This is a genomic window from Paraburkholderia bengalensis, from assembly GCF_037126505.1.
In the GTDB taxonomy this organism is placed as follows: Bacteria; Pseudomonadota; Gammaproteobacteria; order Burkholderiales; family Burkholderiaceae; genus Paraburkholderia; species Paraburkholderia bengalensis.
This window is the reverse complement of the sequence record NZ_JACFYJ010000056.1, coordinates 1-54289: the sequence shown is the minus strand read 5'-3', so window position 1 is coordinate 54289 and position 54289 is coordinate 1. Positions and strand designations below refer to the sequence as shown.

Below are 54289 nucleotides of genomic sequence, written 5' to 3'. Positions count from 1 at the left end.
GCGGCACGGCCCGTCGCGGCCGACGCAGCCGTGGCGCCCGTATTCGCGCCGCGCGACGCTTCGCCGGGCGGCGGCGCGACACGCAGCACCTGGCCGACATTCACCGGGTAATCGTCGGGGAGGCGATTCCAGCGTGCCACCTGCGACGGCTCGCGCCCGAATGCGACCGCGATGCTACCCATCGTGTCGCCGGGATTCGCGCGATAGTAGCCCGCCGCCACGGGCGTGGGACCTTCGAGCACGGGCGCAGGCGCGGCGGGCGAATCGCCGAACAGCGCATCCCACGGCGACATGGCGCAGCCGGCGACGGTCGAAAGCGAGACGACGGCAGCGGCACTCGCCGACCATTGCGCCAATGCGCGGCAGGACTTCAAAAGATTCATCGGAACTCGAGCGGGAAGGATTGCGTCGGATGCGCCCGACAGCCTGAGGCAAAACGGACGCGTCCATGTTGGACTCCTTAACGACCCTCGCCGCGATGCGTTGACGGCGCGCGCCGTCACGCGGCCATCCTTGACGATTATTGACCCGCGCGCTCGCGACGGCGGCAAAGATGTCGAATTGCGTATTGAGGAAAACGGAAAGCATCAAACGAAAAACGGCGTCGCCGGACATGCCCGGCGACGCCGCTTCTCAACACAAAGCGCCGCGCGTTATTTCAGGTTGAAATCGACACGCGTCGTGGCGCCCTTGTCATCGATGCCCGACGCGTCCAGCTTCGGCGCGACGATGAACACGCGGCTGCTGTCGATCTTGCCGTCGAAATACTGCTGCACTGCCTGGGCGCGCCGCTGCGCCAGCTCGCGCAGGCTAGCGTCGGTGATGGGCGCGTGTTCGGCGAGCGCGTTCTTCATGTCGTCGTCGGGCAGGGTCTTGGTCAGGCCCACGATATTGCGCGGCTTCTTGAAGTCGGAATCCTTGTAGGCCCTGGTCAGATACTTGTCGTATTCCTTGTCGTCGACCTTCACCGACATCGGATCGACGCTCTCGCCGTTGCCCACCACGTCCTTGACCTTCTGCTGGCGCACGAGCCGGTCGACATAGGCCGTGCGCAGCGCGGGCTGGTCGACGGCAGGATCGACGCGGCCGATGATGTCGAGGCGGATCGACGGCTTGTCGGACAGCGCCTTCACGATGGTGTCGAGCTTCTGCTTTGCAGCGTCCGTCAGCACGGCCGAGCCCGCATCGAACTCGACATAACCGAGTTCCTCGCCATTGCCGCCGAACGCGTGCGCGAGCAGCGAGAACGGCGCCGTCACGGCCTTTTGCAGCAGGTTCAGCACCGCGTGCCAGATCAGCCCGCCGATGCTGAACTCCGGATTGTTCAGCGAGCCCGACACGGGAATGTTCACGTCGATTTCACCGCGCGAATTTTTCAGCAGCGAGATCGCAAGCTTGACGGGCAGTTTGGTCGCCGTGTCGTTGTCGACGTGATCGCCGAACGTGAGCTGGTCGATGAAGATGTGGTTGTTCGCCGTCAGCTGATCGTTCGCGAGCTGATAGTGCAGATCGACGTTCAGCTTGCCCTTCGTGATCGGATAGCCCGCGTATTTCGCCGAGTACGGCGTCAGATTGGTCAGCTCGATGCCGTGCGCCGTCGCCGTCAGGTCGAGCGCGGGCTTCGCGATCAGCGGATTGACCGAGCCGCGGATCGTGATCGGCCCGTTGGCCGCGAGTTTCGCCGACACGTCGACGGGCGCCGACTGCTTCGAGTCCGTGCCGAATGCGCCCACCGTTCCCTGGATCGCGATCAGGTTCGCCGTGTAGTTCGGCTTGATGAAGTTGTCGGTGTAGGTGACGCGGCCGTTTTGCAGCACGAACTGACCGAAGTGCAGCCGCACCGGGCTTTGCGGCGGCGTGGCCCCGGTGACGGCAGTAGCGGCCGTAGCGGCCACGCTCGCGCCGGAAGCGGCCGACGCAGGCGCGGCCGCTTGCGCTTCCGATTCGGCGGGCGTGCCGAGCGGGATGGGTTCCCTGCCCTTGCCGCTCTTGCCGCTCTTGCCGCTCTTGCCGCTCTTGTCGCGCGTCAGCGACTGCGGCGCGCCCGACTCGTGCGCGACCACGTCCTTCAGATTCAGCTTGCCCTGCGCGTCGAGCAGCACGCGGCCATAGAAGTTCGAGAATGTCACCTTCGATGCATCGACGTCGGTGCCGCGCTCGTCGTAGTTCGCCTTGATGCCCGTCAGCGACAGCGAGCGCCAGCCCGCAAACGGATCGGAGGTCGCCTTGTCGATCATCCGCACGTCGACGAGCGCGGCGTCGCCGCGATAGGTCGCGCTCACGCCTTTCGACTTATCGCCCTGCGCCATCGACACATCGCCGTTCGCGTTCAGCAGCGCGCTCGCGATGGTCGCGTTCAGCTTGCTGCCGAAGTACGGCTCGAACGCGGCGGCATCGAGCCGGTTGGCGTCGATTTTCACCGCGAGCTTGAGCGGCGCCGCCGTCACGTCGCCCTTCACGCCGAGCGTGCCCTTGCCGTTGACGGTCGCCTGCAACTCGACGGGCAGCGCGCGGCTGAGGTCGTCGCTGATCTTCTGCACTTTCAGCTGCAGCGGCGTCACGACGAGCTTGACGGGCCGCGCCGTGGTGTTGTCCGTGAAGCTCGCCGACGCGTTCTTCAGGTTCAGCTCGCCGATGCTGTAATGCCACGCCGGGCCTTCGCGCGTCGCCTTCTTCGCCGCGTGAATCGCCGTGCGCTCGCGCGTTTCTTCGTGCGGGCCGGCCAGCGCCGCGAGATCGATCGTGCCGTCCTTCAGGCGCTGCGCATCGACGGACAAGCCCGTCAGATCCACGCCGTCGATTTCCGCATTGCGCGCACCCAGATCCACGCGCTTGATACTGGCCTTGCCGTCGGCGATGGCGATGGCCGGCTCTTTCGCGCCCGCCGCCGCCACTTTCAGCGACTGCAGATCGAGCTGACTTGCGCCGATTTGCAGATCGATGGGCTCTTTCGCCCAGTTCGCCGCGATGCCCGTCTGCATGCTGAGCGTGCCGTCGATCACCTTGGCCGCCGTCAGCGTGTCGAGATACGGCTGCAAGACGGGCAGTTGCGCCGATTTCAGATCGATCTTCGCGTCGGCCGTCTTCGCGGCGAGCGACACGTTGCCCGTCACGCCGAGCGCCGCCTTCGGCTGGTTCGTGACGTTGGTGTTGAGCGTGAAGCGAGCGGGCGTGTTGCCGAGCGTCGAAAAATCCGCGAGCGCCACGGAGAGATTGTTCAAGCCCGCCGTCACGGGCCGCGACGCCGCTTCGTCCTGAACTTCGACGGTGCCCCCGGACAGCTCGAATTGCTTGATCTGCAGGTCCAGCGGCGGCGCGGCGGCCGCCGGCTTCGCTTCCGCTTTCGTATCACCGCTCGCGCCCGAAGCGGCGGGCGCGCTCGCGGCCTTCGGCTCGCCGCCCGCAGGCGCAGGCGCGGACGCGAACGTATGCTGCACGCTCAGCACGCCGTTCCTGTCGCGCGCGAGATGGACGTTCGGCGCTTCGAGGCGGATGTCGTCGAAACGATAGATGCTCTTGAGCGGCTCGAGCGTTGCTGCCGCCACGTGCAGCGAGCGCGCGGCGAAGAACGGCGACTTGTGCTCGTCGAGCACGTCGATGTCGGCGAGATCCGTCGTGCCCGTGATGCGCAACTCGGGCGCGTTCTCGGTCATCGCGAAGCTCACCTTCAGGTCGCTCGACAGCTTGCCCGCCTGCACCGTGACGGGCAGTTTCGTGGGCGAGTACGACAGCAGCTTCGGCACGTCGAGGCCGTCGAAGCGCAGCGACACTTCCGATTCGCGCGACACGGCAAACGGCTTCGTGCGTCCGTCGATGGCGAGCGGGCTGCCGTCGATGCGCGCGCGCAGCAGCGGCTCGACGAAGATGTCCGTCTTCGACGGCAGCGTGGCGATGAACGGAATGCCGAGGCTCCATTCGTCGATCACATGTTTGACGTTCAGCAGCCGGTCGTCGAACGTGATCTTGCCGTTCTCCAGCCGGATGTTCGAGATCGCGAATTGCGCGGGCTTGCTGTCGGGCTTGGACGGCTGCTTCGAAAACTTCTCGATCAGATCGCTGAAATTGAAATGCTGCGCGTCATAGCGAACGATTGTGAAACGCGGCGAGTCCACCTTCACTTCGTCGACGACGGGCGCGAGGCGGAAAATCGAGCTCCATGACGGGCGCACGATCAGCCGTTCGATATCGACGAAGTCGCCCTTGCCGTCGCGCTCGCCGATATGCACGCGGTCTGCTTCGAAGTTGAGCGTGTACGGATTGAGCGCAATGCGGCCGATGCTGGCGGGCCGGTCGAGCTGCTGGCTCAGCTGCTGCTCGGCGATGTGCCGGATCAGCGGCGGCGCGGCGAAAAAGCCGAGCAGGCCGAACACGGCCAGCACGACGAACACGATGAGAACGATGCGTTTTGCACGCCGTCCTTGCGCAACTTCGCGGACGGTCTGAATGGAGGATACGAGTGATGCTTTGGTCGGGCTTGCCATGCTCGGTTGCAAATAGTGCGGCGCAAAGCTCGCCGCGATGACGAAGATCCAGCTTGCCCGGAGTATACGTCTGGATGTCCGGGCAAACCATCAATTGTCATCGGATGCCGGCTGTTGCGCGCAGATAAACGTGAGAAAGTGTAAGTGCGCCGATGGCAGTTCGGGACTGCGCTGGCCTGGCTGCGCCAGCGCCTTTACCCGCTTCGCGAATGCGCGGCACGACGCCGCTCTCGGCGCAGCGAAGGCATGCTGCAAATGCGAAAAACAATCCTTGCCGACACGACGCGGATAAGATACAACGCGTTGTCAGAAACGACTGTCAGGACTAGTCGGCATATCCGATGCGGGCGGGGGCTCGGCGGACTGCGCCCGTCCTGGCCCAGAGTGACAATCCAGGACCGCGGTTCATCGAATGATAAAAAATCGCCGAGAACAGTTTCCGCTTCAACTCGCCTGCGCGGCGCTTGCAGGCATCGCATTTCTCACAGGCTGCTCGTCGACGCCCATCGTGGCGCCCAAGCCGACTGGCTGGATCAAGGACGAAGTTGCCGATTCCTATGTGTTCGCCTATCCCCTCGTGCTGATGGGCGCGGCGCGCGACGCGGCCGTCGGCGCGGGCCCCGGCCAGGCGCCCGTCAACACGTTGCGTCACGCGTCGGCGCTGCCGCCTGTCGGCGCGCACAATCCGCCGACGCCCGGCATCGATACGCTCGACTCGACGGCATGGCTCGACGTCGGCGACGAACCGGTGATCGTCTCGCTGCCGGCATCGGCGGGCCGCTATATGGATGCGCGCGCGCTCGACATGTGGACCAACGTCGTGTGGTCGACGGGCACGCAGACGACAGCCCGCGCGCCGGGCATCAAGGCGCAGACCGTCGCATTCGCTAAACCGGAATGGAAGGGCGAGCTGCCCAAGGGCGTGAAGCGGATCGACGCGCCCACGCGCAACCTGTGGCTCGACGTGCGCATCCAGTCGAACGGCGGACGCGATCTCACGGCCGTGCGCAAGCTACAGCGCGGCGTCCGCGTGATGCCGCTGTCCGTCTACACGGGCGATGCGTCGGCTGCATCGGTCGCGCCGCGCAGCATGCCCGGCGACAGCGCGCCCGGCACGCCCGCCGAGCAGGTCGCCGCGCTGGACGCGAAGGCCTTCTTCGAGCGCGTCGCGCAGTTGCTGCCCGACAACCCGCCGTCGCCCGCCGATCCGCACGCGCTCAAGTTTCTCGCCGATCTCGGCGTGAAGCCCGACGAACCCGTCGAGCTGCCGAAATCGGCGGGCGACGCGGTCGCAGGCGGCATCGCCGACGGCCGCGCGCGCATCGCGACGCCGCCGACCAACATGTTGTCGGCGAACGGCTGGAACTGGTTCGGCGACGGCGTCGGCAACTATGGCCCCGACTACGCGCTGCGCGCGTACGCGGCGTACGCGCAGCCGGGCATCGGCACGAAGGACGACGAAGTGCGCGCCAGCGTCGCGCTCGACAGCGACGGTCACGCGTTGAACGGCGCGAACCGCTACGTGATGCATTTCGAATCCAACCAGGTGCCGCCCGTGCGCGGCTTCTGGTCGGTCACGGCCTACACGAAGGATGGCGCGCTCGGCGACAGCACGCCGTCGCGCGCGGCTGTCGGGGACAAGTCGGGCGCGCGGCGCAATCGCGACGGCTCGATCGACGTGACGGTGTCGGCGGCCAAACCGCGCAAGGCGGCGAACTGGCTGCCCGCGCCGCGCGGCGATTTCCAGCTCGTGCTGCGCCTCTACGCGCCCAAACCCGACGCCACCGACGGCACTTGGCAACCGCCCGCCGTCGTCCGTCAATAACGACGACGCGCGTGCAGGCCCACGATATGTCCGCCGCATGACAGCGGCGAGCGGGCCTCGCGCGGTGACCAGGCGTGCGGGGCCGCCGCGCCGGACGCCCGCCGAAAAACCGCGAACGCCGCGCCGGCGCAAGCCCGATGCCCGCGTTACCACCGACGCGAACGGGCAAATACAGGAAAGTCGCTTGACCTTCCCATCATGGGAAGGTCAATACTGGTTCCATCAAGCGCTGTTTGCGCCCGCATTGGAGCCTCGCTGCCATGACCGAATTCGCCACCTCTCGCGCCGCCGATCCGTCCCGCCCGGCGGCATCGTCGGAACTCGATATCCAGGGCATGACGTGCGCGTCGTGCGCGCTGCGTGTCGAGAAAGCGCTCGCCAAAGTGCCGGGCGTCGCGCGCGCGTCGGTGAATCTGGCGACGGAGAAAGCGACCGTCGACACCGACGCGTCCGTCGCCGTCGACACGCTGCTGAACGCCGTCCGCAAGGCGGGCTACGAGGCGCAGCCGGTGCATGAAGCGCCGCCGCCCGCCGCCGACGCCCTGTCGACGGCAGAACTGGCGATCGGCGGCATGACCTGCGCGGCGTGCTCGATGCGCGTCGAAAAGGCGCTCGCGCGCATTCCCGGCGTCACGTCCGCGTCCGTCAACCTCGCGACCGAAAAGGCGACCGTCACGAGCAACGGCGCGGTTGGCGTCGACCAGTTGATCGCGGCCGTGACGAAGGCCGGCTACCAGGCGACGCCGCTTTCCGCCGACCCTGCGACGCCCGCCGCCAGCGAAGACAAGGACGCCGCCGCACGCCGCGCCGTGCGCCGCGAACTCGTCGAAGTGGTGATCTGCGCGTTGCTGACGCTGCCGCTGATCGCGCCGATGCTCGCCGAACCGCTCGGCGTTCACGCGATGCTGCCCGCCACGCTGCAACTGGCACTCGCCACCGTCGTCCAGTTCGTGTTCGGCGCGCGCTTCTACCGCGCCGCCTGGAAGGCCGTGCGCGCGGGCTCGGGGAATATGGATCTGCTCGTCGCGCTGGGCACGTCGGCGGCGTATGGCGTAAGCGTCTATCAGATGGCGCTGCATCCGGGCGACCTGATGCATCTGTACTTCGAGGCGTCGGCCGTGGTGATTACGCTCGTGCGCTTCGGCAAATGGCTCGAAGCGCGCGCGAAGCGCCAGACCACCGACGCGATCCGCGCCCTCAACGCGCTGCGGCCGGACCGCGCGCGCATCGTCGTCGGCACGGAAGAGCATGAGGTGCCGCTCGCGCAGGTGCGCGTCGGCATGACGGTCGCGGTGCGGCCGGGCGAGCGCGTGCCCGTCGACGGCGCGGTGCTGCAGGGGCGCACGCATATCGACGAATCGCTGATCACGGGCGAAAGCCTGCCCGTGCCGAAGCAGCCCGACGACCGCGTGACGGCCGGCTCGATCAACGGCGAAGGCGCGATCACGGTGACGACGACGGCCATCGGCGCGGAAACGACGCTCGCGCGCATCATCCGGCTGGTCGAAACGGCGCAGGCGGAAAAGGCGCCGATCCAGCGGCTGGTGGATCGCGTGAGCGAAATCTTCGTCCCGGCGATTCTCGCGATTGCGCTCGTCACGCTGCTCGGCTGGCTTGTCAGCGGACACGGCGCGGAAACGGCGATTCTCAATGCCGTCGCGGTGCTGGTGATCGCGTGCCCGTGCGCGCTCGGCCTCGCCACGCCGACGGCCATCATGGCGGGCACGGGCGTCGCCGCGCGCCACGGCGTGCTGATCAAAGATGCGCAAGCGCTCGAAATCGCGCATCAGGTGCGCGTCGTCGCGTTCGACAAGACGGGCACGCTGACGGTCGGCCAGCCGTCGCTGACGGCGTTCGAAACCGCGCAAGGCATCAGCCGCGAGCACGCGCTCGCGTTGGCGGCAGCCGTGCAGCGGCGCAGCGACCATCCGCTGGCAAAGGCCGTTGTGAAGGCGTTCGACGCCGACGGCGGCGGCGCGCCGCTTCTTCATCAGGCGGGCGATGCGCGCGCCGTGGTGGGGCGCGGCGTCGAAGCCGATATCGACGGGGAAACGTTCGCGATCGGCAGCAGCCGCTGGCTCGGCGAACTGAACGTCCCGCCGCCGCCGGCGCTTGCCGCGCGCGCCCGCGAACTCGAAGCGCAAGGCAACACCGTGTCGTGGCTGCTCAGGCGCGGCAGGACCGGGGCCCGTGTGGCGGCGCTGGCGGATGTCCAGATGAGCCCTCGATCCGACGCGCAAAGCGACCTGCAAACGGCTTCAAAAGCAGATTCACAAGCGGATTCAAAAGCGGATTCAAAAGCGGACTTTGAAGCGGATTCTCAGGTGCTCGCGCTGATCGCCTTCGGCGACACGCTGAAGCCCAACGCGCGCGCCGCGGTCGAACGCCTGTCGCGCATGGGCGTGAAAAGCGCGCTCGTCACGGGCGACAACGAAGGCAGCGCGAAGAGCGTCGCGGCCGCGCTCGGCATCGACGACGTGTACGCGCAGGTGCTGCCGTCCGACAAGGCGCGCGTCGTCCACGAGCTGAAAATCCGCACGTCGAGCGTCGTGGCGATGGCGGGCGACGGTATCAACGACGCCCCCGCGCTCGCCGCCGCCGACATCGGCATCGCGATGGCGACGGGCACCGACGTCGCGATGCATGCGGCCGGCATCACGCTGATGCGCGGCGACCCGGCCCTCGTCGCCGACGCGATCGACATTTCGCGCCGCACGTGGCGCAAGATCCAGCAGAACCTGTTCTGGGCGTTCGTGTACAACCTGATCGGCATTCCGCTCGCGGCGTTCGGCCTGCTCAATCCGATGATCGCGGGCGCGGCGATGGCGTTCTCCAGTGTCAGCGTGGTGACGAACGCGTTGCTACTACGGACCTGGCGCTCTTCGCAATGATCTGGATCAACGTTCTACCTTTCAAAACTAAAGGAAAACGTTTGGTGTGCCGTTAACGGGTTTCAGGCTGCCTTTTCGCGTCGCGCGCCGCAGCGCGCGAGACGCATCGGCGCTGTTCCCATCCCGTTACCTGGCAAACATTCATGGACATCCTCTCACTGCGCCGCGCAAGCGTCGGCGCCAGGCTCGCCATGCTTTCGTGCGCACTGGTGGCTGCCATCTTCGCGGCGTTCACGTTCGCGGTGACCCGTACAGCCGGCACGCAGATCAGCGAACAGGTGCTGTCGCGCATCACCGAGAAAGACCGGTCGATCGCCGCGATGATCGCGCTGTTCGACAAGGCGCTGACGGCCGAAGTCGGCCGCTCGATGACGCTCTTCGCGAGCTTCCTGCCGCCGAACTACGCGCTCGACGAAACGCAGAAAGTCGATATCAACGGCACGCCGACGCCCGTCTTCAAGGCCGGCGACAAGGTGCTGAACAACGACTTCTCGATTCCCGACCAGTTTCTCGCGCAAAGCGGCGCGATCGCGACGGTCTTCGCGCGCACGGGCGACGACTTCGTGCGCGTGACGACGTCGCTGAAGAAGCAGGACGGCACGCGCGCGATCGGCACGCTGCTCGACCGCAAGGGGCCCGCCTACGGCCCCGTCGCGGCGAACCGCACCTTCACGGGCCTCGCGACGCTGTTTGGCAAACGTTACATCACGCAGTACAAGCCGATTACGGATGCGAGCGGCAAGGTGATCGGCGCGCTGTTCGTCGGCGTGGACGTGGATGCGCAGATCAAGTCGGTCGAAGACGGCATTCGACAGCTGAAGATCGGCGACACGGGCTACTACTTCGTGCTGAATGCATCGGCGGGCGCGGAGCGCGGCAAGCTGCTCGTGCATCCCGCCGCCGCAGGCCAGCCCGGCGACGAAAACGCCGCGCCGTACAAGCGCATGCTCGACGAGAAGGACGGCCGGATAGAATACACGAGCGCCGATGCGTCGCTCGGCGAAACGCGCGCGCAGGACAAGTTCGTGTCGTTCGTCACGGTGCCGGAATGGAACTGGCTCGTCGGCGGCGTCGCGCGCCGCGACGAAGTGATGGCCGACGTGATCGCCACGCGCAACCGCTTCATGCTGATCGGCTTCGTGCTGGTCGCGCTGTTCGCCGTCGTGTTCCTCGTCGCGGTGCGGCGGCTCGTGTCGCGTCCGCTCGACGAAGCGGCGATGGCGTCGGAGCGTTTTGCTTCGGGCGATCTGAGCGTGCGGGTGTCGGCGAGCCACGAGCGGCGCGCCGATGAGATCGGCCGTCTGATGCAGGCGATCGACGGCATCGGCGAAGGGCTTGCGCGCATCGTCACGCAGGTGCGCAGCGCGTCGGCCGACATGACGGAAGGCACCGCGAAGATCGCGGCCGGCAGCGGCGAGATCGCGTCGCGCATCGGCACGCAGGCCGCGAGCCTCGAAGAGACGGCGGCCAGCATGCAGCAGATCACGTCGACGGTGCAGCAAAACGCCGGGCACGCGGCGCAGGCGAACACGCTGGTGTCGAGCGCATCGGAAGCGGCGCTCGACGGCGGCCGTGCCGTCGAGCGCGTCGTGTCGACGATGGGCCAGATCAGCCAGTCGTCGAAGAAGATCGCGGACATCACGACCGTGATCGAAGGCATCGCATTCCAGACCAACATTCTCGCGCTCAACGCAGCCGTCGAAGCGGCGCGCGCGGGCGAGCATGGCAAGGGCTTCGCGGTGGTCGCATCGGAAGTGCGCGCGCTCGCGCAGCGCAGCGCGGCGGCCGCGAAGGAAATCGAAGCGGTGATCGCCGAATCGACGGCGACGGTGTCGAGCGGATTCCGCATCGCCGAGGAAGCGAGCACGACGATGCGCGCGATCGTCGAGCGCGTGGGCCAGGTGCAGACGATCATCGGTGAGATCAGTGTCGCGTCGAAAGAGCAGTCGGGCGGCATCGAGCAGGTGAACACGGCCGTCACGCAGATCGGCGAAGCGACACAGCAGAATGCGGCGCTCGTGAGCGATGCCGAGCAGGCCGCCGCCGATCTGCGCATGCAGGCCGATAAGCTCGCGGAAGTGGTCAGCGTGTTTAAGGTGGGTGGGGGGGGATTGAGGGGGTCGGCAGTACCGTGCCGTCACACGCGCTGGAGCCGTCGAGCCAATCCCCGTCTGCGCTCCAGCCGATTTACACGGGTGACAGGCAGGCGCTCCTATTCCCCATTCTTACTACTCTCTTCGAATTTCCCATGATTGATCCTGTAAATGTGAACACGCGCTTGCCCCGCCTCATCTCTCGCCCACGATCTAGAAACGTCGGGGGGGATTGCGTCTTTTCCGTCGACACGGCGAGACGTAGCCTCAGGAAATACCACTTCATCAGAATCTCGCAACGCTCGCCTCAGCAAGGCCGGCAATTCAATCATATGTTTATCACTCGAACGAGTGATAAACACTCTTCCTTTTTCGAAAATCACGCTTTCGCCGGTTGAAATTGTCACGCTATCTGGAAGCGAAGTTCTCGCGTAAGAGAGATCAGCAACCATCAGAAATGCAACAAGACAGATAAATGGCTTACACATTGCCATCAATATGATCTGCATTGCAGACGCCGCTGTATGTCCAAGGATGCTCTGCACTTTTCTCTGTTTCTCCGTCCCATGCATGGTATCCGCCGCCATTCCACCGACTGATCGTCTCGCGCGATAACCGTTCGTCCGTGCAGGTCCATCGATCACTTCTTATTTACCGGCGGAAAGGGATTGACGAGGTCACCGGAGCGTAGCCAGCCTGTTGTTACGCGGCCCAAACCTGAAGTGTTTGCGTGTGAGTCCACGAAGCGGACGTAGGAAAACTGGTCCCGCGTCTGAATCACAACGACTCCGTCCCACTTGGATACATAGCCTTTTCTCGCTATGAAACCTCCATTTCGTAGATCGTGGAAATAGGACTTACGCCTGATCAAGCGAATCCCGATCGCGCGAACTTTACTTTCCACAGTGAACATTTCGCCGCCAACCTTACCCAAGGTATAAGGGGTAAACGCACCCAACGCATTTTCACAGCCAGCCTGTCCAATGTCGGTATGAATAAACCACGTTTCATTCCGCCTATATAACGCTCCCGGTATGTCGAACGATCTGTCACGACCGGTATAGCCAAGATCTGCGCCGCCCGGCAAAAACGTAAGTATTTTTGTTTCCGAATAGGGCGGTTGAGGCTGCCCTTCTATTTCCGCCCCGCCTGCGTAAATAGGAAAATACATGATCGCTTTTTATCCTGCGCATTGTGGTAGCCCATCACATTGCCATCATTCGAAAACGCAATTAGTTCAGCACGATCGAATAGAATCGCCTCCCCACGAGAAAAGGTCGATTGCGCAATAAAAAGCAGCACAAAAAAACATAATTGCTTTACTTGTATTTATCATAAAATTTTTCCAGGTTTGTCGCGTAGTCTGGATTACTGTCCCGCCAGTTATCGCCGTTGTAAGCCGACGCCACCGCCTCCCAGTCGGATGCAACCCTTCGGCACCGTATCCGCCCGCTTGCGGAAAGCACAAATCAGGGAATTGAGGATAAGGATTCTTAAACGGCACAGCCTTTCTTTTTACTCCCTGTTTATGAGACGCCAGAGTCGCTTCCGCCTCTCGACGCTCGTGATTCAACTTCAAAAGCGCGAAAAATCGGTGGCGCTCGTACCTGATTTTCGGCAAACCATTTTCCTCGAACGGAGTGCCTGAACATTCCTGCATGACGATTGCTTTGACGGCAGCAACTTCGACCTTCAGTTGTGTCGCCATCGTTTGATACTGTTGCTCGGAAAAGCCGCTTGGCGAAGGGTAGTTCAACCTCGAACCCAAAACGTTCAGCACTGTTGTCCGGGGCTTTCCATCGTCCACCACCCTGTAGTGGTGTTCGATCGTGATGTTGGTTTTCTTCTTGTGAGCGTGTTCATCTTCCACCGTCCGTTCGAATTCTTCCTTCGGCGTCAGCTTCGTTCGCTTCCAGGTGGTACTCGGGACTGCTAATCGTTAAAGCGCTGATGTCCTTCTTCGGCGTGACCGTTGCTTTCCACACATACTCGTCACGACGGTTCTTGACCAGCACGTCGATCGGCTGATTGCGAGCAGCATTGCAGATCGTCATGGCGTAGCCGTCTTTGTCTGTGGTGATAGGGTCGGTCTTGTTGATTACCATAGGTTCAACAGGATTCGCAGCGGGCGCCGAGGCGGCCACTGGTTCAGATGTGATTCCGGACCCCGACTCCGCCCACGATGCAGGAGCAGCAAGCGGATCGCCTCTGTCGGCGTCATATTTCCAGGCAGGCGCTGACTGGGCTCCGACACCGGCCTTAAGTCGAACGAACAATCCTTCGACGGGCTTCTGCAGTATGTCGCGGAACACGAAAGTCACTTCTACGAAAGGCGACGGTGGCGCCTTGAAGACCGCACGCTGCTTCGAGCGATGCTGATGTGTCATCTGTTATCCTAATTAAGTCAACCGATGCAAATAACCTTCGCGCTCGATTAAAACCCAACGCAGCAACAACCCACCAGCAGATTTCCCCGAAATCTCACCGCCCTGGACGAAGGACAAAAAAAGACCCGCAGAAGCGGGTCTAAATTCAGAACTTTCACCCAACCATCGACGATTCCGGCGATTTCAATGCATCTCCCACCCGCCGCCTATCAACAAGACGCAATCCCCCGCTAAAACTCCACATCCAGCTCATCAATCTCATCCGCTTCCTGCTGCGCCCCGGCGATCCACTGCTGCATCTCAGGCAGCGCGAGAATGCGCTGCCCATACGCGACGATATCCGGGTCCAACTGCACGTCGTACGTCACGAAGCGCGTGACGACGGGCGCGTACATCGCATCGGCGGCGCTGCGCTCGCCGAACAGATACGGCCCGCCGTATTGCTGCAGACACTCGCGCCAGATCGTCACGATCCGCTCGATGTCGGACTGCGCGCGCGCCCACACCTTGAAGCCCGGAAAGTGCGCTTTCAGGTTCATCGGCAAAGCGGAACGCAGTGAACTAAAGCCCGAATGCATCTCGCCGCAGATCGCGCGGCAATGCGCACGCGCTTTGCGGTCCTTCGGCAACAGCCCCGCTTCGGGGCGCACCTCGTTCAGATATTCGGCGATCGCGAGCGTGTCCCACACCTTGACGCCGTCATGCACCAGACACGGCACGAGTATCGACGGCGACAGCAACAGCAGTTCGGCGCGCGCGGCAGGGTCGTCGATAGGCATCACGATCTCGTCGAACGGCAAGCCGCTGAACTTGACCAGCAGCCAGCCGCGCAGCGACCACGAAGAGTAGTTGCGACTGCTGATGGTCAGCGTGGTATTCGTCATGTCTCGCTCCTGATGAGGGCGTCGCGATACGCACTCGCGGCCCGCGATGCACGATACCGGGCATGCACGCACCATTTGGCGGCACAACCGGCGCCCGCATCGTGGCGCGCAAGGGCTATGCCAACGCCGTTCGCGCACGCGTCATTCAGCCGGCACTGCAAACCGCGCGATTGGCATATGACTTGCCTCCCATTCGCACACGTTCTCAATCCGTCGCGCGAAAGCCATGAATCCGCTCGCTTATCCGGCGTACCAGGCGTTCGCCAACCTGATGCTGCCCCTGCGCCATAGCGCGTCGCTCGTGCGCGGCGCGCTCGATGCGTGGCCCGACTACGCCGCCACACCGCATGGCCGCACGTGGCGCGCATCGGCCGATCTGCTGTCGCTCGCGGGCCTCACGCATGCGCGGCCATCGTTCGACATTGGCAGCGTCGAGGTCGAAGGTCAATGGGTCGATGTCCACGAGGAAGTCGCGCAATCGACGCCCTTCTGCTCGCTGCTGCATTTGCGCAAGCATGCCTCGTTCGACGTGCCGCAGCCGCGCGTGCTCGTGATCGCGCCGATGTCGGGCCACTTCGCGACGCTGCTGCGCGGCACGGTTCGCACAATGCTCGCCGAGCACGACGTGTATATCACCGACTGGCACAATCCGCGTGACGTGCCCCTCATGGCGGGACGTTTCGGTTTCGACGAGTTCGTGCAGCATGTGATCGACTTCACGGCAACGATCGGCGAAGGCACGCATCTGCTCGCCGTCTGCCAGCCGACGGTCGCCGCGCTCGCCGCCGTCGCGCTGATGGCCGCCGACGATCACCCGGCGCAGCCCGCCAGCATGACGCTGATGGCGGGCCCGATCGATACGCGCGTGAACCCGACGCGCGTGAACGAACTCGCGAAGAGCAAGCCGCTCGACTGGTTCGAGCAGAACCTGATCAGCGCGGTGCCGTTCGGTTTTCGGGGCGCGTTCAGGCGTGTGTATCCGGGCTTCGTGCAGCTGAACGCGTTCATGTCGATGAATCTCGAACGGCATCTGGAATCGTTCGAGACGATGTACCACGAACGCGCGAAGGGCGATGCGGACAAGGCCGAAGCGATTCGCGTCTTCTATGACGAATACTTCGCGACGATGGACCTGACGGCGGACTTCTACCTCGAAACCGTCGATACCGTGTTCCAGCGGCATGCGCTGCCGCGCCACGAACTGGAAGTGAAGGGACGGCGCGTCGAGCCCTCGAAAATACGGCGCACGGCTCTCTTCACCGTCGAAGGCGAACGCGACGACATCTGCGCCGTCGGGCAGACGCTTGCCGCGCAGGATCTATGCGACAGGCTGCGTCCTTATCTGAAGACGCATCACGTGCAGACGGGCGTCGGGCATTATGGCGTGTTCAACGGACAGCGCTGGGAGCAGCAGATTTATCCGCGCATCCGCGCCGTGATTCACGACAACGAGCCGCGTGCCGTGCCCGTCTCGACGCGCGGCGCGCAGACCGCGCTGACGCTCGCGCCGGCCGCGGCATCGACCGTCGAAACGCCTGCGGGCACGACGCCCGCCGCCGCCGAAGCCGATCTTTCTTCCGATGAGACCGCCACCGAGTGAGCGCGGCGGCAGGCAATGACCGCTATGATGTCGGCCGGATCATCTCGAACATCTCGCCGATCTGCGCGTAGTCGCCGCGATAGCCCGCGCGCATGATCGGCTGCGCGGCGTGCGTGTCGAACCGGCCGTCTTTCAGATACGCCTTCTGGATGTGCACGCCCACGACTTGCCCGAGCGCGAGCCAGTTGTCCATCGGCTTGCCTTCGAGGTCATGCAGCTGCACGATCTGCAGCAACTTGCATTCGAGCGCCGCCGGCGCTTCGCCGACATGCGGCACCGATACATTGCGCCCAGCGACCGGCGTGAGCCCAGCCAAATGAAACTCGTCGACATCGGGCCCCACAGGCGCCGACGAGCGGTTCATCTGCTGCGCGAGCGGCCGCGTGGCGAGATTCCAGACGAACTCGCGCGTCTGCTCGATGTTGCGGATGCTGTCCTTGCGCCCCTCGCTGCAGAAACCGATGATCGACGGAAAGGTCGCGAACGCGCCGAAGAAGCTGTATGGCGCGAGATTCAACTGACCGCTCGACGAGCGCGTCGATACCCAGCCGATCAGTCGCGGCGCGACGATCGCCTTGAACGGGTCGTGAGGCAGGCCGTGGCCTGCGGCGGGATCATAGAAATAGACTTCCGGCATGTGCTTGCGTGGGTTCGGATGGTGGACGGGCGCGCACGCCCCATCCATCGACGATAGCACGCGCGGCGTTCAGCATTGCTTTACGCGTTCATCGATACTTCACCTTTCTGCTACCTGACGCACGGCGTATCGTCACCGCAAAGTCGAACACAATTGCGGAGAGAACATATGGACGCGGAACGAATTGAACGCATCATGCTGGCGCTGCGACGCGCCGCCGAACGCGAACGGCTTCTGCCTTATCAGCGCTTCCATGCGATGTTCGGCGCAACGGACCCGCTCGTCACCCGCTACGATGCGCTCGAGCGAGCCGTGACATCGCTCGCGGAAATATCGGCTGTCGACTACGGCGTGCTGCTCGCGCTCGATAACGGCCTGCCCGGCCTCGAGTTCTTCCGCCGCTTCAAGAAATACCGGTTCGACGACTTCGTCGCCGTGATGGGGCCGCAGATTCATTGGGAATCGATCAAGCGCAAGCGCGTGCTCGTGGAAGCCGAGCGACGCCGCGTGTATGACGACGCCAAACGCAAGGCTGCGAGTCAGAGCCTCGAGATCGCGTAAGCGTCGCCAGCGGGCAAACGCTGCTTGCGCTGCGCCACGGCGCGTCTGTGCATCGATCGTGCGCGACGCGCGATGCTCACGCGTCTAGAAGCGATGCCGCATGCCGACCCGCAACCCGGCTTGCGTATTCGAACTGGACGGACCGCCGAGCGCGGCCTGCACTTGCGCGCCGAACGCGTGATCGTGCGCGAGTGCGGCAACGGCATAGACGTCCGTTCGCTTCGAGAGGCTGTAGTCCGCCGTCAGCGAGAACTGGTTTGCGCTGCCCATGCCGTTGTTGCGCTTCTGATACTGCGCGCCGCCGCCCAGCGCAACAGCAGGCGTGACGTTATATGACAGGCCGCCTTCGAACGTCGTCGCGCGCGGGCGATCTCCGTCGCTCAGACGCACGTCGGTGACAAGCCCGAACAGTCTTGCCGCACCTAAGTTATAGGCCGCGCCCGCCGCCCATTCCTGGAGATTGCCGCCGCCGCTGACGTCATGCTGCCCGTAGTAGGCCACGGACGCGCCGAACGGCCCATTCGCGTAGTTGACGATGAGGCTCGACGTGCTGCCGCGTGCGACCGAGCCGGGCGTGTTGCCGAAGCCGAACATCGCGCCTGCCGAAAACCCCGCGAGGGTCGGTGTCACGTACTTCACCGCGTTGTCGACCTGATCTCCCCACACACGATTGTCGAGCGCATAGCCGCCTGCCGCGTACGCAGGCAGGCTCCACGCGAGCAACCCGGCGGGCGTATTGGATGCCACGGCATAGGCCGGCATCTGGTCGCCGACGAAGTCGTATTGCCGGCCGAGCGTCAGCGCGCCCCAAGGGCCGGATAGTCCCACATAAGCTTGCCGCCCGAATTCCAGCCCGCCCTGCCCGAGTGCGCCGTTTGATAACTGGTAGCCGTTCTCGAGTACAAAGTCGACGTGCTGCTGCGCACCGAGATCTTCCGTGCCGCGCATGCCCCATCGATCGCCTTGCGACGATCCCGAAACGAATTGCCAGTTCGAGCCGTGCGCTTGGCCGTTGACCACGTTATTCGTGTAGGTGATGCCAGCGTCCATGATTCCATACAACGAAATCGACGCCTGCGCGCAGGCGGCACCGGACACGCCGAACATCATAATTGCCGTCATCCTCTTTTTCATCTGTCGTCCTAATTAACTTATTATCGAATGCCGGTCTGCTGGACCGCTATCTGACAGCGGACCGGATTCGTCGCTATTGGCCTGCGGGTTCACCCTGAACGGGCTGTATTGCCGCGAGAAGAAATATCCTCACGCGTGCCGACGGCAAGAGCACGTCGGCATGCGTGATGTCGAGATTCCTGCCGATCGCGCTCTTTCGCCTCAGATCGCGACAACAGGATTGCGCAGCGTGCCAATCCCTTCGACGCGCGCCTCGATGACATCGCCGGGCACCATCCACTCCTGCGGCGTGCGGCCCGCGCCCACACCCGAGGGCGTGCCCGTCGCGATGATGTCGCCGGGTTCGAGGGTCATCGCGGATGCAATGTCCGCAATCAACGCGGGCACCTTGAAGTACATCTGCGCGGTATTCGCATGCTGCATGAGCTCGCCGTTCTTCGTCAGCGACAGATCAAGGTCGTGCGGATCGGGTATCTCGTCGGCTGTCACGATGCATGGGCCCATCGGGCAATACGTGTCCTGCCCTTTCGAGAAAATCCATTGACCGGCGCGGCGGTTGTCGCGCGCGCTGATGTCGTTGATGACCGTGTATCCGAACACGCATGACATCGCCTCGGCCTCGCTGATGCGTCGCGCGCTGCGGCCGATCACGACGCCCAGTTCGACTTCCCAGTCGAGTTGCCGCGTGATCTGCGCGTCGTGCGAAATCGCTTCGCCGGGACCGATGACGCAAGTGGGCGGCTTGCTGAACACGACGGGCTTGTCGGGCATCTCTTTCGCGGTGTCGAGCGAACGGCTCGATTCGGCAACATGCTCGACATAATTTAAGCCGATGCCGAAGATGTTCTTGCGCGGCCGCGGTATCGGCGCGAGCAGGCGCACGTTGCTGAGCGCCGTCGCCGCGCCGATGGGCCAGGCGGCGCGGCCCGCGGATATCAGCGTCTTCAGCAGAGCGAGCGCGGCTGGGCCCGCATCGATCAGTTCCAGCATCGTCGACGGCAGGTCCGCCTGGTGCAATTGACCGAGCCGTTCGACGTCGACCACCTGCTCGTCGACGAGCACGCCCACGCGCGCCGCGCGCTCGCGCGCGCGATCCTGATAAGTCACTAACTTCATGTTTACCTCGGTGTGGCTTGATAAGCCTGATGACCGTCGTTGGGCAAGTACGCTTGCTCGTGATAGATGGCGAGCGACTTCATGACGGGAAAATCGTTGAACGAGAACAGGCACGCATCGTCGTTCGGTGCCGTGTTGACGTGCTCGTGCCAGCTCCACGACGGCACGCAGAAGATGTCGTGCTCTTTCCAGTCGAAACGTTGGCCCGCGATCACGGAATAGCCGCTGCCCTTCGCGACGTGATAGACGACGTTACCCGTGTGACGATGCGCGCGCGTGTGCTCACCGGCGCGCAGCATCTGCATCTGCGCGCCCATCGTCGGCATGACGGCGCCGCCCGTCACAGGGTTCACGTACTCCATCACGACGCCGTCATAAGGCGAGCCGTCGGTCGCACTCGCGTAGCGGCGCAGCGCCTCGTACGTGCTGTCCCAGCTGTATTTCAGCAAAGGCGAGTACGGTTTGCGCCAGTCGGGTTCGAGCGGCTTGAGCGCGGCGTTCGCATACGCGAGATGCGACGCGTTCAGCGGCCGCGCAATGTCCTGGTGCAGGTTGGGATGCACTTCGTAGAAGTTCGCTTCCAGCGCATTGATCAACGGAATGTCGAGCCCGTCTTGCCAGATGCACGGCGACGTGCCGCCGCCGTCGATGCCGTGTTCATGCCATGTCCCGTTGGGCGTGATCACGAAGTCGTTCGCGCTGAGCGTCAGACGTTCGCCGTCGACGATCGTGTACGCGCCACTGCCTTCGATAATGAATCGCAGCGCCGACGCCATGTGCCGGTGCGCCGACGCCGCTTCGCCAGGCTTCATGACCTGCAGGCCCGTATAAAGCCATCCGACTGCCGCGCTCACGTCGCGGCGCTTCGGGTTGACGAGCATCACCACGCGCCGCCCGGCGTCCTCTGGGCGTACGAGTTCGAGCGATTGCAGGACCATCGGCCGCAATGCTTCATATCGCCACAGCATCGGCACAGCGTGCGGCGTGGGCTCCCACGGCTCGATGTCGTTCGCTACGGTCCACAGCGCGCCCGCCTCGTGTCGCGCGAGCGCCGCGTAATAGGCGGCCAGCTCGGGCGTGTCGACCACACGGGCTCGCCCGGCTACGTCGTCACTGTGCATGATGATCGTCCTCGCGTCGTTTGAAAGTCGCTTCCGTGGTTCGCTCCGTTGCAGACGCGCTCCCCTCGGGCGACAGATGAGCCGCCGCTTCCATCACGTCGATGGAAGGCTTTGCGCGCTTGTCCACGGTCACGCCGAATATGTCGAAGCGGTTGTAATGGCCGACGATGTCATGCATCTGCTTCGGCTGGATACAACGCCGCAGATCGATCTGCGCGTAGACGATGCCCTCGCGATCGATGAGCGGTTCGGTGAGCAGCCGGCCGTCGGGTCCGAAAATGCCGGAAAACGCGCTGTGTTCGCGTTCGAGCAGCGCGCGCGCATTGCTGTCGTTGCCCGCGACGGTATCGATGATCGACTCCGACAGGCTCGAGCACGACACGATCGAAAACACCTTGCCTTCAAACGAATGCGCAGCGGCGCGGACCTTGATCGCCTCGACCATGTCGTAGTCCTTCGGCGCCACAGGCAGCGCGATGTAGTTCGCGACGTGGATCAGTTCGCCCTGCGCGAGCAGCGCATAGCGCGCGAGCGTGTTGGTGTTTTCGCCGCACGCGAGCGCGCCGAGCGGACCCAGCTCCGTCTCGTAGACGTTCAGCGAGCTGCCGTCGCCGCCCGTCCACGTGAGTTTTTCGGCCCACGTCGGCACCAGCTTGCGATGCCGGCCGAGCAGATTCCCGTCGGCGCCGATAAAGAGCACCGTGTTGTACAGCACGCCATAGCTGTGCCGTCCGCGCTCGTTGACGCCAATCACCACATAACAGTTGGCGTCGCGCGCCGCCGCGCGCAACCGGTCGACGTGCGGTCCCGGCACGTCGATCGACGCGAGGTACAGGCGCTCGTACCATGCGCTGCCCTCGACAGGCGTCATCGTCCAGTTCCAGTACGGATAGCCCGCCACGAAAACTTCCGGAAACGCGATCAGTCGCGCGCCTTCGTTAGCCGCTTCGCGTATCAGCGCGCAGGCGAGATCGACCGTTGCATCGGCATCGAGATACACGGGCGCTGCCTGCACCGCCGCTGCGATAAAAGGAGTGGAATACGCTCTCATGCGAGCTCCCTGGCAACGTCGGCAGCGAACGTGCGGCGCTTCACGAACGGATAGCAGAGGCTCAGCACGAACAGCATCGGAATGCCCGTGACGAGCGTCATTCTGAATTGCGGCAGCAACAGCGTCGTTGCCAGAACGGCGAACATCAGCGCGCCGCCGACAATCGTCATCAGCGGGAATCCCCACATGCGAAACGAGAGCACGACGCCGTCGCGCTCGGCGGCGCGCCGGAAGCGATAGTGCGTGACGAAGATCATGAACCACGCGAACAACGCGCCGAACATCGCAATCGACATCACGAGAAGAAACGAGCCGTGCGGAAACGTGACGCTGCACAGACCGGCAAACGCGACGCCGAACGTCGAGAACATCAGCGCGCGCAGCGGCACGCCGCCGCGTGTGAGCGTGCCGAGAAAAGCGGGTGCCTGTCCGCCGCGCGAAAGACTGAAGATCATGCGCGTGGCAACGTACAGTTGTGCGTTCATCGCCGAGAGCGCCGCCGTCAGCACGACAAAGTTCATCACGCTGGCACCGTACGGAATGCCGATCAGGCGCATCACCAGAACGAACGGACTCTCTCCCGTGCCCGCTTTTTGCCACGGCACGATGCAGACCATCAACGCAATCGTGACGATATAAAAGAACATCAGCCGGAAGAACGCCGATTTGAACGCCTGGCGCGCGGCGCGCTTCGGCTCTTTCGCTTCGCCCGCAGCGACGGCGATGAACTCGATGCCGATGAAACTGAAGATCGCAATCACCACGCCAAACCAGGTTCCGCCGAAACCCTTTGGAAAGAAGCCCTCGTTGCGAAAGTAATTGCCAAAGCCGATCTGGCTCTGCGCAGGCGCATCGATTACCGTGATGGTGCCGATCGCAATGAACGCGACGATCGCCACGACCTTGACGATCGCAAACCAGTACTCGGCGGAACCGAAAATGTTCACGCTGCTCGCGTTGACGAGAATGATCAGACCGGAAAAGAGGACGATCCACACCCACGCGGGCGATTGCGGAAACCAGTACTCCATGTAGACGGAAACGGCTGTCACTTCCGCGCCGATCACGAGCACGACTGAAATCCAGTACGCGTAACGCACCAGAAAGCCCATCCAAGGCCCGAGATAGTGCTCGGCGTAGGCGCCGAACGAGCCCGTCGTCGGATGCGCGACCACCATCTCGCCGAGGCATCCCATCAGCAGCAACGCGACGAACGCGCCGATTGCATAGCTGATCACCACGCTCGGCCCGGCGATCTGGATCGCCGCGCCGCTGCCCAGGAAAAGACCCGTGCCGATCGCGCTGCCGATGGCGATCATCGTCAGCTGCGGCTGGGTCAAACGTCTGGCAAGATCGCCCTCGCGTTGGGCGATCGAGCTGAATTGCGCTTCACTCGTCATGCTGTCTCCTTCGTTGTTTGAGTCGGGACGTCGGGCCTGCGGGCCGCCGGGCTGGATGGCGCCCGCCGTGCCCGTCAGGTGAAATCGCGCCGTTGCTGAAATGCCGGCTTGTCCCATTCGCGTCGCCGCATGATGTCGTCGATCGCATCGACGAGTTCCGCGACTTCTTCCTGCGTGTTGTAGAGGGGCGCGAAGCCGAATCGCATGTAATCGGGCATGCGAAAGTCGCCGATGAACTTGCGCGCCGCGAGCGCCTGCATGACGCCGTAGCCTTCCGGGTGCCGCAACGAAACGTGGCTTCCGCGCAGCGATGCAGCGCGCGGCGACGCGACGACGAAGCCGTGCGGCGCGAGTTGCGCGTCCACGCGTTCGATGAAGCGCTGGGTCAGTTGCAGGCTTCGTTCGCGCAGCGCTTCGAGCGGCACGCCGTCGAAGAGATCGAGCGCGCGCGACAGTACCGACAGTCCGATCACGGGATGCGTGCCGCACAAGAAGCGCGACGTGCCTTCGGCGGGACGATAGTCAGGCGCGAAGTCGAACGGCCTGGCGTGGCCGAACCAGCCCGCGAGCGGCTGCTCGCAGTCGTTCGCGTGACGCTCCGCGACATACAGGTAAGCGGGCGCGCCGGGACCGCCGTTCAGATACTTGTAGCCGCATCCCACCGCGAAGTCCGCCTCGCATGCGTTCAGGTCGCACGGCACGCCGCCCGCCGTGTGCGAGAGATCCCACACGATCAGCGCGCCCGCGCGATGCGACGCCTGCGTGAACGCGTGCATGTCGTAGATTTCGGCGCTGCGATAGTCGACATGCGTCAGCACGACGGCGGCGACATCGGCGTTCAGGTTCTCGATGATCCTGGCGGCGGGCACGGCGACGACCGTCAGTCCAAACAGCTTCGCCACCTGGTCGACGATGTAGAGGTCGGTCGGAAATGCATCCGCGTCGGTGACGATGGTCTTTCTGCCCGGCCGCAAGCGCACTGCGCTGACAACCACCTTGAAGAGATTCACGGAAGTCGAATCGCATGCGACGACTTCAGTGGGCTTCGCGCCGATCAGTCTCGCGATCTTCGCGCCCGCGCGCTGCGGCAGCGTGCGCCATTCAGCCTCGTGCCACGAATGAATCAGACCAAGGCCCCATTCGTGCGTGATCACATTCGATGCGTGAAGCTGCACGACCCGCGGCATCAGACCCAGCGAATTGCCGTCGAAATAACGTACGCCGTCGGGAATCAGAAAGCGCTCGCGAGTGGAAGCGAACACATCGGGCGCGCCCGTTGCGGATACTGCCTGTTGCACCATCATGCCCCCAGCACCGTACGGATAGCCCACAACTCCGGAAAGAACCGGTGCTCGACGACATGTTTCAACCAGCCGACGCCCGCCGATCCGCCCGTGCCCGGCTTGAAGCCGAGAATGCGTTCGACGGATGTGAAGTGGCGCCAGCGGTACTGCGAAAACAGATCCGCGATTTCGATCAGCGCTTCGCCGAGCAGATACAGATCGTTGTCGGGCGTGGGATCGGCGTAGACGGCCAGCCACGCTTTCTCGACATCGGCGTTCGACGCGTACGTCTCCGACCAGTTACGCTGCAATGCCCGCTCGGGCACGCTGATGCCGCGCCGATGCAACAGCGCGAGCACGTCGTCGTAAAGGCTCGGCGAATTCAGCGATGCCTTGAGCTGCGGATACACGTCGGGATTGTTCGCATGCGCCTGCGCCAGCCGCACGGACTTGTTGCCGAGGATGAACTCGACATGCCGGTACATGTACGATTGCTGCCCCGACGACACACCGAGGCAGTCGCGGAACTCGTTGAAGCCGTTCGTCGTGATGGTCGACAGAACGTCCCACGTCTTCACCAGATATTCGAACAACCGCTTGATGCGCGGCGCGAGCGCAAGCGCGCCTGTCACGTCGTCGGCCTTGATGCGTTGCTGCATGTTGAAGGCTTCGTAGTGAATCGCCTTGAAGGTCAGTTCCTTGCACTGCGTCATCAGGATGAACACCATCTCGTCGTGGCCATCGCTGCGCATATGTTGGAGGCTGAGCAGCAGGTCGTTACGGTGATAGTCGATGAACGGATTGCTCTTGCCGTCGAAGGCGATCAGCGGCTCGCCCGCCGTGGTCTTGACTGTCGCTTCGCGGCTCTCGTCCGTCGATATGGCGACGTCCTTGATCAGCGACAGTTCGAGTTCCGGGTTGCGAATCTCCGGAATGACGCGTTTGCGTGGTGTACTCATGGTTTTTCTCCGAGTAGTGAAAGGGTGTCGACGCTCAGCCGGGTTGACGGGTCCGTCAGGTCGAACAGGATGTCGAAGTGGTTTTTGTGCCCGACCTCGTGCATCGACGTGTGGGCCCCGGCGCGCGCCAGCGCCGTCGAAAAGCCGAGGCTCTGCTGTTTGAATGCGTCGGTTTCGTGCTCGCCCCAGCAGACCACCGTGTCGACGGGAGACCGCAACGGCAGGCGCATGGGACTCAAACGCCGCGCACTGTCGATGTCGAGGCCCAACGGCGCGTTGATGTACGTGCCGACAAGTGGCTGAAGGTCATAGATGCCAGAAATCAGCAACGCGGCGGTAAACGGCGCCTTTGTCATGCGCGCCGCCACCCAGTCCGTCGTCATCAGCATCGCGGCGAGATGCGCGCCCGCCGAACTCCCTGCAATCACGAGACGCGCATGCGGCGCGCGCGCGGCGAGCAGCTTCAGCGCCTCGATGCATTGCCCGACGATGATGGCGATGCCCGCTTTGGGCGCGAGCGAGTAGTTCACGGCGGCATAGGCGAAGCCGCGTTCCGTCAGCATCTGCGCGGGAAAGCAGGCGTCGCGCGCGGACAGTGCCTGCCAGTAGCCGCCGTGGAAAAACACCAGCATGGCCTCATACGGCTGGCGCGCTTGCGGCTCGAATACGACGATGTATTCGTCGTCGTCTGCGCCGTAGCGGACGATGGCGTGCGGCAAGCGCCGCATGGTCTGCTCGCTGCGTTCGCCGTACGCGGCGACTACCTCGAGATAGTTGCCGGCGACGGAACTCGGCGAATACGCCCGGTCCATGTCGCCGTCGATTGATTTTTTGTCCACAGATCGCTCCTCCAACCTGCGTTTATTGTAGGTAGGGAGGGGTGATCGATTTTTCCTATGTTTGCCAGTCCAACACGAATATCCGGCATGACATTTCCATTTTCTCGTTGCGCGCGGCAAGGTTTGCCGGCATTCTGAGATGCCTCGAACACGCACCCACGCTATCGCAAGGAATGCCATGAACGCTTCGCCCCTGTCTCCCGCCGATCTTCAGATCCTCGCGTGCCTGCAATCGGACCCGCGCATGCCGATGGCCGAACTCGCCGAAAAGACCCACAGCTCGGTGTCGCCGTGCTGGCGTCGCGTGAAGCGGCTCGAAGAAAGCGGCGTGATAGAAGGCTATAGCCTGCAACTGAACCGCAAGGCGCTCGGCCTCGGCATCGATGCGTTCGTGTTCGTCAAGATCACCTCGCACCACGAGCGCGATGCCGTGGAGTTCGAGCAGTCCCTGCAGGTGATCGACCAGGTGCTGTCGTGCTACATCCTGTCGGGCGCGGAAGATTATCTGTTGCGGATCGTCGCCGCGGATCTCGATACCTTCGCCAATTTCAGCCGCAAGGTGCTCGCCGCCCTTCCGCATGTGAGAGAAGTGCGCAGTGCGTTCGTGATGCAGACGATCAAGGAAACCACGCGCCTGCCGCTGCCGGCGTAAGCGGCCGCATGCACGCTCGCGGCTAGCCCGAAACGGGTGGGCGCACGTGGCTCAGATGCGCGTTGAGCGCGTCGACGAAATGCCGCGTCAGCAGAGACGGGGCCGTGTGCATGGGCATGGCCATGCGCACGGCGACGTCGATCGACGGCGCGAGCGGCCTGATCGCGAGTTGTCCTGCGTACGTATTGGCCACGTACGGGTTCACGATGCCAACGCCGTTGCCCGCCGCCACCAGCGCGCAGATCGTGATCGACGACGTGGTCTGGATTGCGAACTCCGCAGGCATGCCGTGCGCGACCAGCACGCTTTCGATGTCGATGGTCAGGTCGTCCATCTCGCCCAACGACAGCAGCGGCTCGGACCGCAGCATTTCGACATGCACGACGGGCTCGGCCGCGAGGCGATGGCCGGACGGCAGCACACACACGGCAGGCATCGTCTTGACGATCACCGTCTCGAAGTCCTGCTCGTCCAGCTTGCCCGTGGTGAGAATCAGATCGAACAGGTCCTGGCGCAACAGGTCGGTGAGTTGCGTCGTAGCGAGCGTCTGGATGTTGATATAGGTCTCGGGAAACTGCTGGCGGAACGCGCGAATGACCTCCGGCAGCAAGCCGACACCGAGCGTCGGCGTGCAGCCGAGGCTCAGCGCGCCCGTGCCCGATTTGCGCAGAAGTGAGACCACCGACTCGATCTTCTCCAGCCCGTCGAAATGCTTCTGAACCGTTTTGTACAGCAACTTGCCTTCGCTGGTCGGACGCAAACGCCCGCGGTGCATCTCGAACAGCGTCAGGCCCGAGAAGCTCTGCAATTCGGCGAGGCGGCGGCTGATGGACGGCTGTGTCGTATTGAGCATGGCCGCGGCGCCCGTCGTCGTGCCCTTCTGCATGACAGCGCGAAACGCCTGGATGTGCTGGAAATTCAACGGTCGGGTCATGTGAGCCTCGCCCTTCGGTCAGATGGCCGGAGCGCCGGGAAGCGCGCTTTCAGGGAGCGCCCGTATATCAAAACTGAATAGCGTCCCGAAGAAAAAGAATTATATCGAATCGATTCGTAACGATATCCTTTCGTTCAACTTTCGCCGAGGACCTCCGCCGACGTGAGATTCGCGGCGCTTCCCAACGCATTCCGACGTTTTCGCTCATGACTGCTTCGTCCCGTCCGATGATCGAACCCGACAATTCCACGTTGCCCGCCGTCGCTCGCCGTTGCAGGGTCCAACGTCTGGGCGACGGCGAGCTGCATCATTTTTTCGGCTACTACAACAAGACGGCATGGGATCGCACGGGGCGTTACGTGCTGGCCAACCGGGTCGCGATGATGGATGCGCCGCTCGTGCCGGAACTCGAAGTGGAAGTCGGCTGCTTCGAACTCGGCGACGACGGGATGTTTCGCGCATTCGACACGACGCGCGCGTGGAACTGGCAAATGGGCTGCCAGTTGCAATGGCTGGACGGCGAAGCCGGCCGCAAGGTCCTCTACAACATCCGCACGGACGATCGCGCCGCGCACTACCCGGGCTTCGGCGCGACGATTCTGGACCTCGACACGGGCGCGAAGCGGGCGCTGCCCTTGCCCGTCTACGTGAGCGCGCCGGATAGCCGCTACGCGCTGTGCGTCGATTACCGGCGCCTGTACGTCACGCACGAAACGATCGGCTACAGCGAGCGCGGCGGACCATTCGATATACCGCTCGCGCCCCGCGACGACGGCATTCACCGGATGGATCTCGCGACGGGCGACGTGACGCTCATCGCCAGCTATGACGCGCTGCGGCGCTTTCATCCGAAGCCTTCGATGCAGCGCGCGATTCATTGGGTGAGCCATATCGAAATCAATCCGGCGTCGTCGCGTGTGCTGTTCCTGCATCGCTGGACTGAGCGCGTCGAAGACGAAACCTGCTTCCTGCATCGCCTGATCACGATGAATCCGGACGGCTCCGGCATGCGGCTGCTCGAATGCTCGGACCATCCGCTGCCGCAGCTCGCCGACGACTTCGATCCCTCCGCTGTGGGCACGTTCGACTATGAGAAGTCGGAGCACCAGATCTCGCATCCGTTGTGGCGCGACGACGCGCACATCGTTGTGTGGGGTCCGCATGCCGGCGAGATTCACTATCACCTCTACGAAGACAGCGATGCCGGCAACGTCAGCGTGATTGGCCGCGACGTGCTGACGGAGAACGGACACATGTCGTTTTCTCCCATCGACGCGCGCTGGCTGCTCTCCGACACCTACCCCGATGCGCAGACGCACCGGCGCGTGCTATTCCTGTTCGACATGCGCGACGGCGTGCGCCACGACCTCGGCGAGTTCTACGCGCCGCCGTGGCTGAAGAAGGAAAACCGCTGCGACCTGCACCCGCGCTGGCGCCGCGACGGCCTGGCCGTGTGCATCGACTCCGTTCACGAAGGCGCGCGGCAGATGTATGTGATCGACGTCTCGCCCATAACAGGCGTGGACAACCCGTAGCAACGACAGCGTGGCGTTGGCGGGCGCGGCACGTTCGGGTGCGCACGACCTTCGCCAGATGGAGACAGGCATGAACCGAAGCAATCCGAATCGCGTAAGTACGCGCATGGCGGCCGCCAAGGCAGCGGTTTCGGCAGCGATGCTGGCGTTCGCGGCAAGCGCGAACACGCAGGCAGTCGCGGCAGAGCCCGCGCTCACCGGCACGCTCAAGAAAATTCACGACGACCACATCATCACCATCGGCTTTCGCGACGCGTCGATTCCGCTTTCCTATTACGACGCGCAGCAGCAGCCGATCGGCTATTCGATCGATATCGCGAACCTGATCGTCGCACGCATCAGAGCGCAACTCGCGCAACCGGACCTCAAGGTGCGCATGATTCCGATCACTTCGCAAAACCGCATCTCGCTGCTGCAAAACGGCACCATCGACTTCGAATGCACGAGCACGACGAACAATGCGGAACGCGCGCAGCAGGTTGCGTTTTCCAACAACTTCTTCGCGATCGGCACGCGCCTGCTGGTCAAGAAAACGGCGGGCATCAGGGACTTCGCCGATCTCAACGGCAAGACCGTGGTTGTCGGCGCGGGCACGACGTCGGAAAAGATCTTGCGCAGACTGAATGTCGAGAAGTCGATGGACATGCAGATCATCAGCGCGAAGGACCATTCCGAATCGTTTCTGATGCTGTCGACGGGGCGCGCGAAAGCCATGATGATGGACGACGCGCTGCTTGCCGGCGAGCGCGCGAAGGCGCCGCATCCCGACGACTATGAGATCGTCGGCACGCCGCAGTCGTACGAGGCCTACGGCTGCATGCTGCGTAAGAACGATGCCCCGATGAAGGCCGTGATGGACGCGGCCATCGCCGATGCGCAAAAGTCCGGGCAGGCCGCCCGCCTCTACGCACGCTGGTTCATGCAGCCCATTCCGCCCAAACAGCTCAATCTGAACTTTCCGATGTCGCCGCGCTTGCAGGCGCTGTTCGCGCGGCCGACCGACAAGCCCGCTTCCTGAAAGCGCGCCTTCCGAGGCGCAAACGGGTCGCGACGCAAGGGACATAGGGGACGCAAGGGACGCAATGGACTACTCATGGTATTGGGGCGTGCTGTTGCAGCCCGTCGCAACGGGCGAACGCGACACCTATTTCGGCTGGCTGCTGTCGGGCCTCGTCAATACCGTCGTGCTAACCGTGCTCGCGTTTGCGCTGGCACTCGCCATCGGCACCGTCGCGGGCATCATGCGCACGCTGCCCAGCCGCGTGGCGAACGCGGCCGCCGCGGCATACGTGTCGATCTTTCGCGGCGTGCCGCTGATCGTGCAGTTCTTCATCGGCTTCTTCGCGCTGCCGGAATGGTTGCCGGGTTCGCTCGGCGATCAGTTGAAGGCTCTGCCGCCGCATCTGCAGTTCATGAGCGCTTCCGTGCTCACGCTCGGCATCTATACGGGTTCGCGCGTCTGCGAACAGGTGCGCGCGGGGCTCATGGCGCGCCCGCGCGGTCAGCTGCAGGCGGCGCTCGCGCTCGGACTGACGCGCGCGCACGCTTATCGACATGTACTGCTGCCGATGACGTTTCGCACGATCGCCCGTCCGCTGACATCGGAGCTTCTGATCATGTCGAAGAACTCCGCCGTCGCCTCGACGATCGGACTGCTCGAACTGTCGGGACAAGCGCGGCAACTGGTCGATTACACTGCGCAGCCGTATGAGTCGTTTATCTGCGTGACACTCGCATACATCGCGCTGAATTTCGTGATCCTGCGCGCCATGAACTGGTTGCGGCGTCGCAACGGCGTGCCGGGATTGATGGGGAACTGACCGCATGCTGGAGATGGATTGGCAGGCTTTATACGCCGCGAAAGCGGTGCTGCTCGAAGGAATGGGCATCACGCTTCAGATCACGGCCGTCGCGATTGCATGCGGCCTCGCGCTCGGCACCGTGCTCGCCGTGCTGAGCCTGTCGCCGAACCGGCTGTTGAAGGCGGGTTCGCACGCCTATGTCGCGCTGCTCCGCTCGATTCCCCTCGTGATGCTGCTGCTGTGGTTCTTCCTGATCGTGCCGCAATGCCTGAAGACGCTGTTCGATTTGCCGCCGACCGTCGACGTGCGGCTGATCTCGGCGATGGTCGCCTACGCGCTGCTCGAAGCCGCGTTCTTCTGCGAGATCATCCGCGCGGGGATCGCCAGTCTGCCGCGCGGCCAGATCCACGCCGCGCAGGCGCTCGGCATGACGCCCGCGCAATCGATGCGCTACGTGATCCTGCCGCAAGCGTTTCGCGCGATGGTGCCCGTCGCGCTCACGCAATGCATCGTCATTTTCCAGGACACGTCGCTCGTCTACGTGATCGCGCTCGGCGATTTTTTCCGGCGCATGACGGCCATCGGCGAACGGGACGGCACGCTCATTCCGATGCTGCTGCTCGCGGGCTCGACCTACTGGGTCATCAGCACCGCGTTGATCGCGATGACGCGAGCGCTTCGGACGAGGCTCGCGCGGTGACGGGCTCGCATGGGATCGCGCCGTGTCCGCGGCTCGCTGTGAAGCTGCTGCGACGCTGCTGTAAGCGACGGCATTCCGTTTTATGACGTCTGTGTCCCTAAACGCCACACGGGACTTTCGAAACACATGAAGATCCATCAGCTCCGCGCCCTTGTCGCTGTCGCCGACACGGGCAGCGTTCGCGGTGCCGCGCGCATGCTCAACGCGTCGCCGGCCGCCGTGACGCAAAGTCTCCAGCAGATCGAAGGCGATCTCCGGCTGCAACTGGTCGCGCGCACGCCGTTGGGCGTCACGCTGACACCCGATGGGCTCACGCTGCTCGCGCATGCGCGCCTGATCGTCGGCCAGATCGCGCGCGCGCATCAGGCCGTCGACACATTGCGCGGCGAGACGCGCGGACGGCTCTCCATCGCCGTGACGGCCTGGGTCGCGATGGCGTTCCTGCCGGACGCCGTGCTGCGGTTCCGGCAGCGCATGCCCGAGGTTCAACTGGAGTTTTTCGAAGGCTTGCTCGCGATTGCCAATCCGCGCCTGCGCGACGGCAGCCTCGACATCTACATCGGGCGCCAGACGCCTGGCGAGGCCTCGGCGTTCGCGTGCAAGCCGCTCTTTTCGTCGACGCGTGCCGTCGTCGCGCGGCAAGGCCACCCGCACGCGGAGAGCCGGGCGCTCGAGGAACTGCTCGATCTCGACTGGCTCGTCGCCCTCGACCCGGAGACGGAAGGTCTCGCGCCGTACAAGATGTTCGCGCAACACGGTCTGCCGACGCCACGCAGCATCCATTTCCTGCATTCGCTGACGGTCGCCGTCGCGCTGCTGCAGAAAACGGACATGGTGAGCATCTTCCCGTGGCCGCTCGTCGAGTTGTGCGCGCCGCACGAATCGCTTTGCGCGATACCTGTGCGCGAGCAGTTGGACGACTCCATGGTCGGCGTCATCTCGCGGCCTGGCGAACCGTTGAGCGCAGCCGCCGAGTGCTTCGTCCAATGTCTGACCGAGACCATCCGTCGCCCGGCCTCGACATACACGCCCGAAATGCGCCGAGTGATGAATTCAGTCGATGTACTGATCTGACGGGCGGCTATCCAGCCGCTTTCCGCTGCATCAACGACGAGGCCGGCGCGCTCCTTCGAGCGGGCCGGCCTTCGTTTGCCTTCACCATGTCTTTTCAGACGTCGCGAGGCATGCCGTCATTCAGCGCATCAGTAGTAGCGCGGCGGCGGGGGACGGTGGTCGCGACCATGGTCGTGGTACGGGTCGCGATCGTGCGGGTGATGACGCATCCATTCATCGTGCGCCCAGTAACGATGGCCGTCCCAGTAACGGTCGCCATGCCAGCCGATGTTGACCTGCACGCCCACGGGCATCATGTGCGGCTGCGCGTAGGCAGGCGGCGTGTGCACGGGCGCGTATTGAGCAAAGGCGCTACCGGCGCCGAGCAGCGCGCCACCCGCGATCAACGCAGCGACAATCGAACGCGACGTCTTGTTCAGTGCTTTCATGGCTATTCTCCCTATCGAGTTTCGTTGCGAGCGACGGTCGGGCCGACCACGACGGTCAGTGATGCGCGCCGTTCGCTTGAGACCCACTTTAGCGGCGCAGACCTTTCACAGACGTGAAGACTTGTAAGCGCACATTTCAAACGGAGCGCAGCACCCGGGCGCGGGTCAGGTGCGTCTTCGTCGCGGTTTCACGACGCTTGACGCCATTTGGCGGACCGCGCGGTCTGGATGACCGTCAGCGCCCGTTACATTCATTTCAGCCCCGAAATAATGGGCGCCGGATGGCGATGCGCTGCGCAATGCCGAAATGCCGAAATGCCCGACGAAGAACGCGAGCCCATAGTGAGCAGAAAAACAAAAGCCCGGCAGTAGCCGGGCTTTTCAGTTTCGCCGCTTCTGGATGGCGGCGAGATGCGCAGTGCAACGTCTTTTGGTGTCCTGGACGTCTTGGCGATCAGTCGGTCAGACGGACGCCGAACATGGTTGCTTGCGACTTGCGAACACGCTCCGCTTCGCGGTGACGTGCTTCGTACGAATAATCCGAATCCAGAGGCAAGTGAGGCGACGCGAAGAGGTCGCTAACCTTTTGGAACAGCGCGAAAAGATAGTTCATGGCGACTCCCGGTTGGTTTGGTGATCTAGGGTTTTCCCTTAAGATGCAGTATAGGGTTTTCCCGAATCAAAAGCTAGCGCATTGCAGCAATTTTTCGGCGCGACGATCCGCCGCGAAGCCTTCCAGCGCATATTGCAATGCATCATTCCCACCCGGATAAGGCTTGCAGATCTGCCCCCGTTTCGTAACGACTGATGCGAACGCGCCACAACGTCCTGTAACTTGGACAATATGCAAACAGGCCGTTAGTGCGTTTTTGGAGACAGCCATCGCCTGAAAGATGCGGGCCGCCTGCTGCTCGCTTCGACAATCCATCGACCGCGCGTCGAACGACGCGGCGGACGGCGGGCAAAGGCTCAGCTAGTGAGTGTGCGCTGACTTACGCCGCTGAGCGTGCTGCGCGTGCGCGGGGTGCGCGTCGGCGGGCTTGGCCGGCGGGGCGGCGGGTGCGGGCATCGCCTGGACGGGAGCCTGCGCGCTGACAGGAAGGCTGGTGGTCGACGAATCGGTGTCGAGCAGCGTCGCCAGGGTAGCTTGCTGGTTCAGCATCATCTGCTCGATGCGTTGCTCATGCGCGGTCGATTGACGGGAAAGGCGCAACAACAGCAGCGTCTGCGCGATACCGATTGCGATCGTCATCAGCAGCGCGCCTACGACGATCGACAGCAGCCATTTCATCCGCCGCGAGTGATCGCCTGCGGCGCGGCGCTGGTCGGCGATGACACCGTACAGCGCGTCGACGGTATCGGCGAAGGCGGCCGCGCGCGCCTGGTCCAGTTCCGGCGTGGCGCGCGAAGTGTGAACCGCTTGCGGCGTCAGCGAGGAGGTCGCACGCGGCGAATGAACGGTCGCTTCGGCGTGCATCGTCGAAATGCCGGGCGATGTCGACGCGCCCGATGCGCGCGCCGATGTTGCTGGCATCGCGGACGTCGATGGCGAGCGCTGTCGCGCGATGCCTGAAGCGGCAGGTGCGGCGGATTCGGAGGCGGTGGTTGCTTCAGTGGCTCGGCGCGAAGGTTTCGCAGCGTCCGCGGCGGCGTCCTGGTTGGCATCGACGCTTTCCACTGGATCGGCCAGCGTGACAACGTCGCTCTCGCCGCCTGCCGCCAGACCTGCATCCGCCGGCATGACTCGCCGCGACGCAGCCACGCTGCGCGCAACGCTCGCGGCAGCCGACGACGTCGTCGACGCAGGCGCCGTCGCTTCCAGACCCGCCTCAGCCGCGCGCCCCGCATCACTGGCCGGTGTGGGTGTTTCCGTATCGATCACCATCTGGCCGCTGTGCGGATCGACGAGCGTGTCGGGCGTTTTCGACGCCGTCCCAGCGCGCCCGCCGGCTTTCTGCGCCGCCGCCGGGCCAGCCGTAAAGCCCACGCCGTCGGGCGCGCCGGCAGCGGCCAGCACGACATCGGGCAATTCGAAGCCCTGCAGCGTGCCTTGCCGCACGTCGATGTTCTGCGCCTGCTGTTCGGCGCGCGCCGTTTCGTCGGGGAAAAGGTCGAGCGTGCTGTCGTCGCGCGCGGCGTCGCTCAGTTGCGCGAGCCGCTGCGCCGAGCGCGCCGCGCGCGCCAGCTTGTTTTCGGTCTCCGAAGAGACCGTCGACGCGCGCTGCTTTTGCGAGCGGCCACGCGCCGGGCGGGAAATCGTGGATTCTGCGGAATCTGCCATGTAGGAAAAGCGCAAGTGCAGCGTTCGTCGCCTGACGGCCGGGACGGGCGCTCCAGCGGGGCCCGGCGCCGTCGCGCCCGCGCCCATCCGATGCCGACTTTTGCCCGCGCAGGATTTCCGTCGACGGGTACGCGGCGTTTCGCGCCTCGCCCGTTCCGCGCAAGCTGCCTGCTGTCGGCGCCCGTCACCATTGCCGCCGGTGTTTTTTAGAGCCGGCATTGTCTCATGCAAAACGGAGCGCAGAAACGGATCGCCGCCTTTTTGCGACGGCACGCGCTCACGGGCGGCGGCGCCCGCCGTTACACAGGCTCAGCATCGTCCCGGAAACGCCTTTACGCCGGGCATGCCGCGCAATGGTCCGCAGACGCCAGGTACGCGTGTTGTTCCCCTTGTGATATTGCCTGGCCTACCCGGACCGGATGTGTCTGACGGCCTCCCGCTTTTGGGACAGCCCGCGCCGATGGTTTGTTATGCTGGGGCCCCGGCGCGCGCCTCGTCGCCCGCCACGCATCCATCAGTCAAACTTTCGACGCTTTCGCACCATGAACACGACCGCCTCCACGCCCGAACTTGCAGCCGCGCTGCGCGACCACTTCGCGCGCGTCATCCTGCCGATCTGGCAGGGGCCGGGTTTCAACGCGGCGCTCGGGCTGCCCTACGAAGCCGTCGCCGCCGATGGCCGCACGCCATTGCCCGTCGCGCGTTATCGCGCCATGGCGTGTGCGCGGCAGATGTTCGTGTTCGCGCTCTCGGGCGAGATGCAGCATGCGCAGCGCCTGTTCGAATCGCTGACACATGTCTTCCAGGACACGACGCATGGCGGATGGTTCTATAGCGTGGACGCGCAAGGCGCGCCGCTCGACACCACCAAAGACCTGTACACGCACGCGTTCATCGTGTTCGCCTGCGCCGAATATGGCGCGCGCTCGGGCAACCGCGATGCGCTTGACATCGTGCATGCGGCGTCATCGCTGATCGAAGACCGCTTTGGCGCCGGCAACGGCCTGCTGCACGCGGCACTGGCCGCCGATTTCTCGCCGATGGGCGGCGCGCCGCTGCAGAACCCGCTGATGCATCTGACGGAGGCGTGGCTCGCGGCTCGCGCCGCGACCCGGGACGCAGCCTTCGATACGTCACTCGCGCGGCTCGGCGGCGCGATCGCGCGAACCTTCGTGCACCAGCCGACAGGCTGTATCGCCGAGTTGCCCATCGGCAGCACGGACAATCGGCTCGAGCCGGGCCATCAGTTCGAATGGTTCTGGCTCGTGCAGCAGGCGGGCGACGTGCTCGCGGGCTCGGGCCTGCGCGAATCGCTCGCACAGGCGTTCAGCTTCGCGCACGAGCGCGGTGTGGATGCGGCAACGGGCGGCGTGCACGCGGCCCTCGACGAAGCGGGCGGCATCAAGGATTCGACGCAGCGCATCTGGGCCCAGACCGAGTATCTGCGCGCGCTCGCCGTGCACGACGATGCCGGCGTGCGCGCGCTGTTGCCGCAGCAGATCGAGCGCTTCCGGCCGCGATTTCTGAACGCGCGGGGCTGGGTCGAATGCAAGACGCTCGCGGGCGGCGTTGCGCGCGACGACATGCCGTCGACCACGCCCTATCACCTCGCGACCGCTTACGCCGCTTTGCCCGGCGCCTGAAGCAAAGCCGCGCGGCAGCGGAAAAACAAAACCCCGCGAAGCGGCCGGCTTCGCGGGGTTTTTGTTTTGTCTGCGTATCGGACGAAGCAGCCGCTCAGATCGCCACTGGATCGCTCAACACCGGCGCCATCGCGGCGCGCGTGCGGTGCGAACTCAGCACGACATCGGCGATTTCGAATGCGGACACGGCGTCCTTCAACTGCCGCGTCTGCTGATGCAGCGACGAGGCCGCCGCCGCAGCCTCTTCGACGAGCGCCGCGTTCTGCTGCGTCATCTCGTCCATTTGCACGACGGCCTGGTTGACCTGCTCGATGCCCGTGCTCTGCTCGTGCGACGACGCGCTGATCTCGGCCATCATCTGCGTGACACGCGAAATCGAATCCGACACGTTGCGCATCGCCTCGCCCGCGCGCTCCACGAGCGCCGAGCCGCCCTGGATTTCCGCGACCGATTCGCTGATCAGCTGCTTGATTTCCTTCGCCGACTGCGCGCTGCGCTGCGCGAGGCCGCGCACTTCGCCCGCGACGACGGCAAAGCCGCGTCCCTGCTCGCCCGCGCGCGCCGCCTCGACGGCCGCGTTGAGCGCGAGAATGTTGGTCTGGAATGCGATGCCGTCGATCACCGAGATGATCTCCGCGATGCGGTCCGAACTCTGCGCAATGCCGTGCATCTTCGCGACGACCTGATTGACGACATCGCTGCCGTGCGACGTCGCGTTGAGCGCGGTCTCGGCCAGCGAATTCGCCTCGCGCGCGTGGTCGGCGTTCTGGCGTACGGTCGCCGTCAGCTCTTCCATGCTCGACGCCGTCTCTTCGAGCGACGCCGCCTGGTTCTCCGTGCGCGCCGACAGATCGGCGTTACCCGTCGCGATTTCGTCAGCGCCGATGTAGATCGAATCGGCGGCTTCGCGCACGGTCTTCACCGTGCGCGCGACGCTTGCCTGCATCACAGCCAGCCCCGAGAACAAACGGCCGATCTCGTTGGTGCCGCGCGCTTCGATCGGCTGGTTCAGGCGGCCTTGCGCGATGCGCTCGAAATGGCGGCCCGCTTCTTCGAGCGGCGCGACGACGCCGCGCCGCAGCGCCATGTACACACCCGCCGTGCCCGCCAGCAGCAGCGCGAGAATCGCGAGGCCGACCGAGCGGAACAGCGTCTGGAACCCATCGATCGACTCCATTGACGCGCGACCCGTTGCGTCACCGAATTGCGTGAAGTTGTGCAGCTCGGTCAGATACGCGTCCTGCATGCCCTGGGTCGGCTGGTCGAGGAATGCCTGGATGTTGCCCGCGTCGAGATACTGCGCGAGCTCGCCGAGCGCCGTGTGAATCTTCTGGTACTTCTCGTTGAGCGCCGCGGCGCGCGCGCTGTTTTCGTCGTTGAGCTTGGGGGCGTTCATGAACTCCGTGAACGAGCGGTCGGCGGCGGCGATCTGCTCGCGCGCGTGCTGGACGATGTCGGTCGGCTCGGCGCCGCCGCGCACCATCCGCGTGCCGGCGCGCGACAGGTTGATGCGCGCGTCCATCAGGTGCTGCGTCGTCTCGTTGACGGCATTCACCTGATGCAGCGCGACGTTGGCGAGATCGTTGACGTTGTCATGCGTACGCGTCATCGCCCAGAAACCGAGCCCCTCCGTCGCCAGCTGAAAAATACAAAAAGCGGCCAGAACACATAACAAGCCGGATGCAACCTTGATCTTGCTGAACATCGAGACACCTGAATTGCTGAATAAGGACGGGAGTGCATCCGGGTTTACGGCAATGTCCTGCGATGCCTTGAGCGTTCGTCAGGAAAATTCCGGGAACGTATGCGTTTCGGCGGCTTACGCGGTTCGTTCGTCTCGCTTCCCACAATAATCGGCCCGCAATCTTTGCGAATTACCTTGACGCAGCGCATTAACGCTTCCTAGAGTGGGGACATCGCCACGCGGGCCATGCCCGAAGGAATCACGATGACCGACTTACTCGATCGGGCGCGGGGCGCATTGCACGCCCAGCCGTTCAGCGTATTGCTCGGGACCGAGCTGATGTATGTCGGCGCGAACGAGCTGACGCTGTGTCTTCCCATTCGCGACGAGTTGCGGCAACAGCATGGTTTCGTGCATGGCGGCGTGATCAGCTATCTCGCCGACAACGCGCTGACCTTCGCGGGCGCGCTGGCGCTCGGGCCGCGGGTCGTGACGGGCGAATACAAGATCAACTATTTGCGGCCTGCCGTGACGGGCGTGCTGATGGCGCGGGCGGAAGTGGTGTACGTCGGCCGTCAGCAGGCGACGTGTCAGTGCAATGTGTTCGTCACGGACGGCGATAAGGAACGGCTGGTCGCCGTGGCGCAGGGAACGATCAATCGCATCGGGGATGGTTCGGAGAATGGCTCGCAGCACGCGGGGGAGTGAGGGGTGGGTTGTTTGTGCGGCACTGACGCCGCGATGGCACGACGCGGATGCCCTCGAAGAAAGAGCGAACCGCATCGCGCGCGCCGGCGCAATCGCCGGGCCTCACTATAAAAGCCTTATTCCGCCGAATACGTCTTCTGACTTTGCTCCCCGAGCCCTTCAATGCCCAGACGAACGCTCTGCCCCGCCTTCAGATAAACAGGCTCCGGCTTCACGCCCATTCCCACTCCCGGCGGCGTACCCGTGGAAATCACATCGCCCGGCTGCAGGCTCATGCACTGCGACAGATACGACACCAGCTTCGCGACGCCGAACACCATCGTCTTCGTGCTGCCGTTCTGATAGCGATGGCCGTCCACTTCGAGCCACAGCTTCAGGTCCTGCGGATCGGGCACTTCGTCGCGCGTGACGACCCACGGGCCGATCGGGCCGAACGTATCGAAGCCCTTGCCCTTGTCCCACTGGCCCGCGCGCTCGATCTGCCACTCGCGCTCGGAGACGTCGTTGATCACGCAATAACCCGCGACGTAGTCGAGCGCGTTCGCTTCGTCGACGTACTTCGCTTCCTTGCCGATCACCACGCCCAGTTCCACTTCCCAATCGGTCTTCTTCGAGCCGCGCGGAATTTCGATGCCGTCGTTCGGACCGACGATCGCGCTCGTCCACTTGTTGAACACGACGGGCTCCGTCGGCACGGGCAGGTTCGATTCGGCGGCGTGGTCCGCGTAGTTCAAACCGATGCACACGAACTTGCCGATCTTGCCGACGCACGGTCCGATGCGCGGATTGCCCTCGACCACGGGCAGCGAAGCCGGATCGAGCGCGCGCAGCTTCGCGAGCGCGGCATCCGTCAGCGTGTTGCCGTCGATGTCCGCAACCACGTTCGACAGATCGCGGATCTTTCCTTGCGCATCCAGCAAGCCCGGCTTTTCCTGACCTTTCGGTCCATAACGAAGCAGTTTCATCGCTGCAGTTTCCTCTGTTCAGTGATTCCGTAGTTCATGAATATCGATGCCGCGCCGCGCATTCTCAGTTCGACCAGCCGCCGTCGATCACATGCGCCTGGCCCGTCGTGAATGCCGATTCGTCCGATGCCAGATACAACGCCAGCGCCGCGATTTCTTCCGGCTTGCCCACGCGCCCCATCGGCTGACGCGCGACGAACGCCGCGTGCACCGCTTCGACCGTCGAGCCCTGCGCCTTCGCCTGCTCGGCGATGCGCTGTTCGAGCGAAGGCGAGTGTACCGTTCCCGGACAGATCGCGTTGCAGCGCACGCCGCGCGTGACGAAATCGGCGGCGACGGCTTTGGTCAAGCCGATCACGGCCGCTTTCGATGCGCCGTACACGAAGCGGTTCGGCACGCCCTTCACGCTCGACGCCGCCGACGACATGTTGATGATCGACCCGCCGCCCTTCTCCAGCATGGCAGGCAGGAACGCGCGGATCATCCGGTACATCGCCTTCGCGTTCAGATCGAACGCGAAGTCCCAGTCTTCTTCGCTGGCTTCGAGAATCGAGCCCGCATGCACGTAGCCCGCGCAATTGAACAGCACGTCGATCGCGCCGATTTCACCGGCGAGCGCCTTGATCGCGGCGCCGTCGAGCACATCGAGCTTGCGCGCTTCGACGGGCTTGTCCTGCAACGCGTCGATGCGGATATCCGTCGCGATCACGCGCGCCCCTTCACGCGCGAACAGCTCGGCCGTGGCAAGGCCGATGCCTTGTCCTGCTGCGGTGATCAAGGCCGTCTTGCCGGCCAGTCTTTGTACCATCTACGGCTCCCAGTGGATTGGCGTTTAAGTCATACCGGGTATTGCAGCGGCTGCTCACCGGCGCGAGCGTGAATGCTTGACAGCGTATTCAAAGACGATAGAACGCGGCCGCATTGCCGCCGAAGATCGCGTCGCGTTCGGCGTCCGCGAGTTGCGCGACGAGCAGCGTCGCGATCGAATGCCAGAGCAGATAATCGCCGTTCAGGTTCAGCACTGGCCAGTCGCTGCCCCACATCAGGCGCTTCGGCCCGAACGCGGCCAGCAGATGATCGACATACGGACGCAGCGTCGCTTCCGTCCAGCCTTGCGCGGCTTCCGTTGCGAGACCCGACAGCTTGCAATGCACCTGCGGATGGCGCGCAAGACGCGTGATGCCTTCGGCCCATGCATGCCAGCCCGCGCTGCCGTCGCGGATGGGGGGCTTCGCGCCGTGATCGATCACGATGCGCAACTGCGGAAAGCGCTGAATAAACGCGTCCAGCGCATCGACATGACGCGTGAAGATCAACGCATCGAATGCGAGGTCGCTGGCAATCAACGCGTCGACGGCGGGCTGCAACGCGGGATTGGCGATCCAGTTATCGTCGGGCAAATCTTGCAGCATCGGCCGCACGCCCTTGAATTTCGGCTCGCGCGCGAGTTCGGCGATCAACGCGGGCGCGTGGGCATCGAGCATCGGCACCCAGCCGACCACGCCCGCAATCGAATCTTCGTTGCGCGCCAGCTCGAGCAGATAGCGCGTCTCGTCGACAGTCGGCGCGGCCTGCACGACGACCGTTCGCGCGACGCCCGCGCGCTCGCGCAGCGGCGCAAGGTCGCCGGGTCCGAACGTGCGATAGAGCGGCGCGAGATCGGGCGTGAGCCAGCCGTAGTCGCCGCGCTCGGGGTTCCAGTAATGTTGGTGTGCGTCGATCTGCATGATGTGTGTCCGAGGGAGCTAGTTCTTCGGCACGGGTGCGCGCGGATCGAGCAAGCCTTTGTCGCGCAGCGCCTGCCACAGTTCAGCGGGAATCGGCTTATCGAACGAAGCCACATTCTCGCGCAGTTCGGCCGCGTTGCGCGCGCCCGTCAACACCGTCGCGACGGCAGGATGCGCGTATGGAAACTGCAACGCCGCGGCAGCAAGCGGCACGCCATGTACCTTGCACACGGCTTCCAGCCGCGCGACGCGCTCGATCACGTCGTGCGGCGCGTCGCCATAGTTGAATTTCAGATCGCCTTCGACGCCGCGCGCGAGAATGCCCGAATTGAACGCGCCGCCCAACAGAATGCTGACGTTGCGCTTCTCGCATTCGGGCAGCAGATCGTCGAGCGTCGCCTGTTCGAGCAGCGTGTAGCGGCCCGCGAGCAACGCGCAATCGATATCGAACTCGCGCATGGCATCGAGAATCGGCGCGCCTTCGTTGACGCCGAGGCCCACGGCTTTTACCGCGCCTTGCGAGCGCAGATCGTCGAGTGCGCGAAAGCCGCCGCCTCGCGTCAGCTGCTGCCAGTAGTGCGCGTTGCGCTCGCCGTGCGTGACGACGCCAATGTCATGCACGAGCAGAACGTCGATCTCGACGATGCCCATGCGCTGCTGGCTGTCTTCGAACGAACGCAGAATGCCGTCGCGCGTGTAGTCGTAGATCGCTTCGAACGGCAGCGGGTTTTGCCAGCCTTCGCTGCCGTCGTATGGGTTCTTGCGCGGCACGAAATGACGGCCAACCTTGGTCGACAGCACGAACTCGCTGCGCGGATAGCGCCGCAGCGCGTCGCCGAGACGATGCTCGGCTTTCGTGTGCCCATAGTGCGGCGCGGTGTCGAAGAAGCGCACGCCCGCGTTCCACGCGGCCTCGACGGCGCCGAACGCTTCCTCGTCCGAAAGATCGCGATACAGCCCGCCGAGCGGCGCGGTGCCGAGACCGAGCCCCGTCACCTGCAAGCCACGCGCACCGATGCCGCGCCGCTTGCGCACGTTCGAATCTGTCGCGTTCGTCATTGCCTGAGTCTCCTCTTCATGTCATGCCCCTCGCGAGTGCCGCTCATTGCGCCGCCAGACCGATCACGCGATGCGGCAGCGCCGCATTGGCCGGCAAACAGGCCGGTCCGACGGGCTCGAACGTCTTGTACGTCAGAATAAACTCCTGGTGCCCGAGCGATTCCGATTTCGACGCCGCGCCGTTCGCGACAGCCACCGTCACGTCGAATACTTCGCGGCCCACTTCGTCGAGCGTCGCACGGCCTTCAAGGATACGCCCTGCATCGACATCCATGTCGCCGGACAGATTGCGATAGGTGTCCGGATTCGCGCAGACCTTGATGACGGGCGAGATGGCCGAGCCGACCACCGAACCGCGTCCCGTCGTGAACAGGATCACGTGCGATCCGCACGCGATCAGTTCCGCGATTTCCGCGTTGTCGCTGATGTTCGGAAAGCCGAAACGCGGCTCGCCGTCGGGCACGACGTCGAGCAGATAGAGGCCGCCAGTGGGCGGCACGTCACCGGGCTTCACGATGCCGACGATCGGCGACGCGCCGCTCTTCGCATACGCACCGAGCGACTTCTCTTCCTGCGTCGTCAGCCCGCCGTCCGCGTTGCCGACGGCGAAGCTGCCGTGGCCGAGTATCGAGTAATAGCGCGCGGCCTTCGCCACGCACGCGACGATTTCATCGCCCAGATCGTCGCGTGCCGCACGGCTTTTCATATGAAACTCGCAGCCCACCAGTTCGCCCGTCTCTTCGAAAATGCAGGTGGCGTCCTGTTCGATGAAGCGATCGAACGCACGCCCCACGGCCGGGTTCGCGGTGATGCCGCTCGTGCCGTCCGAGCCGCCGCAGACCGTGCCGATCACCAGTTCGGACAGCGCCATCGGCACCTTGCGTTGCTGCGCGAGTTCGCCGCGCGCTTCGCACACCCAGTCGATGCCGTATTGAATCGTGCTGCGCGTGCCGCCTCTTTCCTGGATCGTCAGCACCTGCACGGGGCGTCCGCTCGCGCGCACGGCATCGACGAGGTAATGCTTGTTCATGCTCTCGCAACCGAGCGACACGAACAGCACGGCGCCGACGTTCGGATGCGTGGTCAACTGCTCCATCATCTTTTCGGCGTAACTGTTCGGATAGCAGCCGGGAAAGCCGATCAGATGCACAGGCGGCTCGTGTTGCGTGGAAGGATCGTCGAATGCATCGAACGAAGGACGAAATTGCGCGACGATCTCGCGCGCCACGTGATGCGCGCATTCGACCAGATACGCGACGGCGACTACGTTGCGAATGCCCTTGCGTCCGTCGCTGCGCAGATAGCCTTGCAGTGGCGCGCCGGCTGTTGCCATTGGAATGTCGGTCATGATGATGGGCCTGCGTCAGTGTTGGACGAAAGCGTGTCCCGCGTCGTGCGTGTACGTGGGCAGGTAATCGCTTTCGACGTTGTGCGTATGCAGATGCTCGCCGCGCGCGACATCGGCTGTCACATGGCCGATCACCGCGCCGTAGCGCAGCACTTTGTCTTCGGCATGCAACGCGTGGCGCGCGATCTTGTGACCGAGTTCGATGGTCTTCGCGAGCGTGATGCGCTCGCCTTCGATGTCGAGCTGCGTGCCCGCGTCGAGCCGCGCGCCGGCGATCAGGCAGTTGTCCTCGGGGCTGAGCAGAATGAGGCGGGGATCTGTCATGTCGGTTTTCTCCTTCGCCATGGCTCAGTTTTGCCCTTCGCCGCTGGCAAGGCGCGCCACCATCAGCGAGCCGAGAATGATCGCGCCGTAGATGGCCTGAATCCAGAACGACGGCACTTGCGCGAGCGTCAACAGGTTCTGCACGACGCCCAGCAGCAGCACGCCGGAGAGCGCACCGAGCATCGTGCCCTTGCCGCCGTCGAGCGAAATGCCGCCGATCACGGCCGCCGCGAACACCGTGAAGATCATGCCATTGCCCTGGTTCGCGTTGATCGCGCCGACATAGCCCGTCACGACGAGCCCGCCTATCGAAGCCAGCACGCTGCCGAGCACGAACACGCCCCACGTGATCCGTTCGACGCGTATGCCCGCCGCGCGCGCCGCTTCCGGATTGCCGCCGATCGCATACAGCGCGCGGCCCAGCCGGTGATAGCGCAGCATGAACGCCGCGACGCCGAACGCGATGGCCGCGAGCCACACGGACAACGGCAAGCCGAGCACGATGGTGGTCGCGAGTTCGAAGAACGACGGCGGCATGTCGAACAGCGTGCCGCCTTTCGTCGCGCCGACCAGCATGCCGCGCAGCACGATCAGCATCGCGAGCGTGACGATGAACGCGTTCAGCCGCAGCCGCACGACGAGAAAGCCGTTGATGAAACCGATCACCGCGCCGACCACGAGAATCGCCAGCAAGCCCGCCGCTGCCGGCCATTCGAAGCCGAAACCCGCCGACGCCGCCGGCATCACCAACATCGCGCCGACAGCGGGCGCGATGCCGACCGTCGATTCGAGCGAGAGATCGAACTTGCCCGTCAGCACGATCAGCGATTCGGCGAGCACGACGAGCGCCAATGCCGCCGACGCGCCCAGCACGCTGATGAGGTTCGCCTTCGTCAAAAAGCTCGGGCTGACGAACGCGCCGATCACGATCAGCAGCGCGAGCGCGGGCAGCAATGCGAGATCGCGCAGCCGCGCGAACCCGATGCGCCCACGCGCGGCATTGGCGCCCATGCCTTGAGCCGATTGAGCCGCCGCGAACGCGGGCACACTATTCTTCATGGAGACTGACTCCTTCAACGGATGCGATCAGGTCGTGGTCCTGCCAACCTGCCGGAAATTCGGCCGCGACGCGGCCACGGAACATCACGAGCACGCGGTCGCAGACGCGCAGGTCGTCGAGTTCGCCTGACGCGACGATCACCGCCTTGCCCTCCTCGCGCACGCGATCGACGACAGACAGCAACGCTTCTTTCGACTTCACGTCGACGCCCGCAGTGGGATCGATCAGCACGAGCACGTCGGGATCGGTGGCGAGCGCGCGCGCCATCACGACCTTTTGCTGATTGCCGCCCGACAGGCCCGACACCGCCTGCTCCGGCCCCTGCGCGACGATGCCGAGCGCGTCGATCATCCGCTTGCCGAACGCGTTCTTTTTCGCGGGCGCCGCGATGCCGAATTTGCCGAGCATGCGCGTGATGGTCATCGTGGCGTTCTCCGCGATCGATTGCGTGAGCACGAGGCCTTCGTGATGGCGGTCCTTCGGCACGCAGCCGATGCCGCGCTTCAATGCGGCGGGCACGTCGCCCAACGGCAATGTTGCGCCGTCCACGCGAATCGCGCCGCGTTGCGGCTTGCGCAATCCCGCGATCGCTTCGGCGACGCTCGTGCGGCCGCTGCTCGTCGCGCCCGCAATGCCGATCACTTCACCGCGCTTCACGGCAAACGTCACGTCTTCGTAGTCCGCGCCCGTGAGCGCGTCCACCTGCAATGCCACGGCCGTGCCGGAACGCAGCGGCTCGCGCGCGGCGGCATCGGCGACATTCAGTCCGCCGCGCTCACCCGTCATCGCTTCGATCAGTTGCTCGCGCGGCAACGCCGACACCGGCGCACTGACGATATGCCGCGCATCGCGCAACACGGTAACGGCCTGGCAAATCTCGTACACCTCCTGCAGATGATGCGAGATGAACAGGAACGTCACGCCTTCTCGCTGCAACTCTTCGATACGCCTGAATAGCCGCCTGATTTCGTCGCCGTCGAGCTGCGCGGTCGGCTCGTCGAGGATGATGAAGCGCGCGCCGTACGACAGCGCCCGCGCGATCTCGACCAGTTGCCGCGCCTCGACAGTGAGATCGCCCGCGCGCGCATCTTCGCGCACGTCGATCTTCCAATGATCGAGCAGCGCGCGGGCGTCGCGGCGCATGGCGCGCCAGTCGATCACGCCGCGCTGCATCGGCTGACGGTTGATGAACAGATTCTCCGCGACGCTCAGGTCGCGGATGATCGTCGAATGCTGATAGACGCACGCGACGCGTTCGCGCCACGCGTCGCGGTCGGCGACAGGCGGCGCGAGTTCGCCGTTGAAGCGCACTTCGCCGGTGTCGGGCTTGCGCAGTCCCGTGAGGAGCGACACCAGCGTCGACTTGCCCGCGCCGTTGCGCCCGACCAGCGCGTGCGATTCGCCCGGCAGCACGCGCATGCTCACGTCTGTCAGCGCCGCGTGGCTGCCGAACCGCTTGCCGACGCCGAGCGCCTCGACGACCGCGCCCGGTGCGCTCGCGTCGTGGGTCATGTCAGCGCTCATTTCAGCGAGTTGCCCCAAAGGTTCTTGTCGTCGACGTTCGCCTTCGTCACGAGCGGCGCGGGCAGCTGATCTTCGAGCACGCCGCCTTGCAACTGCACGATGTTGCTGCCGTGATCGGTCGGGCCCGGCTTGAACGTCTGCCCCGCGAGCGCGGCCTTCATGTAGTAGAGGCCGTATTTCGCGTATAGATCGGCGGGCTGCGAAATGGTCGCGTCGATTTCGCCCTTGCGGATCGCGTCGAACTCTTGCGGAATGCCGTCGTTGCTGACGATCACGACGTGCTTCTCATTGCCTGCGGGAAACAGCATCTGCTTGCGGCGCAGCGTCTGCAGCGTCGGCGACAGATAGACGCCGCCCGCCTGCATGTAGATCGCCTTCACGTCGGGGTTCGCCGTCAGCAGGCTGTCGAGCGAACTGGCCGCGACATCGCCCTTCCAGCCTGCGGGAATTTCCAGCAGCGACAGCGCCGGATAGTTCTTCAGACACGCGCGGAACGCTTCGGAGCGGTCGCGTCCGTTGACGGAAGCCAGATCGCCCATGATCTGCACGACCTTGCCCGACTTCACATGCTCGCCGATGTACTTGCACGCGTTCGTACCATACGCGCGGTTGTCGGCGCGCACGACCATCGCGACCTTGCCTTGCGTCGGCGCTACGTCGACGGCGACGACAGCGACGTTCTTCGCGGAGGCCGCGTCGAGCGCGCGGCTGATCGCCGCCGAATCGATCGGCCCGACGACGATGCCCTTCGCGCCCAGGTTCACCATGTTGTTCATGTCGGTGATCTGCTGCGCGGGGTCGTTGTTCGAGTTGACGGGCGCGAGGACGTCGATGCCCATTTCCTTCGCGTACTTCGGCAGATAGTTGTTGTACGACTGCCAGAACGGCGAAGTGAGCAGCGGCAGGCCGAGCCCGACCTTGCCCGTGTCGGCCTGCGCGGCCGTGCTGAACGTGATGCCCGCAATGCCGGCAAAACATGCGGCGGCGGCGCCCATCAGCGCGTGGCCGAAACGACGCGCCGAGCGCGGCTTCGTGGCGAATTCCATACTTGTCTCCTGTATCGACGGCAGCCTGCGCCTGTCGCGGCTGGCCCCGTCTCATGCTCCGTTGTGGGATGAAGAACCGGGTACACATCGGCCTGCATTTTCTTGTCATGGGCATTGGTGCGTTGATTCACCAATGAACGTATTATTCATATACGAACTTTTACAAGTCAAGAACGGCGCGATGCAATCCGCGTGGGTGTTTTCCCTGGCGGGCGCTGCCCTGTGTGACAGTGTTTTGCCGCCGATAATCAGTGCGAATGCCAAAAACCAACCGACTGCCGACGATGGAAGTAGAAGACAAGGACGACGCCGACCGGTATCGTGCGCCCGCGCTGGACAAGGGTCTCGACATACTCGAACTGCTTGCGGAGCAGAAGGGCGGGCTCACGCGCGCCGAGATCACGAAGCTGCTCGGGCGCAATGCGAGCGAGATGTATCGGATGCTCGAGCGGCTGGTCGCGCGGCAGTACGTGGTGCGTTCGGCGGGCGGGGACCGTTATTCGTTGAGCCTGAAGCTGTATGCGCTTGCGCATCGTCATCCACCGATGAACCGGCTGATTTCCGAGGCGTTACCGCTGATGCAGCGCTTCGCGGCGGACGCCGAGCAGTCGTGCCATCTCGCCGTCTACGATCGCGGCAATCTGCTCGTGATTGCGCAAGTGGACGGGCCGGGCACGTGGGGCATTTCCGTGCGGCTGGGCTCGCGGGTCGGCTTGATCGACACGAGTTCGGGGCGCACGCTGCTCGCGTTTCAGACAACCGAGCAACGCGCGCACATGCTGGCCGAACATACGAAGGTCAAAGGCGAAGTAACGATCGATCATGACGCGCTCGAAAGTGCTTGCGCCACAATTCGCCGCGCTGGTTTTTCGCAGAAGGATAGTCAGCAGATTTTCGGTGTCACCGATCTGACGTTTCCGCTGGTGACGGCGTCCGGGCAGGCGATTGCGGCGATGACGTGTCCTTATCTGAAGCGGATCGATGAGTATGTGGCGCCGTCGCTGGAGCAGGTGACGCAGATGTTGCGGGAGACGGTGCAGGGGCTTTCGATGTTTGCGGAGTCTTGAGTTTTTTTGGTCTGCACGAGACTACTGCAGCGCATCGCTCCATAAATTCCCCCCTTTTTGAGGGGGAGGCAGGCACTTCGGCCCCACTAGACTACTCCGCGGAGCGGCGTGGACATGGAGGACATGCCTCGCAGCCGCGTTCAATCGTCTGTGTGCTCGCGTCAGGATTTTTCCGTTAGCAGTCCTCAAGCGCGCGAGCGAACCTAAAAAATTCGGTCGAACAATGAAAACACGCGTAGCAGCAAAACTTGCAATGGCAGCGGGCACATGCGCGCTGACGTTCGCCAGCGCGATATCGGCGCAGCAGCAGCAACCGCAACCGGCGCCCGTCAAGGAATTCCGGCCAGGCTATCTGACAGGCTACCTCGCCGCCGCCGAGCTCCCGAACAGTCTGGAACTGGTGCCGCCTGCGCCCGCAACGGGCTCTGCGCAAGCCCAGGCGGATGACGCATTCAACAAGGCAAGTCAGACCCTTCGCGATACCGCGCGCGGCAAGCTTGCGACGGCGGACGCACAACTGTCCTTCCCCGCCGCCGCCGACGCTTTCTCGTGCGCCGTCGGTGTCGCGATCAACAGCACTGAAACGCCCTACCTTTACCAGTTGATGCGCCGAAGCCTGACGGACGTCGGCCTTTCAACCTATCGCGCCAAGAACACCTACAACCGCACGCGCCCGTTTGTGGCCGGAAGCCAGTCGACGTGCACGCCAGCCGAAGAAGTGGCGCTTCGCAAGGACGGCTCCTATCCGTCAGGTCACGCGGCCATCGGATGGGGCTGGGCGCTGATCCTGAGCGAACTCTCGCCGGGGCAGTCGCAGGCGGTGCTGGCGCGAGGTCTGTCGTTTGGCGAGAGCCGTTCCATCTGCAACGTGCATTGGGCAAGCGACATCAGCGCGGGACGTCTGATGGGCGCCGCCACCGTGGCCCGCTTGCATGGCAGCAGCGAGTTCGAGGCAGACATGAAACAGGCCGCGATCGAAATCGCCGCCCAACGCGCCAAGGGCAAGCTGCCCGCACACGACTGCGCCGAAGAGGCGGCGGCGTTGGCGATCAAGGCGAAGCAGCCGTAGCCCGATATAGCAAGCACCGTCTCCTAGCATCGGCCAGCCGTCCCGACTGGTCTCCACCAAGCGTGATACCGCGTGCCAAACGAATACCAACAGTATCTGATCGAGCGGTTCGAAGAAGAGGTGGTGGGCGAATCGCTCTTTCACAGCTTGTCGGAACACGCCGCCAATTCAAACCGACAGCAACAGTGGCACACGCTGGCGCAACTGGAGACCGAAACGAAGGAACATATCCGCGCTGCATTGCGCGCGATGGGCGTGGAAGTGGCGGAACAACGCAGCAGCATCGAACGCGGACAGCAGCTCGCGAAGCGGTTCACCTGCATGCCGTGGCGGGAGTTCATGACGGTGTTCCGGCCATCGCTGGAAAACTTCGTGGCCGAGTTCACGACCGCCGAGAACATGGCACCTGAAGAAGGCAAGCAACGCGCGTTGTTGCGTCACATCACGTTGCACGAGAAGGCGCTGCTGGAATTCGCGTGCCGCGAGATCGAGGGGCGCAGCGATGCATCGCTGGAACCTGTCGTCGCGCTGCTCGGTGCGCAACTGCCCGACAGCTGATGCACGCGACGCAGGCGCATCCGGCACGTCGGGACTTGGGATGCGCGCTGCGATAGAATGTCGGCCCTTTTCCAAATCGAACGGTCCGCGCGCCCCGGGCGCGCGAACCGAATCTACATGGCCAAACTTCTGTCCGACCTCGAATTCCAGCGTTTCTCCGAACTCCAGCAGAAGCAGGCAAGCTTCACCATCACCAGCGAAGAAGCCGACGAACTGCGCGAAATCGTCTCGCGCGCGCAGCAAAAGCGCGACGACCGCGCCGCCGCGATGAAGCAGATCGAAACCTTCATCGCGCAGTTCGACATCACGCCCGACGAACTCTTCTCCGCCGATCAGATCGGCGACGCCGCGCGCAACTTCGGTCTGATCCCCGCTGCGAAGAAAGAGCGCGTGCTGCCGCCGACCATCACGTTCAACGGCAAGCCGTATCAGTGGACCCGCGCGCTGCCCGACGAAGTCCGCGTGCCGCTGTTCGAAGCGTTCTCGGCGGGACAGTCCGTCAAGCCGTTCATCGCCACGCCGAAGGACGCAACGCGCTGCGCAGCGACGATCGCGCGGCTCGAACAGGAAACGGGCGCAACGTACGCGCCCGAGTGGCTCGAAGAACTGTCGATTTCGCGCGAACTGGTCGCGGCGGCAGCCGCAAAACTCGCGGCCTGAACGAAGTACGCGCGTCAAAGCACACGCGGGAAAAGCCGCGCGGGCGCGCCCGCACCGCGTCGCTCAGCGCGCTTTCGGCGCGCACGCAGGCGACGCGCCGTACCCCGGCGCGCCGCCTTTTTCGTTGCCCTCATCCGGCTCGTCGAGCGCCATCCTGAAACCGACGATGCCCGGGTCTTCCGTGCGCGTCGTCGTGAAGCCGACGGCCGTCGCGAGCCCGATCATTGCTGCGTTCTCGCGCAGCGCCTCGCCGATGATCCAATGCGTGCCGCGCGTGCGCGCGTACGCGATGATGCGCTCCATCAGCAGCCGCCCCAGCCCTTTGCCCTTCTGATCCGAGCGCACGGCCATCGCGAATTCGGCCGTCTCGTTGTCCGGGTCGGCGACGACGCGCACCACGCCGAGCGTGCGGATCGAGCCGTCGGCGTTGTGCGTCGTCGCGATCAGCGCCATCTCGCGGTCGTAGTCGATCTGCGTCATGCGCGCGAGCTGCGAATGATCGAATCGTCCGACGGCGCCGAAAAAGCGCAGGCGCAGATCGTCGGGCGTCATTGATTCGACGAACTCGCGATGCGCCGCTTCGTCTTCGGGACGGATCGGCCGCACAGTGATGCGCTCGCCGCGCCAGTCGAGCGTCTCCTCGTAACGGCGCGGATACGGCATGATCGCGAAGCGCGTGCGGTTCGCCGACAGCCGCAGGCGCGGCGCGACGATCGCCGCGCCGTGCTTCATCACGCGCAGCGCAAGCTTCAGGGAGACGATCTCGCGAATCTCCGACACCGCCTCCGAAATCGACGTCAACGCATTGAGCATCGGCTCGGGCGCGACCTCGCGTGCGTACGCGGAATTCGACAGGATGTCGCGCGACAGCACGGGGTTCAGCGGCGGCAGGCCGAACACGCACATCGGCCGCGCCTCGTCGTGCTCGGGCGGCGCGGTGAAGCGGAACACGGGGCCGAAGTTGTCGTCGTCGCGTAATTCGACGGTGATATCGACGACGGCGTCCTCGCGCGCGTCGTCGGGCACTGTGCGCAGGCCGAAGTGCGCGAGCAGCCGCGCGGCCTCGTCGCCTTCGAGTTCCGTCACGCCCGACGACAGCGCCGCGCACGCCTGCGCCTGTGCGGCGTCGATCGCTTCCGGCACGCGCGCGGGCTGGCCTTCGGGCGTCTGCATCAGCAACTCGCGCACGAGCCGATATTCGACCAGACGCTCGAACGCGCGCGCGAGCCGCTGCGGCGTCGTGTGCACGGGAATGCCGTGCTCGTGCAGCGCGTCGCGCGTGTCGCGCTTCACGCCGCCGAAAAAGCAGGCCAGCAGCCCGCGATACGCGTAACGCTGGTTCGCGATCAGCGCCTGCGCGACTTCCTCGACGGGCGCGCTGTGCGTCGACGCATGCACGACGAAGGCCGTGCCCGTCAAACGATGATCGGCGAGCGTCTTGATCGCCGCGCCGAAATGCTCGGCGCGCGCGTCGCTGCCGAGCAGCAGCGGATTGCCGGGCACCACGCGCGGCAGCGCTGCGCGAGCGCATCGACGGCGCTGGGCGGACAGGGCGCGAGCGTGTCGCCGGCGGCTTTGAAGGCGTCGGTGGCGAGCGTCGCGACGCCGCGGTCGCTCGTGATCAGCGTCGCCGTCGCGCCCGCCGCGACGCGCCCCACGCCGAGCGTTTCGATTTCATCGAGCAGATCGTCGAGCGCATCGACGCGCACCATGCCCGCGCGCCGGAACGCGGCGGTGTAGAGCGCGTCGTCGGGGTCGGAGCGGCCCGAGCGCAGCGCCAGCACCGGCTTGTTGCGCGCGGCCGCCCGCGCCGCCGACATGAACTTGCGCGCCGCCGTCACCGAATCCACTTCGAGCAGGATCGCGCGCGTGCCGGGATCGCTTGCCAGATAGTCGAGGACGTCGCCGGCATCGACGTCCGCTTCGTCGCCGAGCGCCACCGCGTGCGAAAAGCCGAGCCCGCGCGCATGCGCCCAGCCGAGCACGGCGTTGGTCAGCGCGTTCGACTGCGACACCCACGCGACGCCGCCCGAGCGCACCGTCACCGAGGGCGCGCCCAGATGCGCATTGAGCGCGGGCGTCACGACGCCCAGGCTGCCCGGCCCGACGATGCGCAGCAGATGCGGCCGCGCCGCCGCCAGCGTGTGGCGCACGTCGGCGCGGTCGTCGTCGCAGCGCG

47 protein-coding genes and 1 pseudogene are annotated in these 54289 nt (G+C 64.4%); 17 read left to right on the top strand and 31 right to left on the bottom strand.

Translation table 11 applies throughout. The features are described from left to right. Together H3V53_RS27375 and H3V53_RS27370 are read right to left on the bottom strand one after the other, a co-directional pair. Positions 1-383: LysM peptidoglycan-binding domain-containing protein (locus H3V53_RS27375; protein ID WP_336600600.1), on the bottom strand; the 383-nt coding region annotated here is incomplete at its 3' end. Positions 384-653: 270 nt separating this feature from the next. Continuing rightward, on the bottom strand, positions 654-4481 hold the full coding sequence (locus H3V53_RS27370; protein ID WP_336600599.1) for a DUF748 domain-containing protein: 3828 nt from the start codon (positions 4479-4481) through the stop codon (positions 654-656). A gap of 412 nt (positions 4482-4893) precedes the next feature. On the opposite strand from H3V53_RS27370, the gene H3V53_RS27365 reads away from it, so the two are divergent. From H3V53_RS27365 to H3V53_RS27355, 3 genes are all read left to right on the top strand, one after another. Beyond that, a complete protein-coding gene (locus H3V53_RS27365; protein WP_336600598.1) occupies positions 4894-6306 on the top strand; it encodes a DUF1254 domain-containing protein in 1413 nt (470 codons plus the stop codon). A gap of 260 nt (positions 6307-6566) precedes the next feature. Beyond that, positions 6567-9197 (top strand): heavy metal translocating P-type ATPase, encoded by a 2631-nt coding sequence (locus H3V53_RS27360; RefSeq protein ID WP_336600597.1) that lies wholly within the window; start codon positions 6567-6569, stop codon positions 9195-9197. 143 nt (positions 9198-9340) lie between these two features. Further along, positions 9341-11449 (top strand): methyl-accepting chemotaxis protein, encoded by a 2109-nt coding sequence (locus H3V53_RS27355; protein WP_336600596.1) that lies wholly within the window; start codon positions 9341-9343, stop codon positions 11447-11449. Between the two features lie 481 nt (positions 11450-11930). Here the strand turns inward: H3V53_RS27355 and H3V53_RS27350 are convergent, their stop codons facing one another. The 4 genes from H3V53_RS27350 to H3V53_RS27330 form a co-directional block, all read right to left on the bottom strand. Beyond that, positions 11931-12461, bottom strand: coding sequence for a hypothetical protein (locus tag H3V53_RS27350; protein ID WP_336600595.1), 531 nt, complete (start codon positions 12459-12461; stop codon positions 11931-11933). 66 nt (positions 12462-12527) lie between these two features. Next, positions 12528-13160: an N-acetylmuramidase domain-containing protein gene (locus H3V53_RS44010; protein ID WP_473766665.1), complete on the bottom strand. Its 633-nt coding sequence runs from the start codon at positions 13158-13160 to the stop codon at positions 12528-12530. Beyond that, positions 13150-13677, bottom strand: coding sequence for a hypothetical protein (locus tag H3V53_RS27335; protein WP_336600594.1), 528 nt, complete (start codon positions 13675-13677; stop codon positions 13150-13152). Before H3V53_RS27335 ends, H3V53_RS44010 begins: the two co-directional genes overlap by 11 nt. Before the next feature lie 230 nt (positions 13678-13907). After that, a complete protein-coding gene (locus H3V53_RS27330; RefSeq protein ID WP_336600593.1) occupies positions 13908-14561 on the bottom strand; it encodes a glutathione S-transferase family protein in 654 nt (217 codons plus the stop codon). A 226-nt stretch (positions 14562-14787) separates the two neighbouring features. Here H3V53_RS27330 and H3V53_RS27325 point away from each other — a divergent pair, with 226 nt between their 5' ends. Then, the gene (locus H3V53_RS27325; RefSeq protein WP_336600592.1) at positions 14788-16161 is read left to right on the top strand and encodes a polyhydroxyalkanoate depolymerase; all 1374 of its coding nucleotides are present in this window, start codon (positions 14788-14790) and stop codon (positions 16159-16161) included. Between the two features lie 22 nt (positions 16162-16183). Here H3V53_RS27325 and H3V53_RS27320 read toward each other — a convergent pair whose 3' ends face one another. Beyond that, positions 16184-16798, bottom strand: a complete 615-nt coding sequence (locus H3V53_RS27320) for a flavin reductase family protein (protein WP_336600591.1) — start codon at positions 16796-16798, stop codon at positions 16184-16186. Between the two features lie 168 nt (positions 16799-16966). On the opposite strand from H3V53_RS27320, the gene H3V53_RS27315 reads away from it, so the two are divergent. After that, entirely contained in the window at positions 16967-17359 is a 393-nt protein-coding gene (locus tag H3V53_RS27315) for a hypothetical protein (RefSeq protein WP_336600590.1), read from the top strand. Positions 17360-17443: 84 nt separating this feature from the next. On the opposite strand, the gene H3V53_RS27310 is transcribed toward H3V53_RS27315, so the two are convergent. From H3V53_RS27310 to H3V53_RS27275, 8 genes are all read right to left on the bottom strand, one after another. Then, entirely contained in the window at positions 17444-18481 is a 1038-nt protein-coding gene (locus tag H3V53_RS27310; protein WP_336600589.1) for a porin, read from the bottom strand. A gap of 213 nt (positions 18482-18694) precedes the next feature. Further along, complete coding sequence (locus H3V53_RS27305; RefSeq protein ID WP_336600588.1) at positions 18695-19609, bottom strand: fumarylacetoacetate hydrolase family protein; 915 nt, start codon at positions 19607-19609, stop codon at positions 18695-18697. A gap of 2 nt (positions 19610-19611) precedes the next feature. Then, positions 19612-20730, bottom strand: a complete 1119-nt coding sequence (locus H3V53_RS27300; RefSeq protein WP_336600587.1) for a cupin domain-containing protein — start codon at positions 20728-20730, stop codon at positions 19612-19614. Next, positions 20720-21781 (bottom strand): nitrilase-related carbon-nitrogen hydrolase, encoded by a 1062-nt coding sequence (locus H3V53_RS27295; RefSeq protein ID WP_054923623.1) that lies wholly within the window; start codon positions 21779-21781, stop codon positions 20720-20722. The genes H3V53_RS27300 and H3V53_RS27295 overlap by 11 nt, the downstream gene beginning before the upstream one ends. Beyond that, complete coding sequence (locus tag H3V53_RS27290; protein WP_336600586.1) at positions 21778-23181, bottom strand: amino acid permease; 1404 nt, start codon at positions 23179-23181, stop codon at positions 21778-21780. The genes H3V53_RS27295 and H3V53_RS27290 overlap by 4 nt, the downstream gene beginning before the upstream one ends. A 74-nt stretch (positions 23182-23255) precedes the next feature. Further along, positions 23256-24485, bottom strand: a complete 1230-nt coding sequence (kynU, locus tag H3V53_RS27285) for a kynureninase (RefSeq protein ID WP_336600585.1) — start codon at positions 24483-24485, stop codon at positions 23256-23258. Next, positions 24482-25423 carry a tryptophan 2,3-dioxygenase gene (locus H3V53_RS27280; protein WP_336600584.1) on the bottom strand — a complete coding sequence of 314 codons (942 nt, stop codon included), beginning with the start codon at positions 25421-25423 and terminating at the stop codon, positions 24482-24484. Before H3V53_RS27280 ends, kynU begins: the two co-directional genes overlap by 4 nt. Further along, positions 25420-26262 carry an alpha/beta hydrolase gene (locus H3V53_RS27275; RefSeq protein ID WP_336600583.1) on the bottom strand — a complete coding sequence of 281 codons (843 nt, stop codon included), beginning with the start codon at positions 26260-26262 and terminating at the stop codon, positions 25420-25422. Before H3V53_RS27275 ends, H3V53_RS27280 begins: the two co-directional genes overlap by 4 nt. Before the next feature lie 178 nt (positions 26263-26440). Between H3V53_RS27275 and H3V53_RS27270 the strand changes: the two genes are divergently transcribed. Further along, complete coding sequence (locus H3V53_RS27270; RefSeq protein ID WP_054923626.1) at positions 26441-26914, top strand: winged helix-turn-helix transcriptional regulator; 474 nt, start codon at positions 26441-26443, stop codon at positions 26912-26914. Positions 26915-26936: 22 nt separating this feature from the next. Here the strand turns inward: H3V53_RS27270 and H3V53_RS27265 are convergent, their stop codons facing one another. Continuing rightward, the gene (locus H3V53_RS27265) at positions 26937-27848 is read right to left on the bottom strand and encodes a LysR substrate-binding domain-containing protein (RefSeq protein ID WP_054923627.1); all 912 of its coding nucleotides are present in this window, start codon (positions 27846-27848) and stop codon (positions 26937-26939) included. 206 nt (positions 27849-28054) lie between these two features. Here H3V53_RS27265 and H3V53_RS27260 point away from each other — a divergent pair, with 206 nt between their 5' ends. The 5 genes from H3V53_RS27260 to H3V53_RS27240 all read left to right on the top strand — a co-directional run bounded on the left by H3V53_RS27260 (position 28055) and on the right by H3V53_RS27240 (position 32959). Beyond that, positions 28055-29383, top strand: coding sequence for a hypothetical protein (locus H3V53_RS27260; protein ID WP_336600582.1), 1329 nt, complete (start codon positions 28055-28057; stop codon positions 29381-29383). A gap of 106 nt (positions 29384-29489) precedes the next feature. Then, on the top strand, positions 29490-30401 hold the full coding sequence (locus H3V53_RS27255; protein WP_419539586.1) for a glutamate/aspartate ABC transporter substrate-binding protein: 912 nt from the start codon (positions 29490-29492) through the stop codon (positions 30399-30401). A 64-nt stretch (positions 30402-30465) separates the two neighbouring features. After that, the gene (locus tag H3V53_RS27250; protein WP_336600580.1) at positions 30466-31203 is read left to right on the top strand and encodes an amino acid ABC transporter permease; all 738 of its coding nucleotides are present in this window, start codon (positions 30466-30468) and stop codon (positions 31201-31203) included. A gap of 4 nt (positions 31204-31207) precedes the next feature. Then, positions 31208-31885: an ABC transporter permease subunit gene (locus tag H3V53_RS27245; protein ID WP_336600579.1), complete on the top strand. Its 678-nt coding sequence runs from the start codon at positions 31208-31210 to the stop codon at positions 31883-31885. Between the two features lie 126 nt (positions 31886-32011). Continuing rightward, positions 32012-32959 carry a LysR family transcriptional regulator gene (locus tag H3V53_RS27240; RefSeq protein WP_336600578.1) on the top strand — a complete coding sequence of 316 codons (948 nt, stop codon included), beginning with the start codon at positions 32012-32014 and terminating at the stop codon, positions 32957-32959. 128 nt (positions 32960-33087) lie between these two features. On the opposite strand, the gene H3V53_RS27235 is transcribed toward H3V53_RS27240, so the two are convergent. The 4 genes from H3V53_RS27235 to H3V53_RS27220 form a co-directional block, all read right to left on the bottom strand. Then, positions 33088-33387: a hypothetical protein gene (locus tag H3V53_RS27235; RefSeq protein WP_054923631.1), complete on the bottom strand. Its 300-nt coding sequence runs from the start codon at positions 33385-33387 to the stop codon at positions 33088-33090. 454 nt (positions 33388-33841) lie between these two features. After that, positions 33842-34000 (bottom strand): hypothetical protein, encoded by a 159-nt coding sequence (locus H3V53_RS27230; protein WP_336600577.1) that lies wholly within the window; start codon positions 33998-34000, stop codon positions 33842-33844. Positions 34001-34066: 66 nt separating this feature from the next. After that, positions 34067-34315, bottom strand: coding sequence for a hypothetical protein (locus H3V53_RS27225; RefSeq protein WP_336600576.1), 249 nt, complete (start codon positions 34313-34315; stop codon positions 34067-34069). Between the two features lie 45 nt (positions 34316-34360). Next, on the bottom strand, positions 34361-35668 hold the full coding sequence (locus tag H3V53_RS27220) for a hypothetical protein (RefSeq protein WP_336600575.1): 1308 nt from the start codon (positions 35666-35668) through the stop codon (positions 34361-34363). 542 nt (positions 35669-36210) lie between these two features. Here H3V53_RS27220 and H3V53_RS27215 point away from each other — a divergent pair. Next, on the top strand, positions 36211-37311 hold the full coding sequence (locus tag H3V53_RS27215; protein ID WP_336600574.1) for an AGE family epimerase/isomerase: 1101 nt from the start codon (positions 36211-36213) through the stop codon (positions 37309-37311). A 94-nt stretch (positions 37312-37405) separates the two neighbouring features. On the opposite strand, the gene H3V53_RS27210 is transcribed toward H3V53_RS27215, so the two are convergent. Continuing rightward, the gene (locus H3V53_RS27210) at positions 37406-39016 is read right to left on the bottom strand and encodes a methyl-accepting chemotaxis protein (protein ID WP_336600573.1); all 1611 of its coding nucleotides are present in this window, start codon (positions 39014-39016) and stop codon (positions 37406-37408) included. A 243-nt stretch (positions 39017-39259) separates the two neighbouring features. On the opposite strand from H3V53_RS27210, the gene H3V53_RS27205 reads away from it, so the two are divergent. Beyond that, positions 39260-39703 (top strand): PaaI family thioesterase, encoded by a 444-nt coding sequence (locus tag H3V53_RS27205; protein WP_336600572.1) that lies wholly within the window; start codon positions 39260-39262, stop codon positions 39701-39703. A gap of 116 nt (positions 39704-39819) precedes the next feature. Here the strand turns inward: H3V53_RS27205 and H3V53_RS27200 are convergent, their stop codons facing one another. From H3V53_RS27200 to H3V53_RS27160, 9 genes are all read right to left on the bottom strand, one after another. Further along, on the bottom strand, positions 39820-40668 hold the full coding sequence (locus H3V53_RS27200) for an ureidoglycolate lyase (protein ID WP_336600571.1): 849 nt from the start codon (positions 40666-40668) through the stop codon (positions 39820-39822). Positions 40669-40732: 64 nt separating this feature from the next. Then, positions 40733-41476 (bottom strand): SDR family oxidoreductase, encoded by a 744-nt coding sequence (locus H3V53_RS27195; RefSeq protein ID WP_336600570.1) that lies wholly within the window; start codon positions 41474-41476, stop codon positions 40733-40735. A gap of 88 nt (positions 41477-41564) precedes the next feature. Beyond that, positions 41565-42395, bottom strand: a complete 831-nt coding sequence (locus H3V53_RS27190) for an amidohydrolase family protein (RefSeq protein ID WP_336600569.1) — start codon at positions 42393-42395, stop codon at positions 41565-41567. Between the two features lie 18 nt (positions 42396-42413). Further along, the gene (locus H3V53_RS27185) at positions 42414-43454 is read right to left on the bottom strand and encodes an aldo/keto reductase (RefSeq protein ID WP_336600568.1); all 1041 of its coding nucleotides are present in this window, start codon (positions 43452-43454) and stop codon (positions 42414-42416) included. A 43-nt stretch (positions 43455-43497) separates the two neighbouring features. Next, on the bottom strand, positions 43498-44802 hold the full coding sequence (locus tag H3V53_RS27180) for a UxaA family hydrolase (RefSeq protein ID WP_336600567.1): 1305 nt from the start codon (positions 44800-44802) through the stop codon (positions 43498-43500). A gap of 15 nt (positions 44803-44817) precedes the next feature. Then, positions 44818-45126, bottom strand: coding sequence for a UxaA family hydrolase (locus tag H3V53_RS27175; RefSeq protein WP_336600566.1), 309 nt, complete (start codon positions 45124-45126; stop codon positions 44818-44820). Positions 45127-45150: 24 nt separating this feature from the next. Further along, entirely contained in the window at positions 45151-46185 is a 1035-nt protein-coding gene (locus tag H3V53_RS27170; protein ID WP_336600565.1) for an ABC transporter permease, read from the bottom strand. Further along, the gene (locus H3V53_RS27165) at positions 46175-47698 is read right to left on the bottom strand and encodes a sugar ABC transporter ATP-binding protein (protein WP_419539585.1); all 1524 of its coding nucleotides are present in this window, start codon (positions 47696-47698) and stop codon (positions 46175-46177) included. The genes H3V53_RS27170 and H3V53_RS27165 overlap by 11 nt, the downstream gene beginning before the upstream one ends. Before the next feature lie 8 nt (positions 47699-47706). Then, complete coding sequence (locus H3V53_RS27160; RefSeq protein ID WP_336600602.1) at positions 47707-48705, bottom strand: sugar ABC transporter substrate-binding protein; 999 nt, start codon at positions 48703-48705, stop codon at positions 47707-47709. Positions 48706-49040: 335 nt separating this feature from the next. Here H3V53_RS27160 and H3V53_RS27155 point away from each other — a divergent pair, with 335 nt between their 5' ends. From H3V53_RS27155 to H3V53_RS27140, 4 genes are all read left to right on the top strand, one after another. Then, complete coding sequence (locus H3V53_RS27155; RefSeq protein WP_336600601.1) at positions 49041-49823, top strand: IclR family transcriptional regulator; 783 nt, start codon at positions 49041-49043, stop codon at positions 49821-49823. Positions 49824-50076: 253 nt separating this feature from the next. Then, on the top strand, positions 50077-50892 hold the full coding sequence (locus tag H3V53_RS27150; protein ID WP_054923648.1) for a phosphatase PAP2 family protein: 816 nt from the start codon (positions 50077-50079) through the stop codon (positions 50890-50892). A 72-nt stretch (positions 50893-50964) separates the two neighbouring features. Further along, positions 50965-51450, top strand: a complete 486-nt coding sequence (locus H3V53_RS27145) for a hypothetical protein (RefSeq protein WP_336600563.1) — start codon at positions 50965-50967, stop codon at positions 51448-51450. A gap of 117 nt (positions 51451-51567) precedes the next feature. Continuing rightward, positions 51568-52110 (top strand): hypothetical protein, encoded by a 543-nt coding sequence (locus H3V53_RS27140; protein WP_336600562.1) that lies wholly within the window; start codon positions 51568-51570, stop codon positions 52108-52110. Positions 52111-52173: 63 nt separating this feature from the next. Here H3V53_RS27140 and H3V53_RS27135 read toward each other — a convergent pair. Continuing rightward, positions 52174-54289 (bottom strand): annotated as a pseudogene (locus tag H3V53_RS27135) (bifunctional acetate--CoA ligase family protein/GNAT family N-acetyltransferase); the annotation flags it as partial.

Excerpts from the sequence above, each read along its gene's own strand:
- H3V53_RS27230 (WP_336600577.1), bottom strand. The coding sequence starts at position 34,000 with ATGAACTATCTTTTCGCGCTGTTCCAAAAGGTTAGCGACCTCTTCGCG.
- H3V53_RS27215 (WP_336600574.1), top strand. The coding sequence starts at position 36,211 with ATGAACACGACCGCCTCCACGCCCGAACTTGCAGCCGCGCTGCGCGAC.
- kynU (WP_336600585.1), bottom strand. The coding sequence starts at position 24,485 with ATGATGGTGCAACAGGCAGTATCCGCAACGGGCGCGCCCGATGTGTTC.
- H3V53_RS27300 (WP_336600587.1), bottom strand. The coding sequence starts at position 20,730 with ATGCACAGTGACGACGTAGCCGGGCGAGCCCGTGTGGTCGACACGCCC.
- H3V53_RS27245 (WP_336600579.1), top strand. The coding sequence starts at position 31,208 with ATGCTGGAGATGGATTGGCAGGCTTTATACGCCGCGAAAGCGGTGCTG.
- H3V53_RS27235 (WP_054923631.1), bottom strand. The coding sequence starts at position 33,387 with ATGAAAGCACTGAACAAGACGTCGCGTTCGATTGTCGCTGCGTTGATC.
- H3V53_RS27200 (WP_336600571.1), bottom strand. The coding sequence starts at position 40,668 with ATGAAACTGCTTCGTTATGGACCGAAAGGTCAGGAAAAGCCGGGCTTG.
- H3V53_RS27160 (WP_336600602.1), bottom strand. The coding sequence starts at position 48,705 with ATGGGCGCCGCCGCCGCATGTTTTGCCGGCATTGCGGGCATCACGTTC.
- H3V53_RS27165 (WP_419539585.1), bottom strand. The coding sequence starts at position 47,698 with ATGACCCACGACGCGAGCGCACCGGGCGCGGTCGTCGAGGCGCTCGGC.
- H3V53_RS27310 (WP_336600589.1), bottom strand. The coding sequence starts at position 18,481 with ATGACGGCAATTATGATGTTCGGCGTGTCCGGTGCCGCCTGCGCGCAG.
- H3V53_RS27210 (WP_336600573.1), bottom strand. The coding sequence starts at position 39,016 with ATGTTCAGCAAGATCAAGGTTGCATCCGGCTTGTTATGTGTTCTGGCC.
- H3V53_RS27315 (WP_336600590.1), top strand. The coding sequence starts at position 16,967 with ATGGACGCGGAACGAATTGAACGCATCATGCTGGCGCTGCGACGCGCC.
- H3V53_RS27290 (WP_336600586.1), bottom strand. The coding sequence starts at position 23,181 with ATGACGAGTGAAGCGCAATTCAGCTCGATCGCCCAACGCGAGGGCGAT.
- H3V53_RS27195 (WP_336600570.1), bottom strand. The coding sequence starts at position 41,476 with ATGGTACAAAGACTGGCCGGCAAGACGGCCTTGATCACCGCAGCAGGA.
- H3V53_RS27280 (WP_336600584.1), bottom strand. The coding sequence starts at position 25,423 with ATGAGTACACCACGCAAACGCGTCATTCCGGAGATTCGCAACCCGGAA.
- H3V53_RS27250 (WP_336600580.1), top strand. The coding sequence starts at position 30,466 with ATGGACTACTCATGGTATTGGGGCGTGCTGTTGCAGCCCGTCGCAACG.
- H3V53_RS27305 (WP_336600588.1), bottom strand. The coding sequence starts at position 19,609 with ATGAAGTTAGTGACTTATCAGGATCGCGCGCGCGAGCGCGCGGCGCGC.
- H3V53_RS27335 (WP_336600594.1), bottom strand. The coding sequence starts at position 13,677 with ATGACACATCAGCATCGCTCGAAGCAGCGTGCGGTCTTCAAGGCGCCA.
- H3V53_RS27260 (WP_336600582.1), top strand. The coding sequence starts at position 28,055 with ATGACTGCTTCGTCCCGTCCGATGATCGAACCCGACAATTCCACGTTG.
- H3V53_RS27265 (WP_054923627.1), bottom strand. The coding sequence starts at position 27,848 with ATGACCCGACCGTTGAATTTCCAGCACATCCAGGCGTTTCGCGCTGTC.
- H3V53_RS27225 (WP_336600576.1), bottom strand. The coding sequence starts at position 34,315 with ATGGATTGTCGAAGCGAGCAGCAGGCGGCCCGCATCTTTCAGGCGATG.
- H3V53_RS27330 (WP_336600593.1), bottom strand. The coding sequence starts at position 14,561 with ATGACGAATACCACGCTGACCATCAGCAGTCGCAACTACTCTTCGTGG.
- H3V53_RS27190 (WP_336600569.1), bottom strand. The coding sequence starts at position 42,395 with ATGCAGATCGACGCACACCAACATTACTGGAACCCCGAGCGCGGCGAC.
- H3V53_RS27140 (WP_336600562.1), top strand. The coding sequence starts at position 51,568 with ATGGCCAAACTTCTGTCCGACCTCGAATTCCAGCGTTTCTCCGAACTC.
- H3V53_RS27175 (WP_336600566.1), bottom strand. The coding sequence starts at position 45,126 with ATGACAGATCCCCGCCTCATTCTGCTCAGCCCCGAGGACAACTGCCTG.
- H3V53_RS27255 (WP_419539586.1), top strand. The coding sequence starts at position 29,490 with ATGGCGGCCGCCAAGGCAGCGGTTTCGGCAGCGATGCTGGCGTTCGCG.
- H3V53_RS27240 (WP_336600578.1), top strand. The coding sequence starts at position 32,012 with ATGAAGATCCATCAGCTCCGCGCCCTTGTCGCTGTCGCCGACACGGGC.
- H3V53_RS27220 (WP_336600575.1), bottom strand. The coding sequence starts at position 35,668 with ATGGCAGATTCCGCAGAATCCACGATTTCCCGCCCGGCGCGTGGCCGC.
- H3V53_RS27170 (WP_336600565.1), bottom strand. The coding sequence starts at position 46,185 with ATGAAGAATAGTGTGCCCGCGTTCGCGGCGGCTCAATCGGCTCAAGGC.
- H3V53_RS27155 (WP_336600601.1), top strand. The coding sequence starts at position 49,041 with ATGGAAGTAGAAGACAAGGACGACGCCGACCGGTATCGTGCGCCCGCG.
- H3V53_RS27320 (WP_336600591.1), bottom strand. The coding sequence starts at position 16,798 with ATGCCGGAAGTCTATTTCTATGATCCCGCCGCAGGCCACGGCCTGCCT.
- H3V53_RS27295 (WP_054923623.1), bottom strand. The coding sequence starts at position 21,781 with ATGAGAGCGTATTCCACTCCTTTTATCGCAGCGGCGGTGCAGGCAGCG.
- H3V53_RS27270 (WP_054923626.1), top strand. The coding sequence starts at position 26,441 with ATGAACGCTTCGCCCCTGTCTCCCGCCGATCTTCAGATCCTCGCGTGC.
- H3V53_RS27365 (WP_336600598.1), top strand. The coding sequence starts at position 4,894 with ATGATAAAAAATCGCCGAGAACAGTTTCCGCTTCAACTCGCCTGCGCG.
- H3V53_RS27185 (WP_336600568.1), bottom strand. The coding sequence starts at position 43,454 with ATGACGAACGCGACAGATTCGAACGTGCGCAAGCGGCGCGGCATCGGT.
- H3V53_RS27355 (WP_336600596.1), top strand. The coding sequence starts at position 9,341 with ATGGACATCCTCTCACTGCGCCGCGCAAGCGTCGGCGCCAGGCTCGCC.
- H3V53_RS27180 (WP_336600567.1), bottom strand. The coding sequence starts at position 44,802 with ATGACCGACATTCCAATGGCAACAGCCGGCGCGCCACTGCAAGGCTAT.
- H3V53_RS27360 (WP_336600597.1), top strand. The coding sequence starts at position 6,567 with ATGACCGAATTCGCCACCTCTCGCGCCGCCGATCCGTCCCGCCCGGCG.
- H3V53_RS27350 (WP_336600595.1), bottom strand. The coding sequence starts at position 12,461 with ATGTATTTTCCTATTTACGCAGGCGGGGCGGAAATAGAAGGGCAGCCT.
- H3V53_RS27370 (WP_336600599.1), bottom strand. The coding sequence starts at position 4,481 with ATGGCAAGCCCGACCAAAGCATCACTCGTATCCTCCATTCAGACCGTC.
- H3V53_RS27205 (WP_336600572.1), top strand. The coding sequence starts at position 39,260 with ATGACCGACTTACTCGATCGGGCGCGGGGCGCATTGCACGCCCAGCCG.
- H3V53_RS27325 (WP_336600592.1), top strand. The coding sequence starts at position 14,788 with ATGAATCCGCTCGCTTATCCGGCGTACCAGGCGTTCGCCAACCTGATG.
- H3V53_RS27150 (WP_054923648.1), top strand. The coding sequence starts at position 50,077 with ATGGCAGCGGGCACATGCGCGCTGACGTTCGCCAGCGCGATATCGGCG.